44 protein-coding genes and 7 pseudogenes (2 of these 51 running past the window's edge) are annotated in these 57,671 nt (G+C 68.9%); 24 read left to right on the forward strand and 27 right to left on the reverse strand.

The features are described 5' to 3' along the window. On the forward strand, positions 1-477 hold the 3' portion of the coding sequence (locus tag OHU35_RS40915; protein ID WP_405509044.1) for a DUF475 domain-containing protein. The gene continues 618 nt to the left of window position 1, outside the view; 477 of the gene's 1,095 nt are visible here — the last part of the coding sequence; its start codon lies off the left edge, out of view; it ends in the stop codon at positions 475-477. A 290-nt stretch (positions 478-767) separates the two neighbouring features. Next, positions 768-1,748, forward strand: a complete 981-nt coding sequence (locus OHU35_RS40920; RefSeq protein WP_359895842.1) for a helix-turn-helix domain-containing protein — start codon at positions 768-770, stop codon at positions 1,746-1,748. A 677-nt stretch (positions 1,749-2,425) separates the two neighbouring features. Here the strand turns inward: OHU35_RS40920 and OHU35_RS40925 are convergent. Genes OHU35_RS40925 through OHU35_RS40935 form a run of 3 tightly spaced genes read right to left on the reverse strand, consistent with a single transcriptional unit; the run spans position 2,426 to position 5,981 of the window. Continuing rightward, the gene (locus tag OHU35_RS40925) at positions 2,426-4,771 is read right to left on the reverse strand and encodes an ABC transporter permease (RefSeq protein WP_405509046.1); all 2,346 of its coding nucleotides are present in this window, start codon (positions 4,769-4,771) and stop codon (positions 2,426-2,428) included. Further along, a complete protein-coding gene (locus OHU35_RS40930; RefSeq protein ID WP_189730130.1) occupies positions 4,768-5,460 on the reverse strand; it encodes an ABC transporter ATP-binding protein in 693 nt (230 codons plus the stop codon). The genes OHU35_RS40925 and OHU35_RS40930 overlap by 4 nt, the downstream gene beginning before the upstream one ends. Then, positions 5,457-5,981 carry a PadR family transcriptional regulator gene (locus tag OHU35_RS40935; RefSeq protein ID WP_405509048.1) on the reverse strand — a complete coding sequence of 175 codons (525 nt, stop codon included), beginning with the start codon at positions 5,979-5,981 and terminating at the stop codon, positions 5,457-5,459. The genes OHU35_RS40930 and OHU35_RS40935 overlap by 4 nt, the downstream gene beginning before the upstream one ends. A 599-nt stretch (positions 5,982-6,580) precedes the next feature. Between OHU35_RS40935 and OHU35_RS40940 the strand changes: the two genes are divergently transcribed. Continuing rightward, positions 6,581-7,972, forward strand: coding sequence for an FAD-binding oxidoreductase (locus OHU35_RS40940; RefSeq protein WP_189730126.1), 1,392 nt, complete (start codon positions 6,581-6,583; stop codon positions 7,970-7,972). Positions 7,973-8,219: 247 nt separating this feature from the next. Here OHU35_RS40940 and OHU35_RS40945 read toward each other — a convergent pair whose 3' ends face one another. Next, positions 8,220-9,131: a hypothetical protein gene (locus tag OHU35_RS40945; RefSeq protein WP_405509049.1), complete on the reverse strand. Its 912-nt coding sequence runs from the start codon at positions 9,129-9,131 to the stop codon at positions 8,220-8,222. Positions 9,132-10,051: 920 nt separating this feature from the next. On the opposite strand from OHU35_RS40945, the gene OHU35_RS40950 reads away from it, so the two are divergent. Both OHU35_RS40950 and OHU35_RS40955 read left to right on the forward strand, forming a co-directional pair. Continuing rightward, positions 10,052-10,618, forward strand: coding sequence for a PadR family transcriptional regulator (locus OHU35_RS40950; protein ID WP_189730120.1), 567 nt, complete (start codon positions 10,052-10,054; stop codon positions 10,616-10,618). A 79-nt stretch (positions 10,619-10,697) separates the two neighbouring features. Next, the gene (locus tag OHU35_RS40955; RefSeq protein ID WP_405509051.1) at positions 10,698-12,416 is read left to right on the forward strand and encodes an acyl-CoA dehydrogenase family protein; all 1,719 of its coding nucleotides are present in this window, start codon (positions 10,698-10,700) and stop codon (positions 12,414-12,416) included. Positions 12,417-12,626: 210 nt separating this feature from the next. On the opposite strand, the gene OHU35_RS40960 is transcribed toward OHU35_RS40955, so the two are convergent. Further along, complete coding sequence (locus OHU35_RS40960) at positions 12,627-13,154, reverse strand: hypothetical protein (protein ID WP_189730117.1); 528 nt, start codon at positions 13,152-13,154, stop codon at positions 12,627-12,629. 85 nt (positions 13,155-13,239) lie between these two features. Beyond that, entirely contained in the window at positions 13,240-13,509 is a 270-nt protein-coding gene (locus tag OHU35_RS40965; protein ID WP_189730115.1) for a hypothetical protein, read from the reverse strand. A 352-nt stretch (positions 13,510-13,861) separates the two neighbouring features. On the opposite strand from OHU35_RS40965, the pseudogene OHU35_RS40970 reads away from it, so the two are divergent. The 3 genes and pseudogenes from OHU35_RS40970 to OHU35_RS40980 all read left to right on the forward strand — a co-directional run. Continuing rightward, a pseudogene (locus OHU35_RS40970) lies at positions 13,862-15,190 on the forward strand (VWA domain-containing protein); the annotation flags it as partial. Between the two features lie 999 nt (positions 15,191-16,189). Then, positions 16,190-16,738, forward strand: a pseudogene (locus OHU35_RS40975) (CHAT domain-containing protein); the annotation flags it as partial. Positions 16,739-16,769: 31 nt separating this feature from the next. Beyond that, the gene (locus tag OHU35_RS40980) at positions 16,770-17,930 is read left to right on the forward strand and encodes a hypothetical protein (protein WP_189730111.1); all 1,161 of its coding nucleotides are present in this window, start codon (positions 16,770-16,772) and stop codon (positions 17,928-17,930) included. Positions 17,931-17,948: 18 nt separating this feature from the next. On the opposite strand, the gene OHU35_RS40985 is transcribed toward OHU35_RS40980, so the two are convergent. After that, a complete protein-coding gene (locus OHU35_RS40985; RefSeq protein WP_189730109.1) occupies positions 17,949-18,302 on the reverse strand; it encodes a hypothetical protein in 354 nt (117 codons plus the stop codon). A 147-nt stretch (positions 18,303-18,449) separates the two neighbouring features. On the opposite strand from OHU35_RS40985, the gene OHU35_RS40990 reads away from it, so the two are divergent. Further along, positions 18,450-19,493, forward strand: a complete 1,044-nt coding sequence (locus OHU35_RS40990; protein ID WP_405509054.1) for a MerR family transcriptional regulator — start codon at positions 18,450-18,452, stop codon at positions 19,491-19,493. 2 nt (positions 19,494-19,495) lie between these two features. Here OHU35_RS40990 and OHU35_RS40995 read toward each other — a convergent pair. After that, positions 19,496-20,509: pseudogene (locus tag OHU35_RS40995) on the reverse strand (alpha/beta hydrolase family esterase); the annotation flags it as partial. Between the two features lie 336 nt (positions 20,510-20,845). Here OHU35_RS40995 and OHU35_RS41000 point away from each other — a divergent pair. Then, positions 20,846-22,297 carry a tannase/feruloyl esterase family alpha/beta hydrolase gene (locus OHU35_RS41000; RefSeq protein WP_405509055.1) on the forward strand — a complete coding sequence of 484 codons (1,452 nt, stop codon included), beginning with the start codon at positions 20,846-20,848 and terminating at the stop codon, positions 22,295-22,297. A gap of 141 nt (positions 22,298-22,438) precedes the next feature. Then, positions 22,439-22,573 (forward strand): hypothetical protein, encoded by a 135-nt coding sequence (locus OHU35_RS41005; RefSeq protein ID WP_405509057.1) that lies wholly within the window; start codon positions 22,439-22,441, stop codon positions 22,571-22,573. A gap of 13 nt (positions 22,574-22,586) precedes the next feature. Here the strand turns inward: OHU35_RS41005 and OHU35_RS41010 are convergent, their stop codons facing one another. Further along, positions 22,587-23,495: a helix-turn-helix transcriptional regulator gene (locus OHU35_RS41010; RefSeq protein WP_189730100.1), complete on the reverse strand. Its 909-nt coding sequence runs from the start codon at positions 23,493-23,495 to the stop codon at positions 22,587-22,589. A 135-nt stretch (positions 23,496-23,630) separates the two neighbouring features. Between OHU35_RS41010 and OHU35_RS41015 the strand changes: the two genes are divergently transcribed. Together OHU35_RS41015 and OHU35_RS41020 are read left to right on the forward strand one after the other, a co-directional pair. After that, positions 23,631-24,863 (forward strand): MFS transporter, encoded by a 1,233-nt coding sequence (locus OHU35_RS41015; protein ID WP_359895829.1) that lies wholly within the window; start codon positions 23,631-23,633, stop codon positions 24,861-24,863. Positions 24,864-25,011: 148 nt separating this feature from the next. Continuing rightward, positions 25,012-26,034: a zinc-dependent alcohol dehydrogenase family protein gene (locus tag OHU35_RS41020; protein ID WP_229873468.1), complete on the forward strand. Its 1,023-nt coding sequence runs from the start codon at positions 25,012-25,014 to the stop codon at positions 26,032-26,034. Positions 26,035-26,158: 124 nt separating this feature from the next. Here the strand turns inward: OHU35_RS41020 and OHU35_RS41025 are convergent, their stop codons facing one another. Together OHU35_RS41025 and OHU35_RS41030 are read right to left on the reverse strand one after the other, a co-directional pair. Then, positions 26,159-26,284 carry a hypothetical protein gene (locus tag OHU35_RS41025; protein ID WP_405509060.1) on the reverse strand — a complete coding sequence of 42 codons (126 nt, stop codon included), beginning with the start codon at positions 26,282-26,284 and terminating at the stop codon, positions 26,159-26,161. 72 nt (positions 26,285-26,356) lie between these two features. Next, positions 26,357-26,920 (reverse strand): DinB family protein, encoded by a 564-nt coding sequence (locus tag OHU35_RS41030; RefSeq protein WP_359895826.1) that lies wholly within the window; start codon positions 26,918-26,920, stop codon positions 26,357-26,359. 636 nt (positions 26,921-27,556) lie between these two features. On the opposite strand from OHU35_RS41030, the gene OHU35_RS41035 reads away from it, so the two are divergent. The 3 genes from OHU35_RS41035 to OHU35_RS41045 all read left to right on the forward strand — a co-directional run bounded on the left by OHU35_RS41035 (position 27,557) and on the right by OHU35_RS41045 (position 29,375). Then, positions 27,557-28,243, forward strand: a complete 687-nt coding sequence (locus tag OHU35_RS41035) for a hypothetical protein (protein WP_405509062.1) — start codon at positions 27,557-27,559, stop codon at positions 28,241-28,243. Positions 28,244-28,329: 86 nt separating this feature from the next. Beyond that, the gene (locus OHU35_RS41040) at positions 28,330-28,728 is read left to right on the forward strand and encodes a hypothetical protein (RefSeq protein ID WP_405509064.1); all 399 of its coding nucleotides are present in this window, start codon (positions 28,330-28,332) and stop codon (positions 28,726-28,728) included. 83 nt (positions 28,729-28,811) lie between these two features. Further along, complete coding sequence (locus tag OHU35_RS41045) at positions 28,812-29,375, forward strand: hypothetical protein (RefSeq protein ID WP_405509066.1); 564 nt, start codon at positions 28,812-28,814, stop codon at positions 29,373-29,375. A gap of 200 nt (positions 29,376-29,575) precedes the next feature. Here the strand turns inward: OHU35_RS41045 and OHU35_RS41050 are convergent, their stop codons facing one another. The 5 genes from OHU35_RS41050 to OHU35_RS41070 form a co-directional block, all read right to left on the reverse strand. Beyond that, on the reverse strand, positions 29,576-29,884 hold the full coding sequence (locus OHU35_RS41050; RefSeq protein ID WP_189730089.1) for a hypothetical protein: 309 nt from the start codon (positions 29,882-29,884) through the stop codon (positions 29,576-29,578). A gap of 232 nt (positions 29,885-30,116) precedes the next feature. Continuing rightward, positions 30,117-30,887: an SDR family NAD(P)-dependent oxidoreductase gene (locus OHU35_RS41055; protein ID WP_405509068.1), complete on the reverse strand. Its 771-nt coding sequence runs from the start codon at positions 30,885-30,887 to the stop codon at positions 30,117-30,119. 274 nt (positions 30,888-31,161) lie between these two features. Further along, complete coding sequence (locus OHU35_RS41060; protein WP_189730085.1) at positions 31,162-31,791, reverse strand: TetR/AcrR family transcriptional regulator; 630 nt, start codon at positions 31,789-31,791, stop codon at positions 31,162-31,164. 55 nt (positions 31,792-31,846) lie between these two features. Continuing rightward, complete coding sequence (locus OHU35_RS41065; protein WP_405509070.1) at positions 31,847-34,321, reverse strand: beta-glucosidase; 2,475 nt, start codon at positions 34,319-34,321, stop codon at positions 31,847-31,849. A 100-nt stretch (positions 34,322-34,421) separates the two neighbouring features. Continuing rightward, complete coding sequence (locus OHU35_RS41070; RefSeq protein ID WP_359895818.1) at positions 34,422-35,840, reverse strand: MFS transporter; 1,419 nt, start codon at positions 35,838-35,840, stop codon at positions 34,422-34,424. Between the two features lie 616 nt (positions 35,841-36,456). Between OHU35_RS41070 and OHU35_RS41075 the strand changes: the two genes are divergently transcribed. Further along, positions 36,457-39,285 (forward strand): glycoside hydrolase family 78 protein, encoded by a 2,829-nt coding sequence (locus OHU35_RS41075; protein ID WP_405509072.1) that lies wholly within the window; start codon positions 36,457-36,459, stop codon positions 39,283-39,285. A gap of 62 nt (positions 39,286-39,347) precedes the next feature. After that, complete coding sequence (locus tag OHU35_RS41080; protein WP_405509073.1) at positions 39,348-40,400, forward strand: alpha/beta hydrolase; 1,053 nt, start codon at positions 39,348-39,350, stop codon at positions 40,398-40,400. Between the two features lie 308 nt (positions 40,401-40,708). Here OHU35_RS41080 and OHU35_RS41085 read toward each other — a convergent pair. Further along, positions 40,709-41,011: pseudogene (locus OHU35_RS41085) on the reverse strand (DUF6207 family protein); the annotation flags it as partial. A gap of 279 nt (positions 41,012-41,290) precedes the next feature. On the opposite strand from OHU35_RS41085, the gene OHU35_RS41090 reads away from it, so the two are divergent. Both OHU35_RS41090 and OHU35_RS41095 read left to right on the forward strand, forming a co-directional pair. Further along, on the forward strand, positions 41,291-41,551 hold the full coding sequence (locus OHU35_RS41090; RefSeq protein WP_405509075.1) for an RHS repeat-associated core domain-containing protein: 261 nt from the start codon (positions 41,291-41,293) through the stop codon (positions 41,549-41,551). 429 nt (positions 41,552-41,980) lie between these two features. Beyond that, positions 41,981-42,884, forward strand: a pseudogene (locus OHU35_RS41095) (SDR family NAD(P)-dependent oxidoreductase); the annotation flags it as partial. Positions 42,885-42,920: 36 nt separating this feature from the next. Here the strand turns inward: OHU35_RS41095 and OHU35_RS41100 are convergent. After that, the gene (locus OHU35_RS41100) at positions 42,921-43,415 is read right to left on the reverse strand and encodes an NUDIX hydrolase (RefSeq protein ID WP_405509425.1); all 495 of its coding nucleotides are present in this window, start codon (positions 43,413-43,415) and stop codon (positions 42,921-42,923) included. 111 nt (positions 43,416-43,526) lie between these two features. On the opposite strand from OHU35_RS41100, the gene OHU35_RS41105 reads away from it, so the two are divergent. The 3 genes and pseudogenes from OHU35_RS41105 to OHU35_RS41115 all read left to right on the forward strand — a co-directional run bounded on the left by OHU35_RS41105 (position 43,527) and on the right by OHU35_RS41115 (position 45,962). After that, positions 43,527-43,892 carry a MerR family transcriptional regulator gene (locus OHU35_RS41105; RefSeq protein ID WP_189730077.1) on the forward strand — a complete coding sequence of 122 codons (366 nt, stop codon included), beginning with the start codon at positions 43,527-43,529 and terminating at the stop codon, positions 43,890-43,892. Positions 43,893-43,938: 46 nt separating this feature from the next. After that, a complete protein-coding gene (locus OHU35_RS41110) occupies positions 43,939-44,955 on the forward strand; it encodes an NADPH:quinone oxidoreductase family protein (protein WP_189730075.1) in 1,017 nt (338 codons plus the stop codon). Between the two features lie 8 nt (positions 44,956-44,963). Then, positions 44,964-45,962, forward strand: a pseudogene (locus OHU35_RS41115) (IS481 family transposase). 736 nt (positions 45,963-46,698) lie between these two features. Here the strand turns inward: OHU35_RS41115 and OHU35_RS41120 are convergent. The 3 genes from OHU35_RS41120 to OHU35_RS41130 all read right to left on the reverse strand — a co-directional run bounded on the left by OHU35_RS41120 (position 46,699) and on the right by OHU35_RS41130 (position 48,164). Continuing rightward, positions 46,699-47,169 carry a hypothetical protein gene (locus tag OHU35_RS41120; protein ID WP_189730071.1) on the reverse strand — a complete coding sequence of 157 codons (471 nt, stop codon included), beginning with the start codon at positions 47,167-47,169 and terminating at the stop codon, positions 46,699-46,701. Positions 47,170-47,417: 248 nt separating this feature from the next. Then, the gene (locus tag OHU35_RS41125) at positions 47,418-47,816 is read right to left on the reverse strand and encodes a transposase family protein (protein ID WP_405509077.1); all 399 of its coding nucleotides are present in this window, start codon (positions 47,814-47,816) and stop codon (positions 47,418-47,420) included. Between the two features lie 84 nt (positions 47,817-47,900). Then, positions 47,901-48,164: a hypothetical protein gene (locus OHU35_RS41130; protein WP_189730069.1), complete on the reverse strand. Its 264-nt coding sequence runs from the start codon at positions 48,162-48,164 to the stop codon at positions 47,901-47,903. Positions 48,165-48,411: 247 nt separating this feature from the next. Between OHU35_RS41130 and tpg the strand changes: the two genes are divergently transcribed. Continuing rightward, positions 48,412-48,969, forward strand: coding sequence for a telomere-protecting terminal protein Tpg (gene tpg, locus OHU35_RS41135; protein WP_405509080.1), 558 nt, complete (start codon positions 48,412-48,414; stop codon positions 48,967-48,969). 1,022 nt (positions 48,970-49,991) lie between these two features. Here tpg and OHU35_RS41140 read toward each other — a convergent pair. The 6 genes and pseudogenes from OHU35_RS41140 to OHU35_RS41165 form a co-directional block, all read right to left on the reverse strand. Next, positions 49,992-50,132, reverse strand: a pseudogene (locus tag OHU35_RS41140) (peptidoglycan-binding protein); the annotation flags it as partial. A gap of 251 nt (positions 50,133-50,383) precedes the next feature. Then, the gene (locus OHU35_RS41145) at positions 50,384-51,073 is read right to left on the reverse strand and encodes a hypothetical protein (protein ID WP_405509081.1); all 690 of its coding nucleotides are present in this window, start codon (positions 51,071-51,073) and stop codon (positions 50,384-50,386) included. Beyond that, positions 51,070-53,301 carry a glycoside hydrolase domain-containing protein gene (locus OHU35_RS41150; RefSeq protein ID WP_405509083.1) on the reverse strand — a complete coding sequence of 744 codons (2,232 nt, stop codon included), beginning with the start codon at positions 53,299-53,301 and terminating at the stop codon, positions 51,070-51,072. The genes OHU35_RS41145 and OHU35_RS41150 overlap by 4 nt, the downstream gene beginning before the upstream one ends. A gap of 427 nt (positions 53,302-53,728) precedes the next feature. Further along, positions 53,729-54,187: a peptidoglycan-binding protein gene (locus OHU35_RS41155; RefSeq protein WP_387539661.1), complete on the reverse strand. Its 459-nt coding sequence runs from the start codon at positions 54,185-54,187 to the stop codon at positions 53,729-53,731. Between the two features lie 208 nt (positions 54,188-54,395). Continuing rightward, positions 54,396-55,874 (reverse strand): helix-turn-helix domain-containing protein, encoded by a 1,479-nt coding sequence (locus OHU35_RS41160; protein WP_405509085.1) that lies wholly within the window; start codon positions 55,872-55,874, stop codon positions 54,396-54,398. 440 nt (positions 55,875-56,314) lie between these two features. After that, positions 56,315-57,671 carry the 3' portion of a TniQ family protein gene (locus OHU35_RS41165; protein ID WP_405509087.1) on the reverse strand. Its footprint extends 497 nt past the window's final position, so the window shows 1,357 of its 1,854 coding nt (coding positions 498-1,854); its start codon lies off the right edge, out of view; its stop codon occupies positions 56,315-56,317.

The raw sequence follows: 57,671 nt of genomic DNA on the forward strand, positions 1-57,671 counted from the left end.
ATCGTCGGCGGCCTCTCCGGCTACTTCGAGAACAAGCTCGAGGAAGAGGAGGAGCGCGAGCACGAGGCCGAAGAAGAGGCCAAGAGGAGCGGCAAGAAGGTCCCGGCGGTCGTGATGGCCGGCAAGGCCGCGTTCTTCCTGTTCCTCTACCTGGAGGTCTTGGACGCGTCCTTCTCCTTCGACGGCGTCATCGCCGCCTTCGCGATCACCAACGACATCGTCCTGATGTCGCTCGGCCTCGGCATCGGCGCGATGTACGTCCGCTCGCTCACGGTCTACCTCGTCCGCCAGGGCACCCTCGACGACTACGTCTACCTGGAGCACGGCGCGCACTACGCGATCGGTGCCCTCGCCGTGATCCTGCTCGTCACCATCCAGTACGAGATCCACGAGGTCATCACCGGCCTCGTCGGCGTCGTCCTGATCGCCTGGTCTTTCTTCTCCTCGGTCCAGCGCAACCGCAGGCTGGATGAATGAGTCCGATGTTCTAGGTGGTCGAAGGCGATCAAGGACCGCTTGATCTTGGCGCCGGTGGGTCCAGTTGTGCCAGACGCCGACTGCGAGGGCCGGCCACTGGCGGACAGGGGCGAGACGGCCGTGCCGGGCCGTTCTCTGCCTGTCATGCGGCGGTACACCCCGCTCCGCACCACTGTCCCACTCGGATTTCTGGACGTTGATTACTGTGACTGGTGGACTCTGTCCTGCCTTTCATCGGGGAGAGGCAGGAGGCAAGCCATTCCAGGACTCGTGAGACGGCGAGGAGGGACATGCTGAGCGAGACGGTGTTCCGGAGCGATGATCTGCCGGCGGCGGACCGATTCGACTGCTGGCGCGAGCTGGTCAGTCGGACCCATGCTCCGCTGGAATTACGCAGTGACCATCGGGCGGATTTTCGGGCTTCTCAACGTGTGCTGGACCTCGGTGCTGTATCGGTGTGGCCCACCACGTTCCAGCCGGTGTGCTTTCGGCGGTCGCCGAAGCTGATCCGGCAGTCCGACCCCGAGGGGCTGCATGTATCTCTGCCGTTGAGCGGGGCGCTGCGCACAGTGCGGGGTGAGGAGGAGACCGAGTACGGTCCGGACAGCCTGTGTGTCGTCGACACGTCGCGCACCGTCGACGTCCATGGGGGCGATGGCTCTCTTCCGCATTCGGGAGTCGGGCTGGAGGTCCCGAAGGCGCTGTTGCCTCTGCCGCGGAACCGGCTGGACCACGTGACCGGACTGCGATTGTCGGTGCGGGAAGGATTCGGCGCCTTGCTGAGACAACTGCTCACTCAGCTGGCGCGAGGCACCGATGCGTACCAGCCCGCCGATGGGCCGCGGCTCGGGTCAGTAGCGGTCGACCTGCTGTCAGCGCTGTTCGCCCAAGCCCTCGAAGCGGAAAACTCCCTTCCACCGGAAACTCGACAGCAGGCTCTCGTTGTGCGCATCCGTGCGTTCGTGCGGGATCATCTTCACGACCCGAACCTGAACCCCGGCGCCATCGCTGCGGCGCACCACATATCCCGCAGCTACCTGTATCGACTCTTCGAGCACGAAGAGCAGTCGATCTCCGCCTGGATCCGTGGACAGCGCTTGGAATGCGCCCGCCGCGACCTCGCGGAGCCCGCCCTAGGGGCCACCCCCATCCACGCTGTCGCCGCCCGCTGGGGCTTCCCCCGGGCCGCCGACTTCACGCGTGCCTTCCGCTCCGCTTATGGCATTCCCCCAAGGGACTACCGCCAGGGAGCGCAGGGCTTCCCCGAGTAGACGCAAGACCAATCAGGTGTGGACTCTCCGCTGACGAAATGCTGTTGGGCACCCGGCAATCTGCTGATGACGGTAATTCAGATGCGATCCCGGAGAGAAAGTTGATCAAGCGCCTGGCTCTCCGCGCAGTCAGGCAGTCCCACGGGGGTGGATTGTGAAGTCACGCAAGATCCGCGGCGCGGTCGGAGCTTCTCTGCTGACGGGCGCGCTCCTGTCCGCAGGCCTCATCGCCGCTCCGTCCGCGAGCGCCGCGGTGTACTGTCCCGGCGGTACCAGGCGACCCAGGTCATCAACTGGGCCTCGACCACTGGGGGCAACGGCTTCGGAAAGAAGTTCAACTACTTCCGCGGCACGGTCTGGGTGCAGAAGAACGACCAGAACAAGTGCAGCGCCACCAGGTCCCCCAGGGTCAACGCGAACGAGTCCGGCACGGGGACCTCGTAAGACGCCGTCGGCGAAAGCCGCTGGCCTGGAGGACGAGCTGGCGGATTGCCGCCGCGCGTCCTGGTCGGGTAAACCAGGCCACACGGCACCGGCCCTGGACGTGCCGAAACGTACCTCGATCGACTCGGCAGGCCTGATCCGACTCAAGCGCAGCATCCAGTCGTACCCCACCCTGTGTGCAGGAGTGGGCTCCTCCTGGTAGGAGGAGCCCACTCCATGGGGTGGATGAGGGGTTATTCCGTGCGCAGGCCCGCCGGGCGCATCATGCGCAGCAGCGGCGGCAGGCTGAGCAGCGTGACCATGCCGACCACGGTCGCGCCCACGCCGGTCATGGTGAGCACGCTCGCCCAGTCCATGGTCACCGGTGTACGGGTCATCTTCAGCAGCACTGCGCCGAGGGTGACGCCCACCGTCGTGGCCAGTACGAGACCGAGTCCGACCGGGAGGGCTGTCTGCCACAGCACGGACAGGCTCAGCGTGCGGCGCCGGGTGCCGAAGGCGACCAGCGCGGAGAGCAGCCTCTTGCGTTCGCGCAGCTGTTCCAGCTGGGAGACCAGCAGACTCGCTCCGATCAGTGCCAGCACGAAGGCGGAGCCGACGAACAGGCCGGTGCGGATGGAGGTGTACTTGACGTTCTCCTGGGTCGCCGACCAGCCGAAGGTCTGTGCCAGGGGGTCGATGCGGGCGGCGACGTTGCGTACGTACTCCCGTGAGTCCGGCACCGAGGGATCCAGACGCAGGTAGACACCGTCCGAGGACACCGCGGGTGCGGCCTTGGCGGGCAGGGCGGCGGGGGTGACCAGCAGACTGGTGTAGTCCTGCAATGAGTCCTTGCGCACGTTCACCTCCCGAATGTTCACCGGAACGGTCCACGGCACCTCGAGGCCGCGTTCGGCGCCGTCGTACGACGGGTCGATGTAGAGCTGCCGACCGGGCTTCACCAGGGCGATCTCGGATGCGTTGCTGGGGTCCGAGTAGCCGCTCCGCGTCCGCGTGATGAACACGTCACCGTCCTTGCAGGAGGGCAATGTGGCGAGTTCACGCAGGGCGGCGCAGTTGCCCACGGTCAGGCCGTTGCTGTTCTCCGGGTCGCGACGTGAGTCCCCGTACTGGGAGCGGGCCAGGGCCACCGCGGCCCGGACACCCTTGGTGCCGGTGAATTCGCGCTCGATGCCGGACAGCGGCTTGGGGCCGCTGAGGTCGACCTGCATCTGGACCCGGCTGGGGTCCTGGCCGGTGTTCTCGGTGTACTGGCTCTGCGTTCCCGTGAAGAGCATCTGCAGCGCGATGGCCCCGGCCACCGCCACGGCGATGCCGTTGACCATGCGGGCGGCAGTGCCGCTGCTCAGCTGCAGCCGTCGCACGGCCAGCTGCCAGGACAGCGGGCCCTTGCCGAGCCGGACGACGACCGTCTCCACGACCCAGGGCAGCAGGGCGGTGATGCCGATCAGCAACATCAGGACGCCGCCGATGACGAGGTACTGGTTGAAGTTTCCGTTCTTGTGGCCCTGTCCGATCATCGGGTAGAGCATCCCGAGGCCGGCCAGAGTCGGCAGCAGCCGCCACCACAGCCGGCGGCGGCTCTGCTTGGCCGCGCGCACGACACCGAGGGGTTCGACGACCACGCCGCGCATCGCGAGCAGCGTGACCAGCACCGCGGCGACCGGCACCGCCACCGCGACCAGCGCGGCGAGCGCGGGAGTGGGGTCCAGGTAGCTGGGCCAGACGCTCACGCCCAGCAGCTCGCCGGTGCCCAGCTTCTGGCGGCCGAGCAAGAAGAAGCAGGTGCCCACGGTCAGGCCGAGCAGGGCTCCGGCCAGCGCCTCGCCCGCCGCGATCCTCCGGGTCATCCCCCGGTCGGAGCCGACCAGGCGCAGCGCGGCGAGGCGGCGGTCGCGGCGTTCGCCGCCGAAGCGGACGGCGGCGGCGATGAACACGGCGACCGGCGTCAGCAGCACCACGAACACGACCAAGACCATCAGCAGCAGCACCGGGTCGGTCTTCTCGGGCGTCGCGTCCGGTTTGCCGAACGTGGCCAGCCGCGTCACCAGGGAGGAGTCCGTGAGCTTCAACCCCGAGGCGCCCGCGTAGTAAGCCAGTTCGTGCGAGCCGATCAGCCCGCTCTCGCCGATCGTGCCGGTGACCTTGTACGGCAGGCGCTCCCGCAGCAGTTTCGCGTCGTCCGAGTCCAGCAGGTCCTTGAGCGCGGGGGAGACCACCATCTCGCCCTCACCCGGGAAGCGGTCGACCCCCGGGGGCAGCGGCGCCCGCCTGCCCTCGGGTTCGACGAACCGGCCCTGGATGTCGTCGTCGTGCCAGGTGGTGTCGGCGTCGGCGATCAGGAGAGTGTTGTCGGCCTTGGGCGGGACCGTCTGGGAGTACACGTTGGCGTAGCGGGCGTCCTCCACCTTGCTGCGCGAGGCGAACACGTTGGGCATCGCGGCGCACAACAGGAGCAGGGCCACGCCGAGGCCGACGCCGACCGCTGTCAGCGTCACTCGGACCCAGCCCTCACGGCCGCCGGTGACGGCGAACCGGGCTCCCATGGCCAGGTCTCTGGACCAGTGGCGCGGACTCATATGGCGCGCTCCATGTCCCGGGACCTGCCGTCGCGTACGACGATCTCGCGGTCGGAGTAGGCGGCCACCCGCGTCTCGTGGGTGACGAGGACGACGGCGGCGTTGGTGGAACGGGCCGCGTCGGTGAGCAGTTCCATCACGCGCTCGCCGTTGTAGGAGTCGAGCGCGCCGGTCGGTTCGTCGGCGAACAGCACCCGGGGGCCGGTGACCAGCGCGCGTGCCACGGCGACGCGCTGGCCCTGGCCGCCGGAGACCTCGCCGGGACGCTTGCTCTTCAGGCCGTCGACCTCCAGACGCTCCATCCAGCCGAGCGCCGCCCGCTCGGCTTCCTTGCGGGAGGTGCCGTTCAGCCTGAGCGGCAGGGCGACGTTCTCCACGCAGGTCAGTTCCGGCACGAGCTGCCCGAACTGGAACACGAAGCCGAACTCGGAGCGGCGCAACGAGCTGCGTTGGGCGTCGCTCATCGTCGTCACCTCGCGCCCGTTGTAGGTGATCGACCCGGAGTCGGGCGGCAGGATGCCCGCGAGGCAGTGCAGCAGCGTCGACTTACCGGAGCCGGAGGGGCCCATGACGGCGACGACCTCGCCGGGGTGGATGGAGAACTCGGCGCCGTCGAGGGCGTGGGTGTGCCCGTAGGTCTTGCGCAGGTCCTGCGCGGTGAGCAGGGAACCAGGGGGAGACGTCGTCATCGGGCCACAACCTCTCGGAGTCTGTCGAGTCGGGCGGCGGTCAGTTCCAGCCAGCGCAGGTCCGCCTCGAGGTGGAACAGGGCGTGGTCGCAGATGAGCTGGTCGGCCAGGTCGCCCTTGCGCTTGCGGTCGGTCAGGATGCGCATGCTGCGCAGGTGCTCGGAGCGTTGGGTGTCGAGGATGTCGGCGGCGTCGCGGTGGGTGAGCAGCGCGAGGACGACTTTGGTGTAGAGGGTCGACTGGAGGTAGTCCTCCGGCTTCTGCGGTGTCGCGAGCCAGTGCTCGACGTCGGTGATGCCGGCGTCGGTGATCGCGTAGCGCTTGCGCTCCGGGCCGCCGCCGGCCTCGATCCCGTCGACCTCGACGAGGCCGTTCTTCAGCAGACGGGACATCGTCGAGTAGACCTGGCCGTAATGCAGCGGCCGGTCGTGACCGAACGTCCCGTCGAAGGCCCGCTTCAGGTCGTAACCGTGCCGCGGGCCGGACTCCAGGAGCCCTAAAAGAGTGTGACCGATGGACATGCCGAGCACTATACACGCCGTGTATACGCTGAGTGTGTAGCTCATGGCGGGCGCCACGACCCGCCAGGCGGTGCTCGCCCGGGGTGGCCCATGACGTCCCCCATGACCAGCAAGGGCGGGAATCGGCCAGGGGAATCGAGTCGTACCAGTCGCCGCCGACGAGGACGCTGCGGCCGGAGGGGAGGTAGCGGGCGGCCACTTCCACAGCCGGGTGGGGGGTGCTGGGTTCGTGCAGAAGAGCCCGCTGGAGCTCCAGCGGCTCTGCTCGGTGCTGCGCTCAGGCGGCCAGGACGTCCCGCAGCTCCTGGACGGCGCGTTCGTGGTAGTGCTGGGCGGGGATCGTCTCGTACTGGTCTGGGCGCGGCGGTGGGCCAGGCCGGTGCGGTGGCCGTCCGGCAGAGCCGTGAGGACGGCGACCCTATGGCGGCAGGCCGGCTGGGAGGGCTGGGGCCGTGCTCCGGAGAGGGCGACGCCGACACGCTCTACGCCTGGGCCCTGCGTCTGACGGCCTCGGATGCCTACGGCGGCTGAACGGGCCGGACGGGCGGCGGCCGCCTAGGCTGGAAGCGGACGATTCCCCTTTGTCGGAAGGGGGCGCCATGGCTCCCCTCTGGAAGGCGGGCGCGGCTCTTGCGGCGCTGCGCGAGGAACTCAGCGGCGATGTGTTCAGCCCGCAGGACGCGGGCTACGACGAGGCCCGGGCCGTCTTCAACGCCATGATCGACCGGCGGCCCGCAGCGATCGCGCAGTGTGCCGACGCGGACGACGTGGTGCGGGCCGTGCGGTTCGCCAGGGAGCTGGACCTGCCCGTCGCGGTACGCGGCGGCGGCCACAGCGTGGCGGGCATGGCGACGAACGACGGCGGCGTGGTGGTCGATCTGCGCCGCATGCACGCGGTGTCCGTGGATCCGGCGGGGCAGGCGGTCCGGGTCGCGGGCGGGGCCACGATGAGCCATCTGGACCGGGCCACCGAGCCGCACGGGCTGGCGACGACCGGCGGCCGGGCCTCCACCACGGGCGTCGGCGGCTTCGTGCTGGGCGGCGGCACCGGCTGGCTGGACCGCTGCTGCGGGCTCGCCGTCGACAACCTGCTTGCCGTTGAACTCGTCACCGCTGACGGCGAACGCGTCCACGCGAGCGCCGACGAGAACCCGGACCTGTTCTGGGCGCTGCACGGCGGTGGCGGGAACTTCGGCGTCGCTACGGCGCTCACGCTGCGGCTGCACGAACTGCCCGAGTTCTCCATGGCGTTGGTGCTGTACCTCCCGGAGCACGGCCCGGAGGCCGTCCGCACCTTCCGCGAAGTGATCGCGACGGGGCCCGACGAGGCGGGTGGCGGCGTCATCTACCTGACCGCCCCGCCGGAGGAGTTCGTGCCGGAACACCTCGTCGGCCGACTGGCGTGCGGTGCGCTGCTCACGTACGCCGGCAGCGAGGACGACATGCGCAAGATCGCCCAGCCCCTGCTGGCGCTGCCGCACGAGGCCGAGGTCGTCGGCGCGATACCGTACGCCGATCTCCAGTGCATGATCGACGACCCGCCGGGGATGCGGAACTACTGGTCGGCGGAGTACCTGACGGGGGCGCCGGACGACTTCGTGGACGTCTTCTGCTCCCTTGCCGAGTCCGTGCCCGTGCCGACCGGCACCCAGCATGTGCTGTTCCCGCAGGGCGGTGCGATCGCGGCCGGGCCGCCCGAGTACCCGGTGCCCTACCGGGACGCGCCCTGGGCGGTGCATCCCTTCGGAATCTGGGAGGACCCGGCGGACGACGAGCGGTGCAGGCAATGGGTGCGGGACGTACGCGCCGGCACGCGGCCGTGGAGCACCGGTGCCGTCTACCTCAACTTCATCGGCGACGAAGGCGACGAGCGCGTGGTGGAGGGGCTGGGCGCGGAGAACACCCGGCGGCTGGCGGAGCTGAAGCGGCGCTACGACCCGGACAACGTGTTCCGGTTCAACCACAACATCACGCCAGCTGGAGGGCCGTGAGCGTGCGCTCCCCGCCGGTCGTCCTCCCCGGCCGGCACTGGGGCGATCCCGTCGAGCCCGGCGCCTCCCTCACAGAACCAGGGAAGCCGTCGTCGCCATCTCCGCCCTCCCTCCTGTTCCGGAGGGCACATCCAAAGAGCCCCGTGGGCCAGGTGCCTGCCGCACAACGCGACCCGGCCCGGGCCCCGCTCCTCTAGAGGACCAGGGCCTGGGCCGGGCGGTGTGGCTGTGCGTCAGGGCGTGGGCGTCAGACCCGGGTGAGGCGGACCGCCACCGTCTCGCTGACCGTTACCGGCTGGTCGTAGTCCGGGTCCGTCGCCGTCGCGCGGCCCTCGACCTCGACGTCCCCCTTCTGGAAGGGGACCGAGCCGGTGGGTACGGCCGTACCGGTCCAGGCGACCGGGGCGCCCGGGGTGCAGGACACGGACGTGGAGAAGGAACCGCGGATGAGGTCCCGCTTCTTCACCTGCGTGACGTCGCCCGCCACGGTCACCTGCACCGGCTTGTTGCAGCTCACCGTGCCGTGGAAGGTGGCCTTGCCGTTGAGGGAGCTCGCGGTGCCGTCCAGGGCGATGTCGAGGCCCAGGCCGAGTTCGGCCGGCGGGGCCGGGTTCTCGATGTGGACCTCGCCGCGCGCGGCCGAGGTGCCTCCCTCGCAGTGCTGCACGAAGGTGGCGTCGAGCTTCTTCACGTAGCCCTGGGGGCCGAACTCCACTGCGGAGACGGTGAAGGTGCCGGTGAGCTGGTTGCAGCCGCGGCCGTTGCCGCTGAGCGACAGGCCCGGTTCGGTCCCCTCGTTGAACGGGTAGCGGGTGGCTCCCGTGTAGGTCCCGGGCGTCAGGGCCTTGCCGGACGGCGCCGCCAGGTTCAGGGTCCACCAGTCGCCGTTCGCTCCGTCGACGGAGACGGTGACCACCCTGTTGTCGGTGTTGCCGGAGATGTTCATACGGTCCTCGGACGCCGTCGCGTAGGCGTAGGACTGGCCGCCGCTGATGTAGTCGTCCTCGTCGCCGCTGAAGCTGAAGGAGCCCCCGGTGACCGGCAGGGCGTGCGCTTCGGTGCCGGAGAGCAGGCCAGTGGTGCCGGTGGCCATGGCCAGCGCCAGCGCGAGGGTGGCGGTGGCACGGGCCAGGACACGTCTGGGCAGGCTGAGGTTCATGGATGTTCCCCCTGGTGAGATGACGTAAGCCCCCGTGCGCCGACGTGATGCTTCCGCGTGCGTGTTCGCACGCTTGTCCGCGTGTTTCCGTCGGCGAGGCGAGTCTGCCAACCAGAAGGATGTGCGACAACTGTGTTTCAGGTGTGATGAGTTGATGTTTCAGCCAACACGAGGTGTCAGCGTCGTAAGTCGGACATGCGTGGCCTCCGTGCCTCAGGTCGCCGTGTAACCGAGATGCGAGCCTTGCGGGAGATCACTGGTGTTGTCGCCTCCCCCTGCCCCCGGTACCGAGCAGCGCAGCGCGTTCACCATGCCCGCGCCGCGGAGGGGAACCGACGAAATGGGGCTCATGGGGTGACGGAATGCCTGGGGTGGGTCAGCGGGCCGGACGGCCGCAGTTGACAGCGGCCGGCCAACCACGCTTCGACTCACTTCTCACGGCTCGCTGTTCGCCCATGCCTTGCTCCGACGAGGAACTCGCGGGACCGGTCGCTCAAGTCGCACAAGTCCGGCAACCGGTTCCTCCACTCCCGTCGTCTGGGCAGCGTGCCCGCTTCGGCGCATAGGCCGACGGACGAGGCGACGGTCCACGCAAGCCGCCTGAGGCCCGCCCGGTAAAGCCTTCGGCCAAGCGCTGGAGGACTTCAGCGGCGACGAGCTCACCGTGATCGAGCGTTACCTGCGACGCACCACCAATGTCGGCACCGAACAGACCGCACGCCTGCGCAGTGGCTGATCCGGCAGCAGGCGTGCGCCGTCGGTGTGGTGGCGGACGGCCGGACCTGCCGGGGAGGCGGTCGGAGGAAGGCCGATCCACGCGTGCGCGGTGAACAGGCCGTCCACCGCCGTCCCGCGTGAGCCCTGTCTCACCTGGGCAGTGCCCCTTGGCTATGCAACGAGTTGCATAAGAGGATCGACGTATGGCGCTCGAGCACGCGATCCTCGTCTCCCTGCTGGAGAAGCCGGGCTCCGGCTATGAGCTGGCCCGGCGGTTCGAGCGCTCCATCGGATACTTCTGGACCGCCACGCACCAGCAGATCTACCGCGTTCTCAAGCGCATGGAGAGCGAGGGCCTGCTCGCCGTCCGTGAGCTGTCGCAGCAGAGCCGACCGGACAAGAAGGAGTACTCCGTCGTCGGCCCCGGCCGCGCCGCCCTCTCTCAGTGGCTGCACGAACCGATCCAACCCGAGAGCATCCGGCACGACCTCGCGGTGAAGATCCGCGGCGCGGCCTTCGACGACCCGTCTGTGCTGATCCGTGAGGTCGAACGGCACCGCCAGGTGCACAGCGACCGGCTCGCGCACTATGTGGCGGGGGAGCTGCGCGACTTCACCGGCCCGGCGTCCCCCACCCCGCTCGACGCCGGTCAGGAACTCCAGCATGTCGTGCTGCGTGGCGGCATCGCGTACGAGCGGATGACGATCGCCTGGCTCGACGACGTACTCGCCACCCTCCGCCGGCTCGGCACGTCACACCCGCACGCCTGACCTGCCGGCCACCGCCGCCCGGGCCCCGCGACCTTCAGACCCGCACCCTCCACCCTCAACCCTCGGAAGGCGAACCTTCATGGCCGACCCCCTCCTCTTCAACCCCCGTACGTACGACCCGGCGCAGTTCGATCCCGAGACCCGCAGGCTGCTGCGTGCCACCGTCGACTGGTTCGAGGACCGCGGCAAGCGCAGGCTCATCGAGGACTACCGTTCCCGCGCCTGGCTGGCCGACTTCCTCGCGTTCGCAGCCAAGGAAGGGCTGTTCGCCACCTTCCTCACCCCGGCGTCCGCCGCCGGACACAAGGACCAGCGCTGGGACACGGCCCGGATCGCCGCCCTCAACGAGATCTTCGGCTTCTACGGTCTCGACTACTGGTACGCATGGCAGGTGACCATCCTCGGTCTCGGACCGGTCTGGCAGAGCGACAACACCGCGGCCCGCACCCGCGCGGCGGAACTCCTCACCCAGGGCGAGGTGTTCGCCTTCGGCCTCTCCGAGAAGACCCACGGCGCCGACATCTACTCCACCGACATGCTGCTGACGCCGGACGGCAACGGCGGCTTCACGGCCACGGGCTCCAAGTACTACATCGGCAACGGCAACGCCGCCGGGCTCGTCTCGGTCTTCGGCCGACGCACCGACATCGAGGGCCCGGACGGCTACGTCTTCTTCGCCGCCGACAGCCGCCACTCGGCGTATCACCTCGTCAAGAACGTCGTCGACTCCTCGAAGTACGTCAGCGAGTTCCGCCTCGAGGACTACCCGGTGGGCCAGGACGACGTCCTGCACACGGGCCGCGCCGCCTTCGACGCCGCCCTCAACACCGTCAACGTCGGCAAGTTCAACCTCTGCACCGCCTCGATCGGCATCTGCGAGCACGCGATGTACGAGGCGGTGACCCACGCGCACAACCGGATCCTGTACGGCCGCCCCGTCACCGCATTCCCGCACGTACGCCGCGAGCTGGCCGACGCGTACGTCCGCCTCGTCGGCATGAAGCTGTTCAGCGACCGCGCCGTCGACTACTTCCGCTCCGCCTCGCCGGACGACCGCCGCTACCTGCTCTTCAACCCGATGACGAAGATGAAGGTGACCACGGAGGGCGAGAAGGTCATCGACCTGATGTGGGACGTGATAGCCGCCAAGGGCTTCGAGAAGGACACCTACTTCGCCCAGGCCGCCGTCGAGATCCGGGGACTGCCCAAGCTCGAGGGCACGGTCCACGTCAACCTCGCGCTGATCCTCAAGTTCATGCGCAACCACCTCCTGAACCCCGCCGAGTTCGCGCCTGTACCGATCCGCCTCGAAGCGGCCGACGACACGTTCCTCTTCGAGCAGGGACCGGCCCGCGGCCTCGGCTCCGTACGCTTCCACGACTGGCGCCCCGCCTACGACGCATACGCCGACGTGCCGAACGTCGCCCGCTTCCGGGAGCAGGCCGACGCCCTGTGCGAGTTCGTCACCACCGCGGCCCCCGACGAGGAACAGAGCCGCGACCTCGATCTTCTCCTCGCCGTCGGCCAGCTCTTCGCGCTGGTGGTGCACGGCCAGCTGATCCTGGAGCAGGCCCGCCTGACGGACCTCGACGAGGACGTGCTCGACGAGCTGTTCTCCGTCCTCGTCCGCGACTTCTCCGCCTTCGCCGTCGAACTGCATGGCAAGGACTCCGCCACTGTGGATCAGCAGCGCTGGGCGCTCAGTGCCGTCCGGCGTCCCGTCGTCGACGAAGCACGTTCGGGGCGCGTCTGGGAGCGTGTGGAAGCACTGTCCGGGGCGTACGAGATGGCGCCGTGACAGCCCGCCACGGGGGCTCGTCGACATGTGACGGTCAGGGCCACCGGGAGCAGTAACGCTCGCACCGTGGCCGTGCCGGCGTCTCGTATCTCTACCGTCACCAGCCCCGGGCCCGCGTTCAAACGGAATTCCGTCTCTGCGAGATACGGAGGACCGCACCCCGATTGTTCGGAGTGCGGTCCTCGAGGGGCGCTGCGGGGCAGGTGACCGCTAGCTCCCGGACGGGGCGCCGGATGTGCGGGAACCGGAGCGGCCCGGCTTCGGCGGGGCCCATGTGGGCTTGGCCGTCGCCTCGGCCGGGTCGGGCTCGGCGAGGGTGAGTCCCCACGAGTCGTCCTCGCCGACGCGGGCCTCGATCTCCTTGATCTGGTTGCTCTTGGCGAAGTACAGGACCACGACCTGCCGCACGGAACCCTCGTCGTAGAACTCCGCCGTCACGTCTCCCTTGGCGGCGGCGCCGAAGGCTTTGACCCAGTTGCGGGCCGTGGCATCGGCGTGCGTGTCGTCGACGGCGAGAGCGGCCAGCCCGTCGGCGTCACGGTCGGCGAGCCGCCACACTGCCTTCTGCACCGTCTCGAGACTTCCCGTGGAGGGGTAGCCGACGACCCGCAGCGGCCGGTGATTGCTGTAGTCCGTCTGATACGTCAGGGACTCGTCGTCCGACGCGCAGCCCGTCAGAAGCGTGCCCGCGACGACGGCGGACAGCGCGAAGCCGGTGAGCCTTGTCTTGCGTGCCATGGTCAGGACCTCGACTTCGGACGGAGGGTGGTGACCCGCTCGACGTAGTTGGGCTGGGGCGCGACGACACTCATGTCCTCACCGGCTATGAGCCTCGGCGACGGTGTAGCAGCTGCCGCTGCACGCCGGCCACGACTCGGCCGATCAGGCAGGCGATCCCCGCGCTGCCGACGGCGATGGTCCAGGCGCGGGCGGAGAGACCGTCACCGGGCGGGGTGGAGTTGAAGTAGAGCCAGCCGCTCAGCCCCAGCAGCACGCCGACCATCAGTCCGACACCCGACGGCAGGCTCAAGAGCCCCCCTGTGAACATGATCGCTCGCACCTGGCCGTCGGAACGCGGTGTTACATACGCCATGGTGATCACCCTAGGCGAGGGTAGGGAGAAAGCCGGACGACGGTAGCGACAGCGCGGCCCGCACCCGGTATTGATCACGTCGAACATGAGGCGCACAGGCGTTGTTGCCTTACGGGAGTGCCTTGTTGCCGAGGCGCTCCCGACGACACCTACGTCAATCGCGGGTCGTGAAGGTATGGCAGGTTGCCCCCGGATGAGCCGCCGGGGGCAGTATCGTCCTGGAGCTCAGAGTGCCTGGATTGCGCGCCACATCAGCAAGGGACACGACTGCCGATCGGCAGAGACGCACGATCACGGCCAGCGAGGAGATGTCGCCCAACTGCCGCGGGAAGTCCGAGGGGGAGTGGAATCCATGGCCAACTTCTTCAAATCCTTTGCGCCGCAGTTCACAGTCGAGGTCTACCAGAATGAGCATCTGCCGGCGGGCGGCCGGGAGGTCGATGCCATCGTCACGGTCACGGCGACCGGCGGCGGCATCGGCAGTCGCGTGACCGAACCGCACCTGGACGGCACCGCGTCGGGCCAAGGCGCGGCGGTGGTGGTCCTGGTCGACTGTTCCGGGTCCATGGATTTTCCGCCGACCAAAATGCGTCAAGTCATGGAGGCGACGGCCGCCGCGATCGACGCGTTGCGCGACGGCGTGCACTTCGCGGTCGTGGGCGGTACACACCAGGCCACGGAGGTCTATCCGGCTGGTGGCAACCTCGCCGTCGCCGACGCCCGCTCCCGGGCGGAGGCCAAACAGGCGCTGCGCAAGATCTCCACGGGCGGTGGCACCGCGATCGGTACCTGGTTACGGCTCGCCGACCGGCTGCTGCACTCCGCAGACGTGGGGATCCGGCACGCGATCCTGCTCACCGACGGACGGAACGAGCACGAGTCGCCCGAGGACCTGCAGGCCGCGCTGGATGCCTGCTCAGGCCGTTTCACCTGCGACGCGCGCGGGGTGGGTACGGACTGGGAGGTGAAGGAGGTCACGGGCATCGCCTCGGCGCTGCTGGGCAGCGCGGACATCGTCGCCGACCCGGCCGGTCTGGTGGACGACTTCACGCAGTTGATGGAGAAGGCGATGGGCAAGAAAGTCGCCGACGTCGCGCTGCGGCTGTGGACCCCCGTAGGCGTCGAGACCTCGTTCGTGAGGCAGGTCGCCCCCACCGTCGAGGAGTTGACCGACCGGCGTGCATCGGCGGGACCGCGCGCCGATGACTATCCGACGGGTTCCTGGGGCGATGAGTCCCGCGATTACCACATCTCCGTCCGTGTCCCAGAGGCGGGCATCGGCCAGGAGATGCTCGCTGCCCGCATCTCGCTGGTCGCACAGGAGGACGACGGCAGGGCTCACACGCTCGGCCATGGCCTGGTCCGTGCGGTGTGGACCGACGACATGGCGGCGGTCGCCTCGATCAATTCACGGGTCGCCCACTACACGGGACAGGTGGAACTGGCTGAGGCCATTCAGGAGGGACTCGACGCCCGCAGGGCGGGTGACGACGAGGGGGCAACGGCCAAACTGGGCCGCGCGGTTCGGCTCGCCGGCGCTCTGGGGAACGACGAGACCACGAGACTGCTCGCCAGGGTGGTGGACGTCGTCGATGCCTCCACCGGCCGTGTGCGTCTGAAGACAGAGGTCGCCGACGCTGACGAGATGACCCTGGCGACACGGTCGACCAAGACGGTCCGCGCGGTCGGGCGCCCGGGTGCGGTGGGGACCGAGGACACCATGAGCGTGCTTCGCCCTGGGGGCAACGGCCCGCACCAGCCGCAGCCCACCGGCGGTGACGCGCACGGCCGGGAGCCGAGGCTACTGGAAGCGGAGTTGGTTGAGCAGGCGCCTCCCGGGCGGGAGGTGCCCCTGCACGTGCGGGTCACCCGGGGAACTGATGTTCCTGGCATGGCACTTCGGAGCTTTCACATCCCGGCAGGGGGAGCGCGACTTCTGATCACCGTGCACGCGCCCGGCCTGCTGGCCCTCGGAGACCTGCAGCAAGAGCTGACCGTTCCTCCCGGCCAGGACTCGCACTGGCTGCAATTCGGCCTGCGGACCATGACACCCGGACTGCACACCGTTACCGTGCGGGCCTTCCACAAAGGCACCTTCCTCGGCGAACTGCGCTCCCAGGTCTCCGTACAGCCCGGCACACCGGCCAGGGACGGCCCACCGCGCACCGCACCGCTCACCACGCTCGCGTTCGATCCGGGCGAGGTGACCTTGCAGGTCCTCAAAGGCCCGGACGGTGCCCACAGTTTCCAGCTCCTCAGTGAAACCACCTACGCCCCCGAGTCCTTCCGCCTCGTGGCAGGCGATTCCCACGGTGCGAGGGAACGGATCTACGACGAGCTTCGCCGTACGGCGGCCGCGGCCGGGCAGGGTGGAGGCAGAGATCATCGTCAGGCCCGGCGGCGGCTGATCAACCTCGGCGTGCAGTTGTGGGCCACGGCGGTGCCCGATGCCGTGCGTCAGCAGTTCTGGGAGGAGATCGGGCACGTCACCGCTCTGACCGTGCTCGGTGAGCACGACGTCGTGCCCTGGGAGCTGCTGTATCCCCTGGACGGCCAGAAGGAGGGCGACGGATTCCTCGCTGAGTGGCTTCCCGTGGTGCGCCGGGTCTTCGGGCAGGACCGGGTACGCGAACTGTCCCTGTCTCGCGCTGCTTTCGTGGTGCCGCCTGGCTCGCCGCCCGAAGCAGAGCGTGAGGTGGTCGCACTTCGGGCGAGACTGGGTGACGCGGTGACCGACGGCGGGACGCTGACCCATGGCGCCGCCGTGAGCGACCTCATCGGCGAGGGACTCGACGGGCTGCTGCACTTCGCCTGCCACAACTCGTTCACGAGTGCCGGCTCTCACGTCACGATGGCGGATGGCCCGTTCGATCCGATCGATCTCGCCTACGCCACCCACTCCGGAGCCCTGCGTACCACCCACCCGCTGGTCTTCTTCAACGCCTGTCGCAGCGCCGGCCAGATCGACTGGTTTTCGACCGGCCTGGGGTGGGCGCCGCAGTTTCTGCAGGCGGGCGCAGGGGCGTTCGTCGGCACGTTGTGGCCGGTACGGTCCGACTCCGCGCTGCTCTTCGCCGATGCGTTCTACGAGTGTCTGGTCGCTGGGGGCGAGAGTCTGGGGCAGGCATCCCTGAACGCACGGCGAGCGATCCGCGACCAGAGCGGGGATCCCACCTGGCTGGCGTACGCCGTGTATGGCAGCCCCGCAGCGTGTGCCGCCATACGTTAGAGCCCACTGGCAGACCCCGGACAGGAGAGGCATGGACGAGCCGGTCTTCGTCATCCACGGCGTCGGCAACCGTGACCCGCAGGCATTCACCACAACCGTGGCGGCCCTGCAGGCTGCCGCGGGGACAACCCTGGTACCGGTCTACTGGGGAGACCTCGGCGCGGATGACCGCTTCATCGACCTTGCACTGCCTTTCCGCTCCGCCGGGCTGCGTGATACGCCCGAGACCGCTGACGCACCGTCCGAGCTGCTGCTGGCCACCCTGCTCGACGAAGCGGTGGAGCCCGCGTCAGGAGACCTGCCGATGCCCCTGCGGGACGCGATCCGTCAAGGCTTGGACCCATCGCGGAACAGCGGACTGCGTGACGGCCGCGACAGTCCGGACGCGGACCAGGTGCTTGCGGCGCTCGCCGACGAATGGCCGACGACCCAGTGGCTGTCACGGTCCGATGACCCGTCACTTCTCAACGAGACCGGAACGGCCATCGCCCGCGCGGTCACCTGCACGCAGGAGACGGACGATTCCTGGGCCGGGCTTCGTGGCGCACCGCCCGCTGACGGCACACTCCGCTCGCTGATCCGGCGTCGACTCGCGGACCTGGACCGCGTCGCAGGCGCGGCGATGAAGGCGGTCGCGGGCAGGATGAACCACAGCTTGCGCCACCACCTCGGGCCAGGCGCCACAAGGTTCCTGGGCGATGTACTCGTCTATCAACGCCATCGCGAGCAGATCCACGCCCGGGTATGGGAACAAGTAGCCGCCGTCGACCCCGAACTGGGACGCACCCCGGGCCGCCCCGTACGGCTGGTCGCACACAGTCTCGGCGGGGTGATCGCTGTCGACATGGCCACGGCGCGAGAACCGCTGTGGACTTCGTCGCTGCTCACCTTCGGCTCTCAATCCGCGTACTTCCACCTGTGTGACCCCCGTGGAGGCCAACTTTCCCCCTACGCCGGCCACGAACCGGTCAGCCTGCCGAACTCTCTGGCCCGCTGGACCAACCTCTGGCAACCACTCGACGTACTCGCCTTCGCCGCCTCCCGTGTCTTCCGTCTTGCCGACGGAACATCACCGGTCGACCTGGCGCTGCCTCACGCCGCCACCGCAGGGTTATGGACCCATTCCGTGTATTGGAGCCTGCCGGAACTCGCCTCCGCGATCAGCGAGGCGATGCAGCCACCGGCATCATGACCCCGGGAAGCGAGGCGGTCAGTCGAAAGCGTCGGTCATGCAGTCCACCCGGCAGTCGGCGGCCTCGTAGCGCTGGCGGAGGGCGGCAGCTGCCTCTTCACGCTCCACGGAGAGTCCGTAGTGTCCGCTCGCCACCCCGATCACGTCTTCGACCGTCACGATGACCGGTTCTCCGCTGGCAGCCCGGCGGCGCGCTTCGGCGATCGCCATGTCCGCAGAACACAGCAGATTCCGGGAACGGTCCCGGATGGCGGCCGCCTGAGCCCGTTTCACCGAAAAAGGGCGCAGGACACGCCCCCGCCAGACGAAGCCGACGGCGACAAGAACGAGACCGAGCGCTACGAACAGAAGTCCGCCGGGATGATGAGGCATCTGCCCAGTCTTCACCACGCGTGGTGATCGCCATGCGCCCCGACGCCTGGCGGTGGCAGGGAGCTCGGCACACTCTGGAGAGAACTCACCAGATGTCGCCCTCAGCCGCTTGAGTCTCCAGCGGCTGTAAGGTCCAGGATCTCACCCATGGACGACGAACGCCCCGATGTGCTCACCATCGGCCAGCTCGCGCACCGCACCGGACTTCCGGTGCGAACCTTGCGTTTCTGGTCGGACGAGGGGGCGGTGCCGCCTGTGGCCCGCTCCGCGAGCGGCTACCGGCTGTACGACGCCGGGTCCGTGGCCCGCGTCGAGCTGGTCTGCACTCTTCGGGAGCTGGGCCTCGGGCTCGACGAGGTGTGCCGGGTGCTGAGCGGTCGGACCACGGTCGCCGAGGTCGCCGACGCGCATGTGGCCGCGCTCGACGCGCAGATCCGCTCGCTCAAGGTGAGCCGGGCCGTCCTGTCCACCGTGGCGACACGTGGTTCGACCGCTGAGGAGACAGCACTGATGAACCGGTTGGCGCGGCTTTCCGCCGCCGAACGCAAGCAGATCATCGACGAGTTCAAGGAGGAGGTGTTCGGCGGTCTCGATGTCGAGCCGCGCGTGCGTGACCGCCTGCGCAGCTTCAGCATCGAATTGCCCGACGATCCCACCCCCGAGCAGGTAGACGCCTGGATCGAACTGGCCGAACTGGTGCGGGACCCTGGATTTCGCGCCCGGTTGCGCACGTGGATGGAGCTCAACACGCCCGTACCGGGGCAGGGTCATCCTCCCGGGGCGTCCATCTGGTGGGCCAGGCAGGTCGTGCAGACCGTCGCTGAGGTCAGAGAACGCGGGGTCGCTCCCGAGGGGCCGGCAGCGGCCGAGGTGCTGTCCGAGCTGTTCGGTGACGCCGATCGGACCGCCGTGCTGCGCAGCCTGGAGGCCGGCATCGAGGCAGGGGCGGAGCGCTACCGCAGACTCGTCGCCCGTGTGCGCGGCAGGACTCGTCGCCCGACGCGACCGAGGAACTGGAGTGGCTTGCGCGGGCCCTGCACGCCGCAGATCAGGCCGGACCGGCCGTACGGTGATCGCCCAGACGCGTGCGCTCGGCCGGCCGTTGTCTCGCGACACGAAGGTCCCACCCGGTCGCGGGGGCCGCCTGCACCAGGGGTGGTCGGCACGCCCGGCCGGGCGCCCTTGTTCTAGTTGCCGTCGAGCCCCCAGAAGCGGGCGGTGTGGTAGCTGGAGCAGATGGTGTCGCGATAGTAGGTGCCGGCGCTGCCGCACTGTTGGGCGTCGCTGCCCGGGTCGACAGCCAGCCCGTGCCCCATCCCGGAGACTGAGTAGACCTCGACGGCGGAGCGGCCAGAGGCGTCGTCGAACACGCTCAGCGTGGTACCCCCACCGAGATTCTCCGTACGGGAGGGCGTCTGGCCGATGCCCCACACATTGGTCCACTGGTCGCGCAACTCGGTGGCGTTGGCGGGCTTCACGGTGGTGTCGGCGGTGCCCTGCCAGATTGCCACGCGCGGCCAGGAGGTCGTGCCGGCCGGAGCGGCGGAACGCACCAGATCCCCCCACTGGGCGGGGCTCTTGTCCGGCGGGACATACATGCAGGTGTAGGCCGTGGCCACGTCGCTCGCGCAGCGGGTGGGCAGTCCGGAGTTGATGGCCCCGCCCGCGAATGCGTCGGGGTAGGCGGCCAGCATGTTCGCCGTCATGGCGCCGCCCGCCGACAGGCCGGTGATGTAGATGCGCCTGGTGTCGCCGCCGTACAGCGAGACGGCCTTGTCCACCATCTGCTTGATCGACAGTGCCTCGCCACGACCGCGTCCGCTGTCGCCCGGCTCGAACCAGTTGAAACAGGAGTTGGCGTTGTTGGCGCTGCTCGTCTGGGGGAGGACCAGCGCGAATTCGTAGGTGTCGGCGAACTTGGGCCAGCCGGAGTGCGCGTAGTAGTCGTTCGTGCTCTGCGTGCAGCCGTGCAGGGCGACGACCAGCGGGGCGCCGTCAGGCAGTGCGTCGGGCGCGTAGGTGTACATCGACAGGTTGCCGGGGTTGGTGCCGAACCCGGTGACCTGGGTCAGACCAGCGGCGGATGCCTGAGGGCTGAAGACGAGCAGGCTGCCGGTCAAGGCCAGAGCCCCGGCGGCGGTGGCCGGACGGCGAATACCCCGGACGAGCGTCCGGGAGAAGCGGAACGCAGGATGCGACTGTCCCATGGTGACTGCCTCCTGATGTTGTGGGGGCCTCGCCGGTACCGACAGGACGGTGACCAGCGTGGCGTGCATCATCGGCGCTCGCGTGCCGGCATCGGCATGGGTGGGACAGCCACAGGTGGCGCGAACCTGTGTGCCGGCGGGACATGTCCCGGCTCGTGAAGCGTCGTGTAGCGCAGGAGTCCACAGGCCCGGGCCGTACGGCCTATTGCGCCCTGTGCCGGGTGGTGCCGACAGCTACGCCGTGGCTCTGGATGGTGGTGGGCAGCCCCATATGTCGCAGCGAAGCCGCGCTCTAGCCTCCCGCGCATCCCCATACCCGACCACGGAGGTTCACTCATGCGTCTCTCTCTCCGCCCCCTGCCACGCTCCTGGCGACGCGGTGGACCAGCGGCCCTTGCCCTGGCCGCACTCACACTCACACCCCTGCCCGCCAGGGCAGCACCGGTGAACGCGGGCGGCGGCCACTGCGCGCACCTCACCCAGGTGCGCGTACCAGGGGCCGAGCACCAGCGGGCTGCCTGCCTGGACGAGTTGACCACGGCGGGCACGATCAGCTCGGGCCACACCGACCCGGCCGACTGGGCGGGCCTGACACCCAGGGACCTGGCTGTGCCCAGCGGGGTCCCCGGTATCCAGATCGACGGTTACTTCCCGGACACGTCAACCACCAACACCAACAACGGATGGAACCACGACGCCCAGTTCGTCATGCGCCTGCCCGACCGTTGGAACGGCGGTCTGGTGGTCGCCGGCACCCCCGGCAACCGGGAGCAGTACGCCAACGACCGGGCCATCGCCGACTGGGTGCTCTCCCGCGGCTACGCCTACGCCGCCACCGACAAGGGCAACACCGGACTGTCCTTCTACCGGGACGGCAAGAAGCCGAGCGACGCGATCGCCGAATGGAACGACCGGCTCACCCAGCTCACCCGAGCCGCCCGCGCCACGCTCGCCCGGCACTACCACCGCCCGCCGTCACGCACCCTGGTGACCGGCATGTCCAACGGCGGATACCTCGTGCGCTGGCAGTTGGAGAACCATCCCGGCTTCTACGACGGGGGAGTCGACTGGGAGGGCACCCTGTGGCGCTCCGACGGCCCCACCCTGCTGAACTTCCTGCCCGCAGCGCTCCGCGACTACCCCGCGTACGCCGGCGGCGGCGAGGAAGCAGACGCGGCGCGCAGAGCCCTGCACGCCGCCGGCTTCCCGGCCGGTTCCGAGTTCCTCTGGCCGTACCACCACAAGGTCTACTGGGACCTGACCCAGCGCGTCTACCGCGAGGAACTTGACCCCGGTTTCGACGGCCCCACCGAGGCGGGCACGCCCTTCTGCGCGCCGGGCACGCCGGCCTGTGACGCCGACTACGACTATGCCGCCCGTCCCGACAAGGTCCGCAGAGCCATGGAGAAGATCGCTCTGACCGGCCGGATCGGCAAACCGCTGATCACCCTGCACGGCACCCTGGACGTCCTGCTGCCGATCTCCCAGGACTCCGACGTCTACGCCCGCATGGTGGGCCAGGCCGGCCGCGGCGAACTGCATCGCTACTACCGCATCCAGGGCGGCACCCACACGGACGCCCTCGTCGACACCTACCCGGAACGCCTGCGCCCCCTCACGCCGTGCCACCGCACGGCCTTCACAGCCCTGGAGAACTGGCTCACGCCAGGACACCGCCCACCCGCCTCCCACACCGTCGCGCTGCCCGCCGAACGAGACCCCGCGACACTCCTGAACACCTGCTCCCTGAACGCACACACGACCGCGGCAGACCTCCGTCGTCCCTGACATCTGCCAGGGACGACGGGAACAGCCACGACCCTGGAGTTCGCCACAGGCGGCCTGGCCGACCGGGCAACAGGCGGCCCCGGCACATCCGTTATCGCGGCTTCGGCGGACCCCATAGTGGGCACCAAGCTCCGTTGGAACATGGCGTCCGACCAAGCCGAGCTTGCTGCTCTGCGTGAGCTGGCCGATGCCTGCCCGGACCAGAGCGCGAAGTACGAGCTGGCTCCTTCACTCGCCCGCTGCTCCACGCGCAAGCTTCTGTCCACACACCCGTGATCAGCACCGGGGTTCACGGGTTTCGCTCGTCCATGGGGCTCTTTACCTGGGAATGGGTCGCTGCCCAGCTGGCCAGGAGCTTGAGCCGGTCCTCGTCAGAGGTGCCCGGCTCAGCGGTGTAGATGGTCAGCGAATGGACCTCGCGTGGGGAAATGGGCAGGTCCATCGGCTGGTAGACGAGTTCGAGAGGCCCGGCGTCAGGGTGCTGGAACTGTTTGACGCCACCGTGGTGGATACGCACGTCGTGAGAGGCCCAGCGGGTGCGGAACTCGGCGCTCAGCGTGCACAGTTCGCCGATCAACTCACGCAGCACCTTGTCGTGCGGGTAGCGCCCGGCCTCGGCGCGCAGCATCGCGACCGTGGTACCGAGGGCACCGTCCCAGTCGGCAACGAAGTCGGGTGCCCCGCGGTCGAGGAACCAGTACCGGGCGAAGTTCGGACGTCCGCGTTCGTCCGTGGTCACGCTGTCGAACAGTGGTGCGAACAGGGCGCGGGCGAGTGCGTTGGTGGCGACGATGTCCAGGCGGCCGTTGGTGACGAACGCCGCGGACAGTGTCATGGAGTCGAGCAGCCACTGGACGCGGGGCGGCAGGTCGACGGCCTTGCGGCGACGCGGAGTGCGGCTGGTCGGCCGAGCAGCCTTGGCCAGGTCGAACAGGTAGGTCCGTTCGTCCTCGTCCAGCTGCAGCGCGCGGGCGACCGCGTCGAGGACGTCTTCGGACACGCCGCTGATGTGGCCCTTCTCCAGCCGTGTGTACCACTCGGTGCTCACGCCGGCGAGGACGGCGACCTCCTCGCGCCGCAGCCCCGGAACCCGCCGCCGACCGCTGGTGGGCAGCCCGACCTGCTCCGGGGTGATCTTGGCGCGCCGGGTGGCGAGGAAGTCACGGATGTCGGCGCGGTGGTCGGGGAGGCGTTCCATGGCTCAACGCTACGACCCTCACCCCAGGGAAGAGGGGTCGAGCTTGTACCCCCCATAAACACAGCCTGCCGCGTCCCTGGCAGACGCGGTTTCCTCGAATGCGCCCCCGATCTCGATCCGCTGCGGAGATGAAGCATGACGACGCGAGGAGAAACCCTCGACGCCCCCGCCGACGTGCGGGCAAGCAGCCGTGGGCAGCCGCCCGCACGGCTTCCGCTCGTCGTATACGTCCTGGCGCTGGGCACGTTCTTGATGGGCACGACCGAGTTCGTCGTGGCTGGCCTGCTGCCGGAGATCTCGGGCGATGTGCAGGTGAGCGTGGCCCAGGCCGGCCTGCTGATCACTGTCTTCGCGGTCGGGATGATCGTCGGCGCGCCGCTGATGGCCATGCTGACGCTGCGGCTGCCCCGGAGACTGACGCTCATCCTGGCGCTGGGCATTTTCGCGGCCGGGCACGTCGTCGTCGCCGTCGCCTCCAGCTTCGCCCTGCTCCTCGCCGCCAGGTTCCTCACCGCGTTGGCGACCGGTGCGTTCTGGGCGGTGGCCAACGTGGTGGCCGCCCGCGCTGCCGGTCCCGCCGCGAGCTCGCGCGCCCTGGGCGTCGTGGGCGCCGGCGCCATGCTCGCCAACGTCGTCGGCGTGCCGCTCGGCGCTTTCGCCGGGCAGCTCATGGGCTGGCGGGGCCCGTTCTGGGCGCTTGCGGCCCTTGGGGCAGCCGCCATGGTGCTGATCGCCCGCCATGTCCCGCACGACGGATCCGGCCGCACGGCGGTGTCGATCCGCTCCGAGCTGTCCGCTCTGCGCTCAGGGCGCCTGTGGCTGACCCTTGCCGCCTGCGCGACCACCACCGGCGGCGTGCTGTCCACGTACTCCTACATTTCGCCACTGCTGACCGACCGAGCCGGGCTGTCCTCCGGCCTCGTGCCGCTGGTCCTGGTCGGTTTCGGCGTCGGTGCCCTGGCGGGCTTCCTCGTGGGAGGCCGCCTGGGAGACCACCGCCCGCACGCGACGACCATCGCTGCCGCTGCGACGACCACCGTCGTGCTGTCGGCGATCTGCCTGCTGTCCGGCTACGCCGTCCCCACGATTGTGCTGGTCGCCCTGCTGGGGCTGTTCGGGCTCGGCGCGAATCCTGTGCTGATCTCCCTGGGCGTCCGCTTCGCTGGCCAGGCCCCCACCCTGGGCTCCGCCCTCACCGTCTCGGCGTTCAATCTCGGCACAGCCATCGGTTCATGGGCCGCCGGCCTTGCTCTCGAGTCGCCCCTGGGAGCTACCGGTCCCGCCGCCGTCGGCACCGCCATCGCCGCTCTCACGCTGATCCCCACGATCGCCATCGCGCTCACCCAGCGCCGCCGCCGGCGGCGGTGACGCCGAGCCCGGGACTGGACAGCTAGGCCCTTCGAGAGGGCTCGACGGCGTGAGCCCGCCAAACCAGAGAAAGCCGCGGCACGGCCGCGCCTTCTTGAACACCCACCGGCGTGTCGGACGCCGGCACGACAGAGCAAGGAGACCCACCATGCGTGGAGTAGTGATGTACACCGCCGGCGACGTCCGGGTGGAAGAGCGCGAGGACCCGAGGATCGTTGAACCCACCGACGCGATCGTGAAGCTGACCGCGACCTGCATTTGCGGCTCGGACCTGTGGCCGTATCGCGGCCTCGAGCCCGCCGATCACCAGGTCATGGGCCACGAGTACGTGGGCGTGGTGGAGGAAGTCGGCTCGGAGGTCAAAAGCGTCAAGCCCGGAGACTTCGTCGTCGGGTCGTTCGTCATCTCCGACAACACCTGCGAGATCTGCCAGGCCGGCTTCCAGTCCAAGTGCGTGCACGCCGAATTCGTCGCGCAGACGATCGGCACCCAGGCCGAGAAGGCCCGCATCCCGCACGCCGACGGCACCCTGGTCGCCACACCGGGACAGCCCGACCCGGAGCTGATCCCCTCCCTGCTGGCCGCCTCCGACGTGCTCGGCACCGGCTGGTACGCCGCCGCTGCCGCCGAGGCCGGACCCGGCAAGACCGTCGCGGTCGTCGGCGACGGCGCAGTCGGCCTGATGGCGATCCTGGCCGCCAAGCAGCTGGGTGCGGAGCGCGTCATCGCCATGTCCCGTCACCCCGAGCGGCAGAAGCTCGCCCGCTACTACGGTGCCACCGACATCGTCGAGGAACGTGGCGACGAAGGCGTCGCGAAGATCAAGGAGCTGACGAACGGGCTCGGCGCGCATTCGGTGGTCGAGGCGGTCGGCACCCAGGAGTCCTTCATGCAGGCCATCGGCGCCACCCGCGGCGGCGGCCACCTGGGCTACGTGGGCGTCAACTACGACGTCACCATCCCCGGCATCGAGCTGTTCTTCGCCGGCATCCACACCCTCGGCGGCCCCGCCCCTGTACGCCGGTTCCTGCCCGAGCTGATTCAGCTCATCTGGGACCGCAAGATCGACCCGGGCAAGGTCTTCGACCTCACCCTGCCGCTGGAGCAAGCCCCCGAGGGCTACAAGGCGATGGACGAGCGCCGCGCCACCAAGGTGATACTCACCTTCTGATCCGCTACGCCCCTTTGGCCCGCTCCGCATCCCCGCACCAGCCGGGGCGGGCCCGGGGGCTCGCCACCCCCAACCGCCTCTGTCTGTCGCGGATGGATGGTCCCAGCACGCGGCAGACAGGGCCTCAGAGCCCGGTGCGCAGCCCCGCGCCGCCGGCCTCGGCGTCCCGGCCGATCTCGGCTTCCTCGGCCTGGACGAAGACCCGGATGACCCCGTGGTCGTCACCGGCTTCAAGAGGGCGCAGCTTCACTGAAGCTCGCAGCCACGGAGCGTCGCGGAGTCCACGTAGGTTTCCGAAGCTCGATCGCCGGTTAACGGAAAGTCATACTCGGCGCGGTTCGGCTCCGTCCTGCCAGCGGTAGAGGTCGCGCAGCAAGGAAATCTCGGCGCCGTGATGGATCAGCTCTCTGTTGACGTGCAGGACGATGCCCTCCATGGGAAACCGCTCGGGACCCACCGCGGGCGGATTCTCCAGGGCAGCGTCCGAGAGCTCGCGGACCCCCGCGTTCCATCTCCCATACATCTCATCGAGCTGTTCTAGCGCCTCGTCAGCGGTCCCCGCGTAGGCGAAGGTCTGAGAGTCGACTTCCTGGCCGCCGAAGTGCCATCCGACCCGATAGCCCAGGCAGGAGACGATGATGTGCGCCAGCCGCCAGGCAATCGTGGTCACCGGCGCCGGCTCGGGGCCAGGCCACGCGAAGTCCATCGTCCATTCCCCCGAACCATCCGACCTCGGTGCGGCCGACGTACCACGGGGGCGGATGCTCCAGCAGCCACGCACCGGCTCCCAGAAGTACTCCTCATCGGCAAGACCGTGCAGCCGCGGCCGCAGGTTCTTTTGCCAGTGCCAGTCCAGCTGGTCCGCAATCCGCTCACTTCTTGTCATGTCCGCACAATACATACAGCGGAGACCTGGCTGCGCCGCTCGCGGACGCCGTCGCCGACCGTGGGGCGCGAGAGCGTGCCGCACCGGGAGATGACGCTGGGGGCTGATGTGCCCTTCGGGCCGCGCCGCCGCGAGCGACTGTTTGACACTAACAACCCGGCTGGCCGGGTTGGGTTCAATGAAGAAGATCGGCGACCCCATCCGCTTCGTGCTGCCCCCCTGAACACCCCGCTGCGGGCACACACCGAGACCAACCGGGCGCCCCTTCGCTCCAAGAGGGGCGACCCGGGCGAGCGGGATGCCTGGCCGCGGCAGTCTCTCCGCCCGGTGCCGAGGAGGCAGCCGCCGCGCGGCGGGCCAGGGGCGGCAGCCGGTTCATCGTGGCATCGACGCCGTCGAGGAAGTAGGGCATGGGCCGCAGAGGGCGGTGGAAACCGACGAAGAAGTCGTCCCAATGCACGAGGATGACGCGACGGGCCCCGGCACCGGTGCGCGTCCACCCCCACGGTGGTGCGGCTGTCGGTGCGCCCCGGGTGCGGAGTGCACCGCGTGCGCCAGCACCTGCGTCGCCTACGCCCGATGCGACTGGGCCGAGTACCTCGCCGCCCGGGCCGAGGAGCAACAGGAGGACAACCGATGACCGCCCCGACCAGCGACGGGCGCACAGCACAAGAAGTACGCGAGTACCTACTCGCGAGCTTGAACGCTGCTTTGCGCCGCCCCGGAATGTATGGCGGCGAGACGGCGCTCAGGATCTACCTCGACGCAGTGGCGTTCGCCGACGCTGCTGAGCAGGTGTGGCAGGAGGAACTGAAGGATCTCCAAACGAAAGTGGTCCTCTCTACTGGAGTGCGCGGAGCCTTCCAAGAGCTCTGGGGCGATACGCACGAGGGCTCTGTGGCGTCGGTGTATGCCGAGATTGCACACCGCCAGGGATGGCTGATTCTCGACCGGACCCTCACCTCAAGCGAATACGACGAGATCCGTCACGCCAGCGAGACCTGGTGCCGAGAGGATCGGTCCCTCAGCGACGTCGTCACGGCGTTCGGTCCGCCCTCGGTGCTCTTCGGAGGGACCAACCCCAACTACCCCAAGACACTTGCCTATACGACCGATCGGCGAGACGACATCCTTCTCTGCTTTCACCTCTGGAACAGTTCCACGCCGAGCCCAAGCCCATCGTCGTCATGCGTCCATGCCGAGCCAATCCTCTGGGCGTTCCGCGCCGGCGGCACCCTGTTCATGGACGGCTTCACCTTCACGCCTGAGGGAACGGCCCGCCACTTGCTGAGCCGCGGCCGCACTCATCCTGAGGGCAGTTGAGGGAATAGTGCACGGTCGGAACAACCCCCTCCCGCCAGTAGCCGAACACCTCCGGCGCGGCTGCCTGAGCGTCCAAGGCGATCCCGATGGCCGCGTCCACCGCCACCAACTGCACAGCCTCGCCTTCAAGGGCGAGGACGCCCACGGTGCTCAGGCCACCTGGATCGTCACCGCCCCGGCCGTCCGGGCCATCACCGTCCTCGAACGTCACTCCGGACGATTGCCCCTGGCCGTTCCCGGGCGGCCATCCAGGGCGCCCCCTCACCGACAGCCAGATCGGCAAGCGCCTCCACAGCATCGGAATTCGCCCCAAACAGGATCGGTCCACCGCGCTGTTCCCCCTCGCGACCGAGCTTCCCGCCGCGATCCTCGCCCGGATGCTCGGCGTCCACACCAAAGTCGCCGTTCAGTGGCAGAAGGCATCGGTGGGCGACCGGGTCGCCTACGCCGCCGACGTCAGCCAACGTGTCTCGGAGAACCAATGAGACTGCCCATCACCATTCACCACACACGCCTCGGGCCAACGGAGTTCAAGGTCATCCGCCCTGCCCAACCACTGCCTCGCGCAGTGCTCATCGATCACGACCGGCACCTGGACGCCTACCTTGACGAGGACGCCGCACGCCGGATCGGCGCCCTATGGGTACTCGCCGCCACGTCACCGCGCGCCCTGATCCACCTGGCGATTCGCGGCAACCAACCCCCCTCCCGCGACCTGCCGGAGGACGCGACACGACAGCTTGATCTCGTACTGCTACATCACTCGCTGCAGTTCGCGCCGACACGCTGGAAAGAACTCCGCAGCCGCCTCGGCCCGGGCCGTCCGCAGACCGTGACGCTGCCCGACTCAGGGCTCAAAAGCGATGTCACCGACCACGAGACACGGCACTACCAGGAGAACCGGGACCTGTTCCACCAGCACCTCCATGCCGAGACCCTGTTCATGACCGGCAGCACCAAGGTGTTCAGGCAGACCGCCCGGCACTTCCTCGACGTTGCTCGCAACGGGCCCGACTACGTCCCCGTCCACCCGAACTACCCGTACTTCTGCACAGAGCTCCACTCCAACGACGGCGTCCTCGGCGACGCACGCGAGATTCACATCGAGTACTGCGACGAATGGAACTCGTGATCCAGCAGGGAGAGGCATTCGGAGGGAAGAGCCGGACACTTGACGCGCGGTCTGCGCCCTTGCCGAAGTCGACCGAGGCGCCCCTGAGCGCCGAACGCGGCCGCGTTCTCCCATCCGCACGAGTTCCGCGCCCGAAGGGGTCCGGCGACCTCTGAACATGCCGCCCACATGGTTGAGGTCGTTGCCTCCCACGGTGATCGTCACCAGGTCGGCGTGCGCCGGAAGAGCCCCCCGTCCGTGGTGCGCGGGTTCGTGACAGCCGGTAGGTCGACAGGAACATCAGGCTGAGCTGGATCAGGAAGCGCCCGGCCCAGGTCCGGATGGCGTCGGGGGTTGGGCTTGCGTCGGCCCAGCCGGGAGGTGGTCCTGCGGCTCCGCACTCCGATGACCAGGTTGGCCCCGATGCTCACCAGCGTTCCCAGACCGACGACGATGCCGAGACTGCGGGTCTTGCCGTCCGGGTCTACGTCCTCCAGCCGGATCGCGAGCGACACCAGCAGCGGGGTCATGACCGCGAGGTACAGACCCAGGTAGGCGATGACATAAAGCGTGATGAACCGGCGGCCGAGCGGGGCGGGGCCGTCGGTGTCCTGCTCCTTGTCGGTGTGAGCGGGGCGTTCGGCTGAGGGATGTGCCCATGGCGGTCTCCGGCCGGTCGGGCTGAGGGGTGGGCCGGTGCTGACGGGCCCCCGGGGGCCTGGCCCCGGACCGGACGCGGTGCCGGTGCCAACCCAGTACGCCCTACTGGTGGGTTCCGCCGTCGATGCGGATCTCGGTACCGGTGATGAAGGCGCCGTCGTCCGAGACGAGCATCGCCACGACCCCGGCCACGTCCTCGGGCGAGCCGAAGCCCTCACCTACGCAGGCGGTGAGCTTGGAGAGCAGGCTCCAGTCCGTTTCCTCGGGCATCAGCGAGAAGATGTTCTGGGTGATGCCGCTGGAGATGCTCCCCGGATTGACGTTCACCGCACGCAGTCCCCGCTTGCCGTACTCCTGCGCGATGCTGTGGGTGAACGACAGGATGCCGCCCTTGCTCGCGGAGTACGCCGCCATCATCGGGTGCGCGAACTGGGCGGAGGTGGAGCTGAAGTTGACCACGACGCTCTTGCCGGTCTCCAGCAGGGCGGGGAGGGCGGCCCTGGTGACCAGGAAGGTGCCCGTGAGATTCACGGCGAGGACGCGGTTCCACAAGTCCAGGGAGCACTCGTGCGTATGGGCCCCGCGCAGCATGCCGGCCACGTTGACCAGTGCGTCGAGCCCGCCGAGCGTGGCGACGGCCTGTGCCGTGCCCTCGTTGACCGCGTTCTCGTCGGAGACGTCCATCAACGCGGTGACGAGCCGGTCGGCCGTACCGGCCTCGGCGGCGAGGGCCAGTGTCTCCGCCAGGGCGTCGCCGGTGATGTCGGTGGCGACGACGCGGGCACCTTCGGCGAGCAGCCTGAGTGCCGTCGCCCGGCCTATGCCCGAGGCGGCACCGGTGACGAGAATCCGTCGGTCGGCCAGCCGTTCCATGTCAGTTCTCCCTTGGCTCTGTTGTCGGGTGTGCGCGTACGGGGGGAGGAAGGGCCGACGCGGTCGTCGGCGGGGCGCGTGACCGCGTCGGCGATCCAGGGGCGAAAAGGGCGTGGCGCGACCACGCCTGAGGAGGGGAGTGCGCGGCTCAGGAGGGCACACCGAGCAGAGCGTCGGCGCGGAGTGCCGTCGGGGCAGCACGACGTGTGAGCTGACGGCGGCGCTTACGGTGCTGCCGTCGTGACGATCCGTCCGGGAGGATCGGCTGTGCGCGTCAGTCGCCTTCGCCGGTGGGCGACGGGTCGTCGCTGTCGCCCACCGGCGCGGCGGCGCACATCCGGTTGAATGCCTGGACCAACGCGGTCATGTCGACGCTCGGATCCAGCAGCCACTGCAACTGGATGCCGTCGGACACCGCGAGCAGCAGTCGCGCCATGAGGTCGGAGTCGACGTCCTCGCGGATCTGCTTCTGCCGCCGGCCCTGGTCCAGGCCTTCCTGGATCCGGGCGCCCAGGTCCGTGTACCGCCGCTTGAAGAACGCGTGGGCGGGATGGGCCGGATCCGAGGCGGCGGCCGACAGGGTCACGAACAGGTCGACCAGGCCTGGCTGTCGGGCGTTGTGACCGACCGTCCGGGCCACTGCCTCGCCCGGGGACATGACATCGGCGGTCGCTTCGGTGTCCAGGGCGTCCCGCTCGGCCAGCACGGCCAGCAGGAGGTCCTCCCGGGATTCGAAGTAGTGCAGCACACCCGCCTGGGACATGCCCACGCGGTCGGCGATCTCCTTGAGTGACGAGCCGCGCTCGCCGCGCTCGCTGAAGACGTCCAGGGCCGCCCGCAGGATCTGTTCGCGGCGCTCCAGCCCCTTGCGGTAGGGGCCCCTGGGCTTGCGCGGTGTGCTCACGGTCCGACCGTACTTCACTCATGGACGGGCAGGGGCGCTGGGTCGCCGCCGGCGATCACGACGAACGGGGTACGGCGGCGGGCAGCCGGAGATCGGCCGCCGAACGCCCCACCCGGAGCCGGTACGGCCCGGATCGCGGAGCCCAGCCGGCCGGGGTCCAGACAGTGAGGGCCTGTGCGGGCACGGTGATCGTGGCGGTCACGGACTCGCTCGCGTTCGCCTCGACCGCGGCGAAGCCGATGAGCCGCTGCGGCTCGTCGCCGTCGACCGGATCCAGGTACGCCTGGACGACCTCGCGGCCGGGGCGTTCCCCGGTGTTGCGGATGGTGACCCGGACCGTGAGTCCGCGTCCCAGGTCGCCGGTGACGACGAAGTCCTGGTAGTCCCAGATGGTGTACGACAGTCCGTGGCCGAAGGGGAAGAGGGGAGCGGTGCCGGACGCGGTGTAGGCGCGGTGGCCGATGAGGTCGCGCTCCGTGTAGTCCAGCGTTCCGTCGACCGGCTGGGTGGACAGGACCGGGACATCGGCCTCGGCCGCGGGGAAGGTGGTGGGCAGGCGGCCGCCCGGCTCGGTCCCGGTGAGGATGTCGGCGATGGCGTCCCCGCCCTCCTGGCCGGGGAACCACGACCAGAGCAGGGCAGCGGGCCGGTCGGCCCACGGGAGGAGGAAGGGGGAGCCGGCGTTGACGACGACGGCGGTGCGCGGGTTGGCGGCGCAGACCCGTTCGACGAGTTCGTCCTGTCGTCCGCGCAGGGCGAGGGTCGTGCGGTCGACGCTCTCGGCCTCGGTGTGGGCGTCGCTGCCGACCATCAGGACGACGGCGTCGGCGTCCGTCGCGGCGGCGACCGCGGCTTCCAGCTCCTCGTCGTCGGTTCCGCGCGGGGTGTCGTACCCGAGGCCCAGCAGGGCGATGGGGTAGGGCAGGTGACGCTGCGGCCGGAAGCTCACCAGGATCTCCGTCTCGCCGCGGTCGGCGGGGAAGGCGAAGGTGTGAGTCGGCGGGTGGAGCACCAGTGAGCCGATGTCGTCGTTGTCCTGGAGCTGCTCGTGGGTCTGCGGCGCGTGTCCCGGGACGTGGAGTGTGATGTGGCCGGGACCGAGGACCGACAGCCGGTGGATGCCGGGTTCCTGGAGTGTGAGACGGGTCCGGACGGCCAGTTCCGCCACCTCGTCGGCGAGGAGGATCGGGAACCAGGTGGTCGCGGGGTCCTTGTGCTCCTCGGAGAGCACGGTGCCGTCGGCCGTCCGGTACTCCAGCCGCACGCCGGGTTCGCCGGTCACCGGGTCGGTGGCCGTGTTCCCGTCCAGTGGAAGGAGCGTCGCGTGCGGGAAGGCGCCTTGGCGGACGGTGATCTCGACGTCGTCGCCGAGCGCCCGGCGCAGTCCTTCGAACGGGGTGACGACGTGCTCGGGGGTGACGTGGGCGCTGCCGCCGCCCTGGGCGGTGAAGCGGACGGCGTTGGGACCGATCAGGGCCACCTTGCGCAGGGTGTCGGTCCGCAGGGGCAGCAGGCCGTTGTTGCGCAGGAGGACGGAACCGCGGACCGCCAGATCCCGCATGCGGGAGCGTACGTCCTGCGGTACCGGAGCGGCGTCCGCGCCGGCCGTGCTGTCCGTGTCGTCCACGGCGTGCCTGGCTTCCACGCCGTTGAGCGCCCCGACCCGGGCGGCCAGCCGCAGGACGCGGCGGACCTTGTCGTCTATCACGGCTTCTGGGACCCGGCCCTTCTCGACGGCGGCCAGCAGGGCGTCGCCCCACGGTCCGTCGGGGCCCGGCATGACCAGGTCGAGCCCGGCCAGGGCCGAGGCCTCGGTGGACTTGGTGGCCTGCCAGTCGGAGACGACGACGCCGTCGAATCCCCACTCCTCCTTCAGCAGGCCGTTCAGCAGCTCGCCGTTCTCGGTCATCGACGTGCCGTTGACCGAGTTGTAGGCCGCCATCACGACCCAGGCGCCGGCCTCCTTCACGGCGGCCTCGAAGGGCGGCAGATACGTCTCGCGCAGGGTCTTCTCGTCGATCCGGGCGTCGTAGGTCATCCGCTCGGTCTCGGAGTCGTTGCCCACGAAGTGCTTGACGGTGGCGGCCACGCCGGTCGACTGCACGCCCTTGATGAAGCCGACCGTGGTGCGGGCGGTGAGGTGCGGGTCTTCGGAGTAGCACTCGAAGTGCCGTCCGCCCAGGGGGGATCGGTGCAGGTTGACGGTGGGGGCGAGCAGGACGTGGATGCCCATCTCCCGGGCCTTGAGGCCCATGAGGCGGCCGGCTTCGTATGCGGTGTCCTCGTCCCAGGCCGCGGAGAGGGAGCTGGGGCTGGGGAAGAGGAGCGCGGGGGCCGCGTTGTCGCCGAAGGTGGTGCCGCGTGGGCCCACGGGCCCGTCGGACAGGGCGAGGGAAGCGAGGCCGGCGGCGACGACGGGTGTCAGGGTCCAGGCGTCGCCGCCGGTGAGCAGGGTCACCTTCTCTTTGAGAGACATGGCGTCGATGCGCCGGGTGAGGTCCGCTTCGTCCACCGTCTGTCGACGGGTCATGGGCCGTTCCTGCCTTTCGTGCGAGGGGTGGGGTCGGGGATCCGGGGCTGTCGTGGCGGGGCGGTGCTCGGGCGGCAGCCCCGGAGATGAGGGGGTGCGATCAGGAGGCGGCCACGGCTGTCTCCGATTCGATGTCCTGGGCGGGCTTGAGCCGGGGGATCAGGACGGCGGCGAGCAGTCCGAGGAGGGCGAGGCCGGCGCCGAACAGCATCGCGTTCTTGAAGGCGGCGTCGTGGTAGAAGCGGGTGCCCTGGAACACCGTGCTGTCCTTGGCGAGGATGACGTAGACGAGTTGGGTGATGACGGTCGTGAGCACGCCCTGGACCATGCCCTGCAGCCCGTTGGCGGTGGCCTGCTCGTCGGGCGTCACCGCTTCGATGATCAGGACCGGGACCGAGGACACGATCATGCCCAGGGCGATGGCGGAGACGGTGCCCAGCAGCATGAGCTGGGTGTCGGTGTAGTGCCATTGCCGCTGAAGCAGGAAGCCGACGGCGGCGAGTGCCGCTCCGAGGGCCAGCGGCAGCCGGGCGTCGACCTTGCGCAGGGCGACGCCGGTGCCGAAGCCGACGGCCAGGATGAGGATGCTGGCGGGGATGCCGATGATCGCGTAGTGCGTGGCGGTCATGCCGAGGCCGTCGGAGACGCCGGGGATCTTCGGGAAGAGCACCAGCAGCTGGCCGATCACGCCGGTTCCGAAGACGGTCGCGGAGATCAGTGCCGTGGCCAGCATGACGGTCCAGACGGAGCGCCGGGACATCATGGTCAGGTCGAACAGCGGATGGGCGGCCTTGACGTCGCTCACCACGTAGAGCAGCACGGCCGCGACACCGCCGAGCAGGAAGGCCAGGGTGCCGGCGTCGGTCCAGCCCCACTCGCCGCCCTTGCCGATGCCGTAGGTGATTGCCGCCGCGCCGCCGCCGAGGAGGACGCCGCCGAGCCAGTTCACCTTCGTGCGCTCCGCACGGTGCGGGGTCTCCGGCACCACGGTGAGCAGGAGCAGCAGACCGATCGCCGTGGCGGCGGCCAGCGACCACATCACGCCCCGGAAGCCGAAGCTGTCGATCACCCAGCCGGTGAGGAAGGGACCGCCGAGGGCCACGAAGGCGATGCCGCTGCCGATCAGGCCGCTGGCCGCGCCGATGTGCTTGGGCGGGAAGAGTTCGCGGACGGATGCGTACGCGAGGGCCGCGATGGGGCCGTAGAAGCCCGCGATGCCCCGGCCGACCAGCAGCATGCCGTAGTTGGTGGCCAGCGCGGCGGTGATGTCACCGACGAGACCGAGCACGGTGATGGCGATCATGACGTTGCGCTTGCCGTAGAAGTCGGCGAGCTTCACGACGAACGGCGTGATCACGGTGGCGACCAGCGCGTTGACGAGGATGAACCAGCCGATCTCCGTGGTGCGGAAGTGCAGCGCGACGGAGGCCTGCGCGTTGCCGCCGAGCAGGCCGGCCAGCGACAGCAGCTGGGTGGGCCACATCAGGGCGAGGGCGATGAGGGCGAAACGCGCTCCCATACCGGCTCTGGGCTCTTTCGCCGCCGGGGTGGGTGCGGTCGCGGGCGGCGGTGAGGGCGTGGTGGAAGAAGACACGGCGGTGTGGCCTCTCTTCGGAGAGAAGGAGCGAGCGGCGGTTCTGCGGAGGATGGCCTCGTCGGGGCGGTGGGGGAGGTTCGCGCGGGACGAACGACGCATCCGAGGGGGAGACGGGCAACAGCACATCTGCGCCCGGGGAGTTGGAACCTTTCAATTCCGTGGCGGCCATGGTGGGAGCCTCACTCCGGTGTGTCAACCCGTCTTGTTCCGGCTGTTGGGCCGGGCTGCGCGAGCGGGACGAACAGTGGGGAGCATGCCTCCCGCAGACCCCTGAATCGGTTGGATCCAGAGCGAACGGGAAGTTCACGTGACGGAAACCTAGCTACGTTCGGGATTCGTGGCTAGGGTTTCAGCCATAACTTCTTTTGAGTCGCCGCTTGGATCTCCGCTCATCCCCTCCGTGTGCAAGCCTTTCCGCCCTCGGAATTTGAATCGATTCAACCCGGTGGGACTCATGATGGATACAGGCACGTCGCTGTGCCAGGCGCGAGAGTGAGGACCTCAGGTGAGTCAGGAAACCCTTGACCGGACGGGTGTCGTGACCGATGTCCGGTTCGAGCACGTGCGTGACGCGCTCGGCCTCGGAACCGGTCGCCCGCGGCTGTCGTGGACCACGCTCACGCAAGCCCGGGACTGGACCCAGACGGCCTACGAGATCGAGCTGGCCGTCCCCGACAGCGGTGATCCGGCGGTCACGGTGCGGGTCGAGTCGGCCGACTCCGTCCTCGTCGTGTGGCCGTTCGAGCCGCTCCCGGCCCGCGCCAGGGCCGCCGTCCGCGTCCGTGTCACCGGCTCCGACGGTCAGGTCTCGCCGTGGAGCGAACCGGCGACGGCCGAGGCCGGACTGCTCGCCCCGGACGACTGGTCGGCCGTCTTCGTCTCCCCGGACTGGGACGAGGACCCGCAGAGCGACCAGCCCTGCCCGTTCCTGCGCCACGAGTTCGACCTGCGCGGCCCGGTGCGCTCGGCCCGCCTGTACGCCACCGCGCTCGGCGTGTACGAGGCGGAGATCAACGGCACCCGCGTCGGCGACGAGGTGCTCGCCCCGGGCTGGACGGCCTACGACAAGCGCCTGCGGTACCAGACCTACGACATCACCGCCCTGCTGCGCCCGGGCCGCAACGCCGTCGGCGCGATCCTCGCCGACGGCTGGTTCCGCGGCCGCATCGGCTTCGACGGCAAGACCCGCGCGATCTACGGCGACCGGCTGGCCTTCCTCGCTCAGCTGGAAGTGACGTACGAGGACGGCACCACCGACCGCGTCACCACCGACGACTCCTGGCGGGCGGCCACCGGCCCGATCGTCTCGTCCGGCCTCTACGACGGCGAGGCGTACGAGGCCCCCCTGGAGCGTTCCGGCTGGTCCGAGCCCGGACACGACAGCTCCGGCTGGCGCGGGGTGCGCGCCCTGGAACGGGACCTGAGCGTCCTGGTGGCCCCCGAGGGCCCGCCGGCGCGCGGCGTCGAGGAACTCGTCCCGGTGGCGGTGACCACCTCTCCGTCGGGCAGGACGGTCATCGACTTCGGCCAGAACCTTGTCGGCCGGTTGCGCCTGACCGTGTCCGGTGAGGCCGGCCGGCGTATCACCCTGCGGCACGCCGAGGTCCTGGAGGACGGCGAGCTGTGCACCAGGCCGCTGCGCACCGCCGCCGCGACCGACACCTACACCCTGCGCGGCGAAGGGGTCGAGGTCTTCGAACCTCGCTTCACCTTCCACGGCTTCCGCTACGCCGAGATCACGGGCGCCCCCGACGGCTTCGATCCGGCGACCGCCCTGCGGGCCGTCGTCCTCCACTCCGACCTGACGCGCACCGGCCACTTCGCCTGCTCCGACGACCTGGTCAACCGCCTGCACGAGAACGTCGTGTGGGGCATGCGCGGCAACTTCCTCGACGTCCCCACCGACTGCCCGCAGCGTGACGAGCGCCTCGGCTGGACCGGCGACATCCAGGTCTTCTCACCCACCGCGTCCTTCCTCTACGACAGTGCCGGCTTCCTGGGCTCCTGGCTGGCGGACCTCGCCGCCGAGCAGGGCGAGAACGGTGTCGTCCCCTTCGTCGTGCCGAAGGTCGTCCCGGGCGCCGACACACCCACCGCGGCCTGGGGCGACGCCGCCACCGTCGTGCCGTGGGTGCTGTTCGAGCGCTACGGCGACACCGGGATCCTTGCCGCGCAGTACGACTCGATGCGCCGGTGGGTGGACCATGTGGCCTCGGTCGCGGGGCAGGACCGCCTCTGGGACCGCGGCTTCCAGTTCGGTGACTGGCTCGACCCGACGGCACCCGCCGGCCGCCCGGACGCCGCCGCGACCGCCGGCGAACTGGTCGCCACCGCCTACTTCTTCCGCTCCGCCGACATCGTCGCCCGATCCGCCGGGATTCTCGGCCGGGCCGACGACGCCGAGCACTACCGCGCCCTCGCCGACGAGATCCGCGCCGCCTTCCAGGCCGAGTACGTCACCGGCGCCGGCCGGATGATGTCCGACGCGCCGACCGGATACGCCCTCGCCCTCTGTTTCGACCTGCTGGACTCCGACGCCCAGCGCGCCCACGCCGGCGACCGGCTCGCCCGGCTCGTCCGCGCGGGCGGCCACAAGATCGCCACCGGCTTCGTCGGCACCCCGCTGATCTGCGACGCCCTGACGCGCGCCGGTCACGCCGACACGGCGTACCGTCTGCTTCTCCAGAAGGAGTGCCCGTCCTGGCTCTACCCGGTCACCATGGGCGCGACCACGATCTGGGAGCGATGGGACAGTCTGCTGCCCGACGGGACGGTCAACCCGAGCGGGATGACGTCCTTCAACCACTACGCGCTGGGTGCCGTCGCCGACTGGCTGCACCGCACGGTCGCCGGTCTCGCTCCCGCCGGGCCCGGCTACCGCCGACTGCGTATCGAGCCGCGTCCGGGCGGCGGACTCACCCACGCCGAAGCCCGTCTGGAGACGCCGTACGGTCCCGCGGAGGTGTCCTGGACGCTGTCCGGTGGCCAACTCGTCGTCGAGTCCCTCGTCCCGCCCAACACGACGGCCGATGTGGTCCTGCCGTCCAGCGACGGGACCGTGGAGGTCGGATCAGGACGGCACACCTGGACGGTGCCCTACACGGACAGCCCGACCGCACAGGCTCCGTTGTCCGTGGACATGACCATGGACGAGTTGATGGGGCACGAGGACGCCGCCCTCGCCTTCAAGGACATGCTCATCACATATATCCCGGAGACCGCTGACTTCATCGAGAGCGGCTCCGGCAGCGCTCCGGTCGGCACCACCGTCCGGTCGATCGCCGCGATGCTGCCCAACGGCGAGAACTTCCTCGCCGACCTGGAGGAGCGGTTCACCGCCCTGACATCCGATGCCGAGAACCGCTGAGGTCTCGCGCCGCCCCGGCTCCGACCCACATCCTCCCTTTTCCCCTACCCAAGGAGGCCACCGTGCCCACACCTGGAGGCACCCGGCGCTCGCGGCGACTGCGTTTCGCGCTCACCGGGCATGTCATGCGCAGACTCCCCGCCGGAGTGCTGCGCTCCATGGCCCGTCGAGGCGCGGAGAAGGGCGGTTCGCCCCCGCCGTTCGCGGACTTCGTCACTTTTCTGGAGGCGCTCGGACCCGCCGCCGACCGGATGCTCGCCAACCCCGAGGAGGTCGACCTTGTGGGCCAGTTCCCGGAACTGGCCCAGGTAGCGGTCCGCCCCCTGCGGCTCGGCCCGGCGGAGGTCCCCGCGCGTGTGTACCGGCACCCGGCCCCTTCCGCCGGATCGGCCCTGGTCTGGGTGCACGGCGGTGCGTACGTCAGCGGAAGCCTCGACATGCACGAGTCGCACTGGGTCGCATTGTCACTCGCGGCCCGCGGCATCCCGGTGCTGGCACTCGACTACCGCAAGGCCCTGCACGGGGTGCGCTATCCCGTGCCCCGTGACGACGTGATGGCCGGCTGGCGCTGGGCCGTCGAGCACAGCGCCGAGGCCTTCGGCGTCGCACCGGACGCGTTGCATCTGGGCGGCGGCAGCGCGGGCGGCAATCTGGCCGCCTCCGTCACACGACGCTTGATCGAAGAAGGCGCCCCAGCACCCCGTTCTCTGGTGCTGGCCTACGCGACCGTGCACGCCCGCGTAGCGGAGTGGGACCCTGCCGCTCTGGCGGCCGTGCAGGCGGCCACGCACGGAGCGTGCTTCGCACTGGATTGGATCGAGGACAAGAACACCCACTACGCGGGCCTGACGAACACGCGTGATCCGGCCGTCTTCCCCGGCGAGGGAGATCCCCTGGACGGGCACCCGCCCACCCTCTTCCTCAACTGCGAGAACGACACGGTGCGTCCGTCGGCCGAGCGCTTCGCACGGCAACTCGACGAGGCGGGTGTCCCGCACGAGACGCACCTGCTCAAGGGTGAGGCCCACGGTTCACTTGACCGGCCGACCACCTCCGGCGGACAGGAGGCACTCGACCATATGACCGAGTGGCTGGTCCGCCCTCGTCCCTGGTGACCCCGGACGAAGCGCGCGACGACATGGTGGCCGTCGGTCCGCCGCGGAATCGGCCCTGGGCCGGAGGCGCGAAGCGCCGACGATCCCCCGCGGTCTGCTCCGATCAAGACAGACCGTCGAGGAAGCGACACGACTCTACGCCCCGGGGCCCACAGAGTCGTCATCTTTCGGGTACACCTCAGGTCAGCGGCCCGCACCATGTGTTCGCGGTCCGTCCTGGAGCATCGGGCGTGGGGCTGGGAATTGAGGTTCTGGCGCACGTCCAGGTAGCAGCGCAGCCGTACGCCGGGCTCGCCAGGGGCCCGGGACGTACGGTCCGCCGGAGCCGTCGCCCACCGCCCGGCGAACGCCTCCTGGACGGCGAACGCGGTCTGGTCGTCGGCGGCTGCGACCTCGACCACGGCCAGGCCCGGCTGTGCGACATGCGCTTCGTTGATCCGCCAATCGGCAACGAGACCGCCGCAGCCGGCGGAACCGCCCGCACGGGCGAGTCCTGGACCGACTACAGCCAACTGTCCGGCATCACCGCAGGCGGCAAGACCTACGACCTGGTCCACGCGGGCACGGACAACTCCGAGCGCACCAAGCTGGGTTCGACCTGGTTCCACCACACCGCAATCGGTCTGACCTCCACCACCACCAACGGCATCGACACCGGACTCATCCGCGAACCCGCGGGCACCTTGACTCCATGACGACTGGGGGGAAGTCCTACTACTACCTCACCGACGCCACGGGCAACGTCCTCGGCCTCGTCGACGCCACCGGCAAGCGCAGCCACACCTACGCCTACGGCCCCACCGGCTTGCCCCGCGGAACCACCACCGAGGCCACCCCCCTAGCCCTACCGCTACACCGGCGCCCACCTGGATCCGACCGGGCTGTACAAAATGGGGCACCGCTACTACGACCCCACCCTCGGTCGCTTCACCCAGCCCGACCCCTCCGGCCAGGAGGACAATCCCTACCTGTACGCCGCCGGAGATTGCATCAACCGCACCGACCCGACCGGCACGATCTCGTTGGGGTGTATCGGCTCAGGCCTGCAACTCCTCGGCGGTGCAGTCGCCCTTGGCGCGGGAATCGCGTCTGCCATCGGTCAGGAGGCTTGTCCACGTCTGCATCCGTGGCAGCGACCGGAGGCGGGATAGGCCTCATCGGTAACGGACTCAGCACCGTGGACTCATGCCAATGACCAAGAAATCACTTCTTGCCACTCTCATCTGGACCGGCATCGTGCTGGGAGTGATCGGAATCGTCCTGACCATCATCGATTGACTTCCGGCGACACAGAAACCCAGCCCGTCCTTCTGCTCCATGCAGGGGGACGGGCACATCTCTCGAGGGTGCGGTGAAGTCCAGGCGGAGCCCGCGCCCGCCGCGGGCCTACAGGTCGGCGGCTTGATGCAGGTCCAGGAGTGGGCTGCGACGGGCCAGCACCGCGTCGGCAGGATGTCGGCCGTCCGGCGGGGCTGTTGGTGATGGGTAGGCGATGTGTCGGGGGCCGCTGGAACCGTGGGCGTCGAGCTGCCCTGCAAGGCAGCCGCAGCCGCCTTCAACGGCAAGGGAGCCCCGCCGCCATGTCCTCCATCCTGCCCTGGGATGTTCAACGGCTGCCGCGTGCCGATGGCAGCGTCTTCCTGGACACCGGCGGCAACGTCGGCATCGGGTACTTCGTCGCGGAGCAGTTGTCCGCAACCGGAGCCACTGTCGTACTACTGGGCAGCCGGAATCCCGCGAAGGCCGAAGTCGCCACGGCCTCGACCCGCTCGCGTGTCCCTGGCGCGCGGGTGCGGGCCGTACGGCTGGACCTCGCCGACCTCTCGTCGCTCAGAACAGTGGTGGAATCACTGGACGTGGAATGCCTCGACGCGGTGGTCCACAACGCCGGCGTCGCGCTCGACGACCCGCCGCGCCGGGAGACCGGGGACGGTCACGAGCTCATGTTCGGCACGAACCACCTCGGGCACTTCGCGCTGACCCACTGGCTGATGCCGCTGTTGTCGGCCGCACCGGCGGCCCGCATCGTGACCATGGGCAGCTTCGCGGCGAAGTCCGAGCGGCTCGACCTCGACGACCTGCAGTCCCGGAAGGACTACCGGCCCAAGCGCACCTACGGACGCTCCAAGCTGGCGCAGATGTACTTCGCCCTCGAACTCGACCGCCACCTGCGCGCCGTCGACAGCACGGTGGCAAGCGTGGTGGTCCATCCAGGCGGCGCGCTGGACTCCCTGACCGTCACGCCCGCCAGTCCATGTGCGGACCGCTGGTGCGCGGCTCTGCGGGGCACCAGCCGCCCTCATCGTCCAGGGCAAGCACGCCGGCGCATGGCCCGCGGTCCGAGCGGTGCTCGACCCGACCGTGCGCGGAGGGCAGATGTGGGGACCGCGCGTCTTCAGCCTGCGTGGCAAGCCCCAACGTGAACCGGCGTGGAACCACCTCACCGATACCTCCGTAGCGGCGCGGCTGTGCGTCGCGTGGGCCGGGCCAGCGGCGCGCCTGCCCGATCGGGCTGTCTGCTCAGAGGCCGAGCAGCACAGGTCCGGCTGGAACACCACAGGTGATCAATGCCGTCAAAGGGGCCGCAAGGTCGCGGGGGGAAAACAGGTCTGGACCGCCATAACTGGCGACTTCCTGCGGGTGCCACCACTTCAGCCCGCTGATGTTCTCTGCGGCGAGTTCGTCGTCGGACAGCGTTCCGCGCGGGTTGAACCTCGCAGTGCGCACGAGGAAGTAGTCATTGATGACGCCGTCGTAGCCCGCTGCGTGCCCAGGCGCCACCACTTCCTGGTGCCACACGTGGGGAGGATCGGTCCTGACAGCGAGGCCCACCTCTTCCCGCAGTTCGCGACGCAATGCGGCAAGTGGCGACTCGTCCTGTTCGATTCCTCCGCCCGGAGCTGCCCACACCACCGTTCCCGCCGGCTTGGGAATTGCGAACCGACAGAGAAGGATGCGGTCGTCCTCGTCGAGGATGATCGCGCGTACTGAGTGACGCAGGCTCACGGATGGCATTAGGAAACGCTAACTGTTGTGGGACATGAGGTTGTTGACGCCTGAGCAGGTCTTCAACTCGTCGCAGCGCGTGTTGGAAGATTGCGGTGCTCTTGGACGTTGGCTGCATGTATGAAGATCAGCGAGGCTTCCAGAGTCAGCGGCGTGAGTGCGCGATCGTTGCGGCACTACGAGGACGAGGGCTTGATCGTCCCTGGCCGTTTCAGCAACGGGTTCCGTGACTACTGCCAGTCCACCATCGACCGGGTGCTCGTCATCCGCTCGCTGCTGGAGTCCGGGCTGCCCGTGCGGCTGATCAAGGAAGTCCTGCCCAGCCTCACCGACGGATTCGGTGCCAGCACCGATGTGGTGTGCGAGGAGTTCCTCCACGAGGTGCAGAGCCATCGCGATCGGCTCGCTGCCCGCATCGCCGTTCTCAGCGATCAGCAGGCCGCACTCGACGCCTACCTGCGAGAGGCCCGCCGTACTGATCTCTGACAGCCGCTTGACCTTGACGTAAGTGTCAGGCTCCTACGTTCGGTGCATGGAGGTCAACAAGCAGCAGAACACCGTCGTGCAGACCGTACGGGCACTGGTCCAGCACTCGCACCGGGGACCGAAGGACCTGGCTCTCACGACCGATCACCGCCGCCCCACCCCGGGGCCCGGCGAGTACCTGATCCGCGTCGGGGCCGCCGGGGTCAACTTCGCCGATGTCATGCAGACTCACGGCACCTACGGAGGAGGCCCACAGGCTCCCTACGTGGCGGGCTTCGAGGCCGCCGGCGAGATCGTGGCGGTCGGCCCGGACGTCGAGACTCCGCTACAGCTCGGCACCCATGTAGTGGGAGCCGGACCGGGCGCCTTCGCGCAGTACATGACGATGCCGGCCGCGGGTGTGCTTCCCGTGCCGTCCGGCTGGAGTGATGCCGAAGCCCTCGGCCTGGTGCTGAACTGGGCCACCGCCTTGGCGGCACTGAAGCCGCTGGGCGAGATCAAGACGGGTGAGGTAGCCCTCATACATGCCGCGGCCGGCGGCGTCGGGCAGGCCGCCGTCCGCCTCGCCCGCCACTACGGTGCACGCGTGATCGCCACGGCCTCACCGGAGAAGCATCACACTGTCAAAGAGCTCGGCGCCGACGAGGTCCTGGACAGTCGACGCCCCGATCTGGCCGAGGAGATCACCCGCCTGACCGGCGGTGTCGATCTGGTCCTGGAATCAGTGGGACAGGCCACGTTCAAGACCAGCCTGTCCGTCGCCAAACCCTTCACCGGACGCATCGTCGTGTTCGGCGCCGCCTCCGGCGACGCCACCCTCACCACCCACGACCTGGTCTTCACCCACCCGGTCCAAGTCAAGGGTCTGCACATCGGCGCACTGGCGGTCGCGGCCCCGTCCCTCTACCAGTCGTTGCTCGTCGAGATCGAGGCCCTTATCGCCGACGGCGTGTACTCACCCGGTACTCCCCACGTGCATCCCCTGGCCAAGGGGCCGGCAGTGCTGCAGCAACTCGAAGCGGGCCAGACCTGGGGCAAGTTCGCCCTCGATCCCTGGCGCTAGGAACGCCTGTGCTTCATCGGAATGCTCCGCTGTCCCCCGAAGGGAGACTTCGGCTCGTGCAGCGCTGTCAGAACCGCCCGATTGCCCACGTGGCAGCCGAGATGGGGATCTCCCGTGCCTGCGCGTCGAAATAGGTCAACCGCTATCGTCAGCATGGTGAACTCGGTCTGCTGGACCGTTCCTCAACACCTCGGCGTCAGCCGACGGCGATGAATCCTGACGTTGTGGCCAGGATCGAGGCACTCCGCCGTGCTGAGAAGTGGTCAGCGTCCCGGATCGCCTTTGAACTCCAGGCCGAGGGGATCTCACTCAGTCGTCGCACCGTGTCGCGGCATCTGCATGCCCTCGGTCTGAATCGGCGCCGGTTCATCGATCCCAGCAGTGAAACGAACCGGGAATCGCGGAAGATTACCGCTCGCCGTCCGGGACACATGGTCCACATCGATGTGAAGAAGGTCGGCCGGATCCCGGACGATGGTGGCTGGCGGATCCATGGACGCGGAAGTCACCAGGCCAAGACCGTCGAGCGACGCAAGAACAAGGGAACACGCGGCGGCTACGTCTACCTGCACTCCGCCGTCGACGGCTTCAGCCGACTTGCCTACACCGAAGCATTGCCCGACGCGAAGGCCATCACCGCCATCGCGTTCCTGCACCGGGCCAGGGTCTGGTTCGCAGCCCACGGCATCGTTCACATCGAACGCATCGTCACGGACAACGGCGCCTGCTACCGCGCCAACGGGTTCGCCCGGGCCATGCTCGGCGCGCGACACCAACGCATCACGCCGTACACGCCCCGCCACAACGGCAAGGTGGAACGCTACAACCGGATCATCGCCGAAGAGTTCCTCTACGCCCGCAACTGGGTCTCCGAAGATCAACGCCGCGACGCCCTCGGCGTCTGGAACATCCACTACAACTACCACCGCCCCCACAGCGCGGGGAGGCCAACCGCCAGCCTGCGACTACGCGCAGGCGTAACCAACGTCCTGGCCTCATACAGCTAACCGTCTGGGGCAAGGGTGATGTGATTGAACAGGTGGGCCGACCTAGTAGCTCTCCGTCACTGGCCACAGAAGCTGAGCCAGAACCGGCTTTCAGCGACAAAGCCAATGGGCAGATGCGCGCCTGCTACCACTACCGGCCGTCAGCGCGCTCAGATGCCGTATTTCCGAAGAATGCCTTCTGCAATCGCGACGAGCTCGCTCAGACCGGGGCCCACCGGCCCTCCGTTGCGAGTCGCCGGGGCGCCGCTGAGGGACACCGGGGCTTCGGGTTCGGCGGCCTGGGCGGGAGTCGCCAGGAACAAGGGCATGGTCACGAGGGCGAGGGCCCCGAGTGCGCTGCGTGGCTTCATGTTGTGATCAACGATTCACGGGACCACGAGAAACGCATCCCGCCGTCGAGTCTTGCAGGTCAAGCCCGGGAGGTACGCACCGGCCTGAAGTGGGCGACCACGCTGGTGAGGGCTCTGCTGGTCCTGACGAACCGCGAAGTCTCCCGGTGACCGACGGTCTTCACCGAAGTCATCCGCCCGCGACCAGCACGAGTATCCCGGACATCACGCACACCAGACCCGTGACCTGCAACGTCACGATGCACGGTGCTCACTGGGGAGCCCAGAAAAGTGACCGTCCCCCGGCTTGAGGTTTCCACCGCGCCGGACGCCGCCGTCCTGAACGACGGCAGGAACGCTTGACCGCTCGTAGGTATGAGATCTCTTCCGCGCGTCCTGACTGCCGCTCAGGACGTGGATGTCGCGATCGGCATGCTGCTGGCCTTGTTGCGGTCCGTGCACCCCTGCCGGGGACCGCAGGCGCCCTCGCGTGATACCGCCTGCGCGTGGATCATCATGTTCTCCGGCATGTTGAAGTTACACAGACTCCATCCGTTGCCCGCTCCGTCCGTGTCATGGCATTCCCACCACTTGGGATCGTTGGTGGACGCACTCTGCAACTGCGCGACCGTCCGGTGGCCGTCGGCACGGCTGTCCCAGACGTACACTCGATCACCGTCCGGCACGAAACAGACGATTCCGGCAGGATCGAGGTCCTGCGGCTGGGATGTACACCGCATTCGGACATCCGGCAGGTCACCGACGTTGTGTCCAATCTTGGTCAGCGCGAAAGCCTGCCCCGGCAGGGAGAGGGCCAGTGCCGCCCCGATTCCCAGCACCGCCGACGCCTTCGCGGACCGCCGCAACGTCAATCGCATCTGTATTTCTCCTCATGGTCGTTCCATTGAGCCATGACGGACATCGGCTCGCTTTCGATGACGCTAAGAGACACCCCGGTAGGCACGCCAACGCACAGAGTCCACAGATTCCTGGCGATGCGTCCACGCCTGCCACCTCGTCCAGTGAGCACCGTGCATCGTGACGTTGCAGGTCACGGGTCTGGTGTGTGTGATGTCCGGGATACTCGTGCTGGTCGCGGGCGGATGACTTCGGTGAAGATCGTCGGTCACCGGGAGACTTCGCGGTTCGTCAGGACCAGCAGAGCCCTCACCAGCGTGGTCGCCCACTTCGGGTCGGTGCGTACCTTGCCGAGGACCCGCCAGTTCTTCAGGTGGGCGAAGCCGTGCTCGGCCGGCGCCCGTACTGCGGCGAGGGCTTTGTAGGACAGCTTCTGTCTTCGCGTCAGTGGCCGGTTCCTGGCTGCCTTGTAGCTGGTGATCACCGCCGGATCGGCGTCGGGACCGCTGTCGTCGAGCCCGACGTATCCCGAACTTCGGGGATGTCGGCGCGGCCGGTCACAGGCAGGCCAGGCCTCCAGACGGGCGCGAAGGTCCGTGTAGTCGCAGGCGGCAAAGAGACGGGGAAAGAGTTCGAGAGATTGCCAAATATCGCTGTCCCGTGCCATCGAACCCTGAGCGGGTGCCAACGAAGTTTGATCAGCTGCACCCAGATGCGCCCCCGGCCGTGCGCCTGATCGCCGGGCGCTCTCTCAGATAGAGACTTCGGGGAACGCGTGGTCGTTGCGGGAGCGGTAGGGCTGGTCGTCGTAATTGTCGCCGCACACGTCATTGCCGCCGACCATGCCCCCGAACCACCCGAGGATGCCGCTGACTTTGCAGATGGTTTGGGGGATAGGTGCGGGCGAGGATTGGACAGGGTGGCGGGACGCTGCATCGGCGGGGATCGCGGCGGTCGAAGTGACGACGAGGGCCATCGCGGACGTGGTCGCGAGCTTGATAAGCGTGGTCTTCACGATCCAGGAACGAGCCGTATGACGCCGTGGTCACGCATCGTCTGTCGCTGGCGCACGTGGCACCTTCATGTCCGCTGCACAGGTTGGTGACCAGCTTGATCAAACTTCGATGGCACCGACGAGCGTCCGCGCAAGCTTCGCTGGCATGCGCTCAAGCCTGGATGGCACAGGACAATCGCTTGGAGGCACACTTCAGCGGCGCATCGCCTGAAATGATCAAGGAAAGGGGACGAAGGCGAGTAGCACCGTGGGAGCAATCGAGGACGCCATCGAGCGGGCCGACAGGGAGGGCTTCACCCGCGAGCCGCCCAAGACGCTCAAGGGCCGGATCGGCTACCTGATCCGGCAGTTGGGCAGCGCGAAGGCCGTCGCCCGGGAAATCGGTGTCACCGCCGACTCCGTCAACCGCTACCGGCGCGGCGCCCGCAAGCACCCCCGCTCCGACGTCGCCACGAAGATCGACGATGCGGTACGTGCTCGCCGGCAGCCTGAGGTACGCAAGCGCCGGCGACGGCAGGCCGCAGCCACGGGCGGGATCACGGTGGAGACGAGGGCCGGGTTCGGCTACACCGCGCCGATCGGCACGACCGACGACGGACGCTTCCGGCGACTCACCGTGCACCTCCCCCCGGATTATGCACAGCGTCTGTTCGAGGCCCGCGACGCTGGTGCCAGCGACCAGGGGATGCGTGGGATCATCGCCGACGGATTCAAGGACGTGTATTTCCAGGACGGTGGGCTCCGCGCCATGGGACTGTCGGACGTGGTCATTAATGACATCGACTACCTGGATCTCGACTACTGAGCCTCCGCCATCTTGATTTCGGCTGGTCGCGGGCCTGAGCCGAAGCGCGATGGTCGTCACATAGGCAGGCTGGTTGTCACCGACGGTGTTGTGGGCGGTTGGGCCCTGAGCGCGACAGGTCGACAACTGTGGTCACCTGTGTTCGGCTTCCTAGTGCTCCAGTGCGGTTTCGTGATCTATCTGGCGGGTGCGTCGACGGATCGCTTTCGGTAGTGGCTGTGCCGGGCTGTTGCCTGGTGGCGTCTGCGCCAGGTTGACCACTGCAGCAGCCTGGCCGCGCGGTCGTGCCGGCCAAGGAGTCGAGGAGCCCTCCGAAGGTGATCTTCTCGCCGTCGTAGTCGAAGGTCATGGCGGCGGCGAGTGCCCCCCACCGGTCGGTGCTGCGCCCGCAGTGGTCCAGACGGATCTTCAGGGCGACTTCGGGTTCGTGGCGGGCGAGTATTTCGTCGGCGGGGATCTGGCGCAGGTGCTCCAGGGTGCGGTAGCGGGATTTCACGACGGCGCGGTAGACCTCGGAGCGGAAGAAGATCTCACCGGTGGCGGGGGAGTCGAGCCAGGACTGCAGGACGGCCGCGCGGGATCGTCGGGGACCCGACGAAGAAGGCCCTCCTCGAGTCGCGTGTACGCATGGAGACCTGGTCGCCGCAGAAAGTCCGCCCAGCCCGTCCGCGAGGTCTGCATGGAGATCCCGGACGACGCCATCACCGGCTGCCAGTCCTTCCTGGATCCCCTTCACATCCTGCCGAACACCGACGGCTCCAGAAACCGCTGCTCCAGATCTCCGACGCGCGCCTCAGCGAACTGGGTGGCACGCCAGCCAAGACGCTTGGCCTCGAAAGGAACTTCCAGGCCGCTCGAAAGCTACGGAGCCGCAAGCGCGACTTCAGCGACTGGCCCCACTGCGAAGGAGCCCTGAAGCCGACCTCGGCCACGCCGACTCCGGCCACACCGTCCGCGTCACGCTGAAGACGAGCGCGCCTGCCTCACCTCTCCCGTAATGAGGTGAGGCAGGCGCGTACAGTTCAACCGTGGACGTCGGCGAACTTCGCGAACGCGGCCCTGGTGCCGTCCCCGGCGATGCCGTCGATCGGACCGTTGTAGCCGTGGCCCCGCAGCATGCGCTGCAGCGCCTTGATCGTGTTGGTGCCGACGATCCCGTCGATCGAGTCGTCGTCGGGCGCCAGGTGCTCGTCCAGATACCGGCCGATGATCCGGGGGCGATGGGCCAGCCGTTCACGGATCTGTCCCGGGTCCATGCGGCGCTCCTCCCGTTCGACGCGGCGCTCATCCGACTGCTTGCCGCATACCTCGACCTCGCCGCCGAGTCCGACACACCCCCAGCCTCCTCTTCGAGTCGGTGTAGGCACTCCACGTGGTCGCGGAGAACCTCGTGAACGCGGCACCCTCCATCGGATCAACGTCTCTGCGTACGTGAGAGGCGGAGCGCCTTGACACGCCGGGCGGGCTGGGCGGGATCCTCGACCGCCCCCGCCACAGGAGTCCGCGTGGCGCCGGGCGGCGGCACAAGCCGCTCGGCAACACGCTCCAGCTCCTCGCTCCCCGGCCCCACGGCGATCTGGAAGTGCGACGGCTTCACGGGGGCGAGGTCGCCGCCCCAGACGACCGTGCCCGCACAGTCCAGGAGGATGTCCCGCACGATCAACTCATGGTGCGGCCACAGTCCTTCGGACCCGCCCAGGGGGTACGCGGCGGGGTGCAAGCAGAGCGCGGTGCCCGAGAGGTAGTTCGACTCGTACGCCGCGGCGACGGCCCGACTGGTCGTATGCCCGCTGACGCCCCCGCCTTCGCCGGTGTCGAGCGGCGCGATCTCGTAGTGCCAGCGCCGCGCGACGTGCAGCAGCACGGCGGCCGCGGGACCGTCCCGCAGCATCACGGCGGCCGACGCCCCCTCCACCTGATGCTGGCTGACGGCACCGGGATCGATGCTCCAGCCGTTCGCGGATCTCTTCCCGGTCCACGGGCCCCGCTTCCCGGACGACGCGTCCGGCGCGGCGGCGGCCGATGCGGTCTGGCCGATCCAGGCGGCGGCGACGGTGCCTGCGCCGGCGGCGAGGACGCTCCGCCGCGTGAAGGTGCGACTCACGCCGATTCCCCTTCCATACGTCGGGTGATGACGGTGTGCAATCCCTCGACGAACGAGTCGAGCTGGTCCGAGGGGATCCTGTCCGGCCACTGGTCTTCGTCGGGCAGGAACTTCCACTTGAACAAGTCGAAGAAGGACCAGGGCTCGAAATCCAGCAGCACGTTTCGCACGGCCGCCCGGAACGTGGCGGCGCTGCCGCCGAACCGGCTCTCGTAGAAGTGGGTGAACCGCTTCGCCGAGCGGTTCGGTCCATCCCAGAAGTGATACGTGAACAGGGCGTCGGACAGCAGCCGGTCGTCCCCGCCACCGGGCTCGCCGTCAGTGCCGAACAGGATCTGGGAGAGGTTGTAGGCGTCGACGTCGGCGATGAGGTTGTCACTGCCGAACCGGGATTCGACCGTGGCGGATCCGACGACCTGGACGCAGAAGTCCTCGCCGGACATCGAGCGGTGGTTCTCACGCCACTGCGTGTAGGCGTTGAGGATGTCCCCCGCCCATCCGCAGCCTTCTCCTATCGTCACGTCGGTGCCGCTGCCGGGGTGGGCGTAGTGGCCCTCGGTGGCGGCGCCGAAGTGCGCGATGGTGATGTTGTGGTTCGCCCGCGGGTCGTAGTAGGTGCGCCTGTCTTCCGGCCTTATGCCCTCGGCCGCGCAGGCATCCGTGACCTCCTGCCAGATGGCGCCCAGGACGGCCGCCCATATTCGCTCGCGGTAGTTCGGTTCGGCGGAGCGCAGGAAGGCGAGCGTCGCGTCGATCACCGAACCCCGGGGGGGTCCGGATCCCATGGTGGAGATGACGCCCTCGACGCTCTTCACGAAGTCGATGTACCCCCGCAGACTCTGATCGCTCTGGCCTGCGGAGTCGAGTCTGGACACCCCTTGGTCGCCTGCCCACCGCCAGACGTTGGCGTCGAGGCCGTAGCCGGCCTGGAAGTCGTACTCGCGGATCTGGTTGAACGACCAGTTGTGCGGCATCGGGTAGCCGAGGTTCCCGGAGTATCCCCAGGACATGCCCGAGACGAACGACCAGCGGGCACCGGCCTCGCGGGAGACGCGCTCGCAGACATTGCGGGTGCCGTACACGCCGAAGACGTAGCGGGCGCCGCTCCTCTCGAGGGCTGTGCGTACGCCGTGGAAATACGGCACGACGTTCGAGGTGATCTCGTGGTCCTGGGCGTCGTAGTCCACGGCGAAGTAGATGCAGGAGCCGTGCGGGATGCCGTGCTCCCTGGCCTTGGCGTCGGCCTTGAGCCCCTGGTCGTACCCCTTTGCCTCGTTGAAGTTGAACAGCTGGGTGCCGTTGTACTGGAACAGCGGGAACAGCCGGAGCCCGCCGTTGATGATGTCCTGCGCCTCGCCGGGCTTGAGCGCCTTGCCGAGGTAGTGCTCGTCGTCGGGGTCGAGGTGCTCGTCCAGGTACCGGCCGATGATCAGGTAGCGACTGTCCCGGAGGGCTTGGGCGCGTTCCATGCTCGTGTACGCGGCGGTGTCGCAGCCGAAGGCATCGCGCATGGTGTCACCGCAGGAGACGAGGAGCTGGGCCCAGGTCTGGAAGTTGTAGTTCTCGGCATCGGTGGCGATCTGGGAGAACCTCTGGAAGGTGTGCACCCAGTCCTCGATGGCGGGCCAGAGGTCTTCGTCGAGCACGTTCTCGGGGTGGAAGTGGACGGCGCTGCCATTGCTGTCCCAGGTGGGGGAGTTGAACCAGCAGGCGGCACGGAACAGCACCCGCAGGTTGTAGGGCAGGTCGTCGCCGGTGCCCTTGGTCCTCAGGGCCAGCTTTGTACCGTCGCCGAAATTGCCGTTGATGGTGGCCTTGTCCAGACCGAGTTCGTACTGGACCGCCAGCATCAGCCCCTGCTGCACGTCGCGCGAGTAGATGCCGTCGGTCGGCACCAGGTTCATGGCGGGGATGCGGATCTGCTGGACGTAGCGCCGGTTGAGGTGCTGCTGGATGCGCTTGGTGGTGCCGTCGCCGCCGGCCACGGTACGGAACTGGTCCATGCGAAGCAGCGAACGGGTGACGCGGGCCCACAGGTCTGCGTCGAGGGGCTCGCGATAGTCGATACCGATGTCGTTGTAGAGCTCGGCGAGGGAGGTCCTGGCTCTCAAGTCCCATATGGCGGGATGCGCCGGGCCGTAGTAGCCCTTGCACCACAGGGCGGCGCTGTAGATGCGGATGATGTTCTGGTTGGTCTCCTGGTCGGGGAACAGGTAGCGCTGTCTCACCGCCGCAACGGTGCCCGGCCCGAAGTTCTTTACGGTGGGGGAGATCCCCAGTTCGTGCTGGAGTGCCTGGGTGAGGCAGTCCACCGTTGCCCAGCCCGTTTTGCCGTTTGGCTCGCACGGCACGTAGCCGGGTGCGTTCGCGTAGGTTGCGTTGAGCCACTGCTGAGCAGCCAAGATATTCGGGTCTTCCGACATGCACATCCTCCACGGTTCAGGTTCGTCTGCGCAGCGCGCGACGCGCGGTGCGCCGGGCGGAGCGGGGGAGTCGCCGGGTGGCCGGCGGGCGGGAGCGGCCGACCGCTACCGCGCACCGGCGGGAGCGGGAATCGATGGGGCTCCCGTTCCATTGGCCGCGCTGAAGAGGCTCACTCTCGCTCCGGTCCGCTCCGCCGGTGCGGATAGTCGCTTCGCTCTGAGCGCCAGCTCGTCAGAGCCGGCTGCACTCGTCGGAGCCCATGGCGGTGACCGGCTTGTAGTACCACGCGAGCGCGTTGCGCGTCTGCGGGCCGTAGCCGCCGTCCACCGAGATGTGCTCCCTGGCCTGCGCTCGCTTGAGCGCGTCACGTGTCCGCGGCCCGAAGTCCCCGTCCACGTCCAACGATTCGCGGTAGCACTTGTTGAGGGTCAGTTGCAGCGCCCTGACACCAGCGCCGGAGGACCCCTCCTGCATCGAGCAGTTGAGACTCAGGTAGGTGCCGTCGCTCCAGGCGGGGATGCGTGCCTCCCCGCGCCACTCGATGAAGCTCTTGGCGCTGGTATAGGTCGCGTTGCAGCCGCTCGCGGCCGCGGCCGGCCCGGCGGTGCCGACCACGGCTGCGCCGGACAGCAGGGTCACTCCTACGGCGAGAGCCGTCGCTCTGGTGCGGAGGGTGCGGTTGATCTCCATGAAGTCTCGTCCTGTCGTGTCACGTCGCGTGGAGGCGGCGCCAGTTGATAGTCGGCATACGGGGACGACGAGAGGCCGCGGAGCGCACATTTCGTCGTTGTCGTCTGCAGATCGCCCCAGGCGCAGTCGCAGCCGGGTGAAGCAGACTGTAGGGAGGGCTGGGGATGGCAGCAATGCGCACGGTGCGCAGTTGCGGGGTGGCGGCTGTTCACGGTGCACGGTCGGCGATGCGGAACGCGTGGATGAGTTCGTGGGGGCCGGGGCCAGGGGCCTGGAGGCTGCGTTTCAGGTGCTGTTCGGCGGTGCGCAGGTGGGCGCGGACGGTGGTGCGGCTGATGCCGAGGTTTTGGGCCGTTCGCTGGGCATCGGTGCCGGCTTCGATCCAGGCTCGCAGGGTCTGTTGCACGGTGCGGTCCGTGCCGAGCCGCAGGGGTTGGAGGAAGGCGTGGGCCCAGGTGATGGCCGCTTCGGTGGACAGCAGACAGTCCACCGAAAACGTTGGCACATGCTCGGCTGCGGCGTTGCCGTCGGGTAGCGGAAGGTCGGTGATCGCCAGGGCCAGGGCGAGTTCGGCGCGGCTGCGGGGGTCCTGCAGGTCGAGGCCGAGGGCGTCTTGGACCCGTCTGAGATGGGCGGTGACGGTGTTGCGGCTGACGTCGAGCAGCCGCGCCACACCGGAGCGGGGAAAGTTCAGGGCAAGGCTGGTGATGTCGAGGGTGAGCCGGGGGGCCTCCCTCATCGGCTCCAGGAAGGCCCGGGCCCAGGCGACGGCTTGCCGACGGGGGAGCAGCCCGGCCAGCGGTGGCCGGCCGTGGTAGTCGGCGACCCGTTCGAGTGTGTGGCCGGCGACGGCCAGGGCATGGCGGGCTTGATCGTAGGCCTGCGCAGTGGCCGACAGGGGCACGGGGGCGCTGATGCCGAGCGCGTAGTGCGGGTTGTCTCGTACCAGCAACCTCAAGGGCGCGGCCAGGCCGCCGTCCACGCTGTCGCCGTCGTGGTCCGCGGGCAGGAGACAGATGAGGTGGTGGTCGTAGACGGGGCATCGCACCATCAGGCCGCGACCGTGATAGCCGGACGCATCCTGGTAGGCGTCGATGAGCCTGCCGCGGTCTGAGGGCGGGCAGCGCAGCAGGTGGATGCGCAGACGTTCAGCGTCTAGCAACGGCGGAACGGCACCGGCCGTCATCCGGCGGGCCAGCGTCAGTTCTCCAGCCATCAGGGCCGTGAAGACCGCCAGACGCAGCCGCGCTGCCGCCTGCTGGTAGCGCAGTGCGAGGTCGTCGGCCTGCCGGACACGTCGCGACACCTCGACCACGGCGCCGACATGGGACGCCAGCACCAGCGCCTCCCGCGCCAGCGGGAACGGGCTGCCCACCACCAGCACCGGACGCGGCACTTGCCGTCCGAGCGCTTCGCACCGCACATGGAACACGCCCACCTGCGAGGCCGCAGCGGCCAGCTGTCCGCTTGACAACTGCGTCAGCACCGGCTGGAGACCGGCAAGGATGTCCGGCGCAAGCCGGGCAGTGGACACCTCTACCTTGCCCGCGCGGTCGACCAGGGCGATCTCCGCGCCGAGCTGCCGTCCCAACCAATCGATCAGCGCCTGCGGATCAAGATCGGCATCCTGACCGACACGAGGTCTCAGCTGACGCAACAACTCATCGAGCACCTGAGGTATCGGCATGCCCCTCCCCCGCCAACCTGTCGGCCGCCTGTCCGAGTCAGCCAGCACGCACCACCGGAACCTGAAGTACCGGCGGATCTCCGCACGGTGCTCCTTGCGCGCCTGGCCGACCCGCTCACGCAGCGCCCGCTCCAACGGTGAAACCTTCCGTCAACAGGACGACGAACGCCTCCCCCGCAGGTGCGCAACGTCGGCCCGTCCCGATGCTCCCACCGAAGCCCGTCCCAGCCACTCCGGCTCGCCAACACCGAGGCCCTGGAAGACGAACGCGCGATCCCCGCGGCCGCGTTCCGGCACCGGGCCGTCACGTTCTCCGGCGCCCACAACATCACGCAGGGGCACACCTTCGCCGCCGGCGCCATGTTCTCCCTCGCCCACGACTTCCGCGTGCCGCGCGGTCCTGACCTTGCCCATCCCCATCTTCCCCATCACGCTGAAGCTCAGAGTCTGTCGATCTCCTTGGCCAGGTGCTCGGCGTGGTCTTCGAGCAGCGGCTTGAGGGCGCCGTAGTAAGGCTGGTGGTCAGTTGTGCAGAGCCAGTGGAACACGTTGTGTCGCTCCCGGGTCCAGACGGCGCGTAGTGCGGGGTCGAGGGCGATGTGTGGCGGGCAGGGTGCGAAGTCGGGTTGGCCTTCGGTGACGCGGGTCCAGATGTAGGCGCTGACGGCCAGGCGTCTGCGGTCGTCGCTGAGGGGCTTTCGGTGGCTGGTGAGGTCCGGGAGCTGGGTGAGTATGTGCTGCCAGTTCTGGGGTTCCAGCGTCCAGGTGGCGAGGGCATCGCGTCGGTGTCGGTAGTCGATGGCGGGACCTGCAATGAGCTCGGCGGTGATGGCGTCGAGGGCTTGTTCGAAGTCGCGGGCCGTGCCGCTGGTACGGAGGTGGCGGTTCAGCAGCTGCGTGTAGCCGATCCTCTTGTTCTCGGTGTTGATCCCGAGAAACTGGGCGGCATCGTTCAGGCTCCCGCCGCGTGCGCGCCGGACGAGGAAGACCGCGGCCGTGCGTCGGCGCATCTTAGGGGTGATGTCCGAGAGGAAGCTGAGGTGGCGTTCGGCAAGGGCTTGGGGCAAGCACGCGGGAACGTGCTCGGGTTGTAGGCCGGCACCAGTGGAGGGGAGGCGGAGTCCGCCTTTGCCGGTGCGCCGGAAGGTGGGAACGATCGTGTCGGCGGCGAGCTGGAAGCGCTCGGAGCATGCGCTGCGCTGCTTCTTGAAGTTCTTGTCCCAGATCAGGTGCCGCGTGGGCGGGATTCCGCTGCGGGTCCGGTTCTCCTCGGGCGCGAGCGGGGCGAGTGCTTCGCGAAGGTCGCCGGCGGTCAGGATGTGATCGGTGACCTGGAGGAGACCGGCGCAGGCAAGGGCGTCGACGGGTGCCCCGCTGGAGCGGTAGGGACGGGAGTCGGCTCCCTCGTGGATGGCGAGGTGCCGGTCGACGGCCGCGGCGAGTTGGCGGGTGGTGCCGACCGCCTGGATGCGCGGCCAGCAGATCATGACCAGTCCGGCGAGCAGGATGAGCTCGGTGAAGTACTGCTGTGCTCGCCGTTTCGGCCGGCCGGGGCCGAGCAGTCCGAGGATCTTGCGCTGGAGCTCGAGCAGAGCGGGGCCGGGCCGGTGGTGGTGCACTGGGTCGTGCGCGAGCGGCGCCCCGCATGGGGCGCCGGGCCGGCTGGTCGGGACGTCCTGCGGCGTGGAGGACCGGCAGTGGGCGGGGTGAATCCCGGTGGCGGCGGGGCGGGGGAACAACTGCGTTCTGCTGCTGAAGTTGATCGGCTTGTGGCAGCGGGGGCAGAGGTGTTCCAGG

Source organism: Streptomyces purpurascens (assembly GCF_045040895.1).
GTDB lineage: Bacteria > Actinomycetota > Actinomycetes > Streptomycetales > Streptomycetaceae > Streptomyces > Streptomyces purpurascens.

Excerpts from the sequence above, each read along its gene's own strand:
- OHU35_RS40960 (WP_189730117.1), bottom strand. The coding sequence starts at position 13,154 with ATGGCACGCAAGACAAGGCTCACCGGCTTCGCGCTGTCCGCCGTCGTC.
- OHU35_RS41120 (WP_189730071.1), bottom strand. The coding sequence starts at position 47,169 with ATGCGATTGACGTTGCGGCGGTCCGCGAAGGCGTCGGCGGTGCTGGGA.
- OHU35_RS41050 (WP_189730089.1), bottom strand. The coding sequence starts at position 29,884 with ATGACCCCGCTGCTGGTGTCGCTCGCGATCCGGCTGGAGGACGTAGAC.
- OHU35_RS40990 (WP_405509054.1), top strand. The coding sequence starts at position 18,450 with ATGGACGACGAACGCCCCGATGTGCTCACCATCGGCCAGCTCGCGCAC.
- OHU35_RS41160 (WP_405509085.1), bottom strand. The coding sequence starts at position 55,874 with ATGCCGATACCTCAGGTGCTCGATGAGTTGTTGCGTCAGCTGAGACCT.
- OHU35_RS41100 (WP_405509425.1), bottom strand. The coding sequence starts at position 43,415 with ATGCCATCCGTGAGCCTGCGTCACTCAGTACGCGCGATCATCCTCGAC.
- OHU35_RS41040 (WP_405509064.1), top strand. The coding sequence starts at position 28,330 with ATGGCCGCGTCCACCGCCACCAACTGCACAGCCTCGCCTTCAAGGGCG.
- OHU35_RS41015 (WP_359895829.1), top strand. The coding sequence starts at position 23,631 with ATGACGACGCGAGGAGAAACCCTCGACGCCCCCGCCGACGTGCGGGCA.
- OHU35_RS41010 (WP_189730100.1), bottom strand. The coding sequence starts at position 23,495 with ATGGAACGCCTCCCCGACCACCGCGCCGACATCCGTGACTTCCTCGCC.
- OHU35_RS41065 (WP_405509070.1), bottom strand. The coding sequence starts at position 34,321 with ATGACCCGTCGACAGACGGTGGACGAAGCGGACCTCACCCGGCGCATC.
- OHU35_RS40985 (WP_189730109.1), bottom strand. The coding sequence starts at position 18,302 with ATGCCTCATCATCCCGGCGGACTTCTGTTCGTAGCGCTCGGTCTCGTT.
- OHU35_RS41020 (WP_229873468.1), top strand. The coding sequence starts at position 25,012 with ATGCGTGGAGTAGTGATGTACACCGCCGGCGACGTCCGGGTGGAAGAG.
- OHU35_RS40930 (WP_189730130.1), bottom strand. The coding sequence starts at position 5,460 with ATGACGACGTCTCCCCCTGGTTCCCTGCTCACCGCGCAGGACCTGCGC.
- OHU35_RS41110 (WP_189730075.1), top strand. The coding sequence starts at position 43,939 with ATGGAGGTCAACAAGCAGCAGAACACCGTCGTGCAGACCGTACGGGCA.
- OHU35_RS41090 (WP_405509075.1), top strand. The coding sequence starts at position 41,291 with ATGGGGCACCGCTACTACGACCCCACCCTCGGTCGCTTCACCCAGCCC.
- OHU35_RS40925 (WP_405509046.1), bottom strand. The coding sequence starts at position 4,771 with ATGAGTCCGCGCCACTGGTCCAGAGACCTGGCCATGGGAGCCCGGTTC.
- OHU35_RS41125 (WP_405509077.1), bottom strand. The coding sequence starts at position 47,816 with ATGGCACGGGACAGCGATATTTGGCAATCTCTCGAACTCTTTCCCCGT.
- OHU35_RS41105 (WP_189730077.1), top strand. The coding sequence starts at position 43,527 with ATGAAGATCAGCGAGGCTTCCAGAGTCAGCGGCGTGAGTGCGCGATCG.
- OHU35_RS41030 (WP_359895826.1), bottom strand. The coding sequence starts at position 26,920 with ATGACAAGAAGTGAGCGGATTGCGGACCAGCTGGACTGGCACTGGCAA.
- OHU35_RS40935 (WP_405509048.1), bottom strand. The coding sequence starts at position 5,981 with ATGTCCATCGGTCACACTCTTTTAGGGCTCCTGGAGTCCGGCCCGCGG.
- OHU35_RS41000 (WP_405509055.1), top strand. The coding sequence starts at position 20,846 with ATGCGTCTCTCTCTCCGCCCCCTGCCACGCTCCTGGCGACGCGGTGGA.
- OHU35_RS41055 (WP_405509068.1), bottom strand. The coding sequence starts at position 30,887 with ATGGAACGGCTGGCCGACCGACGGATTCTCGTCACCGGTGCCGCCTCG.
- OHU35_RS40980 (WP_189730111.1), top strand. The coding sequence starts at position 16,770 with ATGGACGAGCCGGTCTTCGTCATCCACGGCGTCGGCAACCGTGACCCG.
- OHU35_RS40965 (WP_189730115.1), bottom strand. The coding sequence starts at position 13,509 with ATGGCGTATGTAACACCGCGTTCCGACGGCCAGGTGCGAGCGATCATG.
- OHU35_RS41070 (WP_359895818.1), bottom strand. The coding sequence starts at position 35,840 with ATGGGAGCGCGTTTCGCCCTCATCGCCCTCGCCCTGATGTGGCCCACC.
- OHU35_RS41155 (WP_387539661.1), bottom strand. The coding sequence starts at position 54,187 with ATGGAGATCAACCGCACCCTCCGCACCAGAGCGACGGCTCTCGCCGTA.
- OHU35_RS40950 (WP_189730120.1), top strand. The coding sequence starts at position 10,052 with ATGGCGCTCGAGCACGCGATCCTCGTCTCCCTGCTGGAGAAGCCGGGC.
- OHU35_RS41005 (WP_405509057.1), top strand. The coding sequence starts at position 22,439 with ATGGCGTCCGACCAAGCCGAGCTTGCTGCTCTGCGTGAGCTGGCCGAT.
- OHU35_RS40920 (WP_359895842.1), top strand. The coding sequence starts at position 768 with ATGCTGAGCGAGACGGTGTTCCGGAGCGATGATCTGCCGGCGGCGGAC.
- OHU35_RS40940 (WP_189730126.1), top strand. The coding sequence starts at position 6,581 with ATGGCTCCCCTCTGGAAGGCGGGCGCGGCTCTTGCGGCGCTGCGCGAG.
- OHU35_RS40945 (WP_405509049.1), bottom strand. The coding sequence starts at position 9,131 with ATGAACCTCAGCCTGCCCAGACGTGTCCTGGCCCGTGCCACCGCCACC.
- OHU35_RS40955 (WP_405509051.1), top strand. The coding sequence starts at position 10,698 with ATGGCCGACCCCCTCCTCTTCAACCCCCGTACGTACGACCCGGCGCAG.
- OHU35_RS41035 (WP_405509062.1), top strand. The coding sequence starts at position 27,557 with ATGACCGCCCCGACCAGCGACGGGCGCACAGCACAAGAAGTACGCGAG.